At 69.1% G+C, this 46,469-nt stretch carries 48 protein-coding genes and 2 pseudogenes (1 of these 50 cut by a window edge); 25 read left to right on the top strand and 25 right to left on the bottom strand.

What is annotated here, in order from left to right; all coding sequences use genetic code 11:
* Positions 1 to 287 precede the first annotated feature (287 nt).
* The 7 genes from AC3EUV_RS05180 to AC3EUV_RS05150 form a co-directional block, all read right to left on the bottom strand.
* Positions 288 to 2,081, bottom strand: a complete 1,794-nt coding sequence (locus AC3EUV_RS05180) for a coagulation factor 5/8 type domain-containing protein (protein WP_435602269.1) — start codon at positions 2,079 to 2,081, stop codon at positions 288 to 290.
* Between the two features lie 530 nt (positions 2,082 to 2,611).
* Entirely contained in the window at positions 2,612 to 4,447 is a 1,836-nt protein-coding gene (locus tag AC3EUV_RS05175; RefSeq protein ID WP_432142247.1) for a glycoside hydrolase family 15 protein, read from the bottom strand.
* Between the two features lie 236 nt (positions 4,448 to 4,683).
* Positions 4,684 to 5,004 carry a hypothetical protein gene (locus AC3EUV_RS05170; RefSeq protein WP_432142246.1) on the bottom strand — a complete coding sequence of 107 codons (321 nt, stop codon included), beginning with the start codon at positions 5,002 to 5,004 and terminating at the stop codon, positions 4,684 to 4,686.
* Positions 5,005 to 5,203: 199 nt separating this feature from the next.
* Positions 5,204 to 5,896: a DUF4232 domain-containing protein gene (locus tag AC3EUV_RS05165; protein WP_435602268.1), complete on the bottom strand. Its 693-nt coding sequence runs from the start codon at positions 5,894 to 5,896 to the stop codon at positions 5,204 to 5,206.
* A 416-nt stretch (positions 5,897 to 6,312) separates the two neighbouring features.
* Positions 6,313 to 6,870, bottom strand: coding sequence for a telomere-protecting terminal protein Tpg (gene tpg / locus AC3EUV_RS05160; RefSeq protein WP_387239184.1), 558 nt, complete (start codon positions 6,868 to 6,870; stop codon positions 6,313 to 6,315).
* Positions 6,871 to 6,879: 9 nt separating this feature from the next.
* A complete protein-coding gene (gene tap, locus AC3EUV_RS05155) occupies positions 6,880 to 9,096 on the bottom strand; it encodes a telomere-associated protein Tap (RefSeq protein WP_435602267.1) in 2,217 nt (738 codons plus the stop codon).
* Between the two features lie 87 nt (positions 9,097 to 9,183).
* On the bottom strand, positions 9,184 to 10,197 hold the full coding sequence (locus AC3EUV_RS05150; RefSeq protein ID WP_432142243.1) for a GlxA family transcriptional regulator: 1,014 nt from the start codon (positions 10,195 to 10,197) through the stop codon (positions 9,184 to 9,186).
* A 101-nt stretch (positions 10,198 to 10,298) separates the two neighbouring features.
* Between AC3EUV_RS05150 and AC3EUV_RS05145 the strand changes: the two genes are divergently transcribed.
* A complete protein-coding gene (locus tag AC3EUV_RS05145) occupies positions 10,299 to 11,123 on the top strand; it encodes a dienelactone hydrolase family protein (RefSeq protein WP_432142242.1) in 825 nt (274 codons plus the stop codon).
* Between the two features lie 70 nt (positions 11,124 to 11,193).
* Here AC3EUV_RS05145 and AC3EUV_RS05140 read toward each other — a convergent pair whose 3' ends face one another.
* Complete coding sequence (locus tag AC3EUV_RS05140) at positions 11,194 to 12,180, bottom strand: ArsR/SmtB family transcription factor (RefSeq protein ID WP_435602266.1); 987 nt, start codon at positions 12,178 to 12,180, stop codon at positions 11,194 to 11,196.
* 297 nt (positions 12,181 to 12,477) lie between these two features.
* Here AC3EUV_RS05140 and AC3EUV_RS05135 point away from each other — a divergent pair, with 297 nt between their 5' ends.
* From AC3EUV_RS05135 to AC3EUV_RS05120, 4 genes are all read left to right on the top strand, one after another.
* Positions 12,478 to 13,698: an alpha/beta hydrolase gene (locus AC3EUV_RS05135; protein WP_432142240.1), complete on the top strand. Its 1,221-nt coding sequence runs from the start codon at positions 12,478 to 12,480 to the stop codon at positions 13,696 to 13,698.
* A gap of 138 nt (positions 13,699 to 13,836) precedes the next feature.
* Entirely contained in the window at positions 13,837 to 14,817 is a 981-nt protein-coding gene (locus tag AC3EUV_RS05130; protein ID WP_432142239.1) for a trypsin-like serine peptidase, read from the top strand.
* A 129-nt stretch (positions 14,818 to 14,946) separates the two neighbouring features.
* Entirely contained in the window at positions 14,947 to 15,444 is a 498-nt protein-coding gene (locus AC3EUV_RS05125) for a potassium channel family protein (RefSeq protein WP_387239162.1), read from the top strand.
* A gap of 95 nt (positions 15,445 to 15,539) precedes the next feature.
* Positions 15,540 to 15,884, top strand: a complete 345-nt coding sequence (locus AC3EUV_RS05120) for an MmcQ/YjbR family DNA-binding protein (protein ID WP_435602265.1) — start codon at positions 15,540 to 15,542, stop codon at positions 15,882 to 15,884.
* Between the two features lie 85 nt (positions 15,885 to 15,969).
* Here the strand turns inward: AC3EUV_RS05120 and AC3EUV_RS05115 are convergent, their stop codons facing one another.
* Positions 15,970 to 16,125 carry a hypothetical protein gene (locus AC3EUV_RS05115; protein ID WP_168476535.1) on the bottom strand — a complete coding sequence of 52 codons (156 nt, stop codon included), beginning with the start codon at positions 16,123 to 16,125 and terminating at the stop codon, positions 15,970 to 15,972.
* A gap of 655 nt (positions 16,126 to 16,780) precedes the next feature.
* On the opposite strand from AC3EUV_RS05115, the gene AC3EUV_RS05110 reads away from it, so the two are divergent.
* The gene (locus AC3EUV_RS05110) at positions 16,781 to 17,176 is read left to right on the top strand and encodes a nitroreductase/quinone reductase family protein (protein WP_432142236.1); all 396 of its coding nucleotides are present in this window, start codon (positions 16,781 to 16,783) and stop codon (positions 17,174 to 17,176) included.
* Between the two features lie 121 nt (positions 17,177 to 17,297).
* Here AC3EUV_RS05110 and hemC read toward each other — a convergent pair whose 3' ends face one another.
* Positions 17,298 to 18,233, bottom strand: a complete 936-nt coding sequence (hemC, locus tag AC3EUV_RS05105; RefSeq protein WP_435602264.1) for a hydroxymethylbilane synthase — start codon at positions 18,231 to 18,233, stop codon at positions 17,298 to 17,300.
* Between the two features lie 89 nt (positions 18,234 to 18,322).
* Here hemC and AC3EUV_RS05100 point away from each other — a divergent pair, with 89 nt between their 5' ends.
* Positions 18,323 to 18,991: a hypothetical protein gene (locus tag AC3EUV_RS05100; RefSeq protein WP_435602263.1), complete on the top strand. Its 669-nt coding sequence runs from the start codon at positions 18,323 to 18,325 to the stop codon at positions 18,989 to 18,991.
* Positions 18,992 to 19,367: 376 nt separating this feature from the next.
* Here AC3EUV_RS05100 and AC3EUV_RS05095 read toward each other — a convergent pair whose 3' ends face one another.
* A complete protein-coding gene (locus tag AC3EUV_RS05095; RefSeq protein WP_435602262.1) occupies positions 19,368 to 20,063 on the bottom strand; it encodes a class F sortase in 696 nt (231 codons plus the stop codon).
* A 124-nt stretch (positions 20,064 to 20,187) separates the two neighbouring features.
* The gene (locus tag AC3EUV_RS05090) at positions 20,188 to 20,526 is read right to left on the bottom strand and encodes a hypothetical protein (RefSeq protein WP_432142232.1); all 339 of its coding nucleotides are present in this window, start codon (positions 20,524 to 20,526) and stop codon (positions 20,188 to 20,190) included.
* A 15-nt stretch (positions 20,527 to 20,541) separates the two neighbouring features.
* Here AC3EUV_RS05090 and AC3EUV_RS05085 point away from each other — a divergent pair, with 15 nt between their 5' ends.
* Positions 20,542 to 20,961 carry a hypothetical protein gene (locus AC3EUV_RS05085; protein ID WP_488187953.1) on the top strand — a complete coding sequence of 140 codons (420 nt, stop codon included), beginning with the start codon at positions 20,542 to 20,544 and terminating at the stop codon, positions 20,959 to 20,961.
* A gap of 958 nt (positions 20,962 to 21,919) precedes the next feature.
* On the opposite strand, the gene AC3EUV_RS05080 is transcribed toward AC3EUV_RS05085, so the two are convergent.
* On the bottom strand, positions 21,920 to 22,645 hold the full coding sequence (locus tag AC3EUV_RS05080; RefSeq protein ID WP_432142230.1) for a Mut7-C RNAse domain-containing protein: 726 nt from the start codon (positions 22,643 to 22,645) through the stop codon (positions 21,920 to 21,922).
* Positions 22,646 to 22,889: 244 nt separating this feature from the next.
* Here AC3EUV_RS05080 and AC3EUV_RS05075 point away from each other — a divergent pair.
* Together AC3EUV_RS05075 and AC3EUV_RS05070 are read left to right on the top strand one after the other, a co-directional pair.
* A pseudogene (locus tag AC3EUV_RS05075) lies at positions 22,890 to 23,785 on the top strand (GNAT family N-acetyltransferase).
* Between the two features lie 257 nt (positions 23,786 to 24,042).
* Positions 24,043 to 25,236, top strand: coding sequence for a cytochrome P450 family protein (locus AC3EUV_RS05070; RefSeq protein WP_432142229.1), 1,194 nt, complete (start codon positions 24,043 to 24,045; stop codon positions 25,234 to 25,236).
* Between the two features lie 130 nt (positions 25,237 to 25,366).
* Here the strand turns inward: AC3EUV_RS05070 and AC3EUV_RS05065 are convergent, their stop codons facing one another.
* Positions 25,367 to 26,128, bottom strand: coding sequence for a chitinase (locus tag AC3EUV_RS05065; RefSeq protein WP_435602260.1), 762 nt, complete (start codon positions 26,126 to 26,128; stop codon positions 25,367 to 25,369).
* A gap of 370 nt (positions 26,129 to 26,498) precedes the next feature.
* Here AC3EUV_RS05065 and AC3EUV_RS05060 point away from each other — a divergent pair, with 370 nt between their 5' ends.
* Both AC3EUV_RS05060 and AC3EUV_RS05055 read left to right on the top strand, forming a co-directional pair.
* Complete coding sequence (locus AC3EUV_RS05060) at positions 26,499 to 27,197, top strand: aspartate/glutamate racemase family protein (RefSeq protein WP_435602259.1); 699 nt, start codon at positions 26,499 to 26,501, stop codon at positions 27,195 to 27,197.
* A gap of 128 nt (positions 27,198 to 27,325) precedes the next feature.
* Positions 27,326 to 27,604, top strand: a complete 279-nt coding sequence (locus AC3EUV_RS05055; RefSeq protein WP_435602258.1) for a hypothetical protein — start codon at positions 27,326 to 27,328, stop codon at positions 27,602 to 27,604.
* A gap of 187 nt (positions 27,605 to 27,791) precedes the next feature.
* Here AC3EUV_RS05055 and AC3EUV_RS05050 read toward each other — a convergent pair whose 3' ends face one another.
* On the bottom strand, positions 27,792 to 28,022 hold the full coding sequence (locus AC3EUV_RS05050) for a DUF6296 family protein (protein WP_042153157.1): 231 nt from the start codon (positions 28,020 to 28,022) through the stop codon (positions 27,792 to 27,794).
* A 374-nt stretch (positions 28,023 to 28,396) separates the two neighbouring features.
* Here AC3EUV_RS05050 and AC3EUV_RS05045 point away from each other — a divergent pair, with 374 nt between their 5' ends.
* From AC3EUV_RS05045 to AC3EUV_RS05010, 8 genes and pseudogenes are all read left to right on the top strand, one after another.
* Positions 28,397 to 29,707 carry a serine hydrolase domain-containing protein gene (locus AC3EUV_RS05045; protein WP_435602257.1) on the top strand — a complete coding sequence of 437 codons (1,311 nt, stop codon included), beginning with the start codon at positions 28,397 to 28,399 and terminating at the stop codon, positions 29,705 to 29,707.
* A 208-nt stretch (positions 29,708 to 29,915) separates the two neighbouring features.
* Positions 29,916 to 30,293, top strand: a complete 378-nt coding sequence (locus tag AC3EUV_RS05040; RefSeq protein ID WP_435602256.1) for a VOC family protein — start codon at positions 29,916 to 29,918, stop codon at positions 30,291 to 30,293.
* A 248-nt stretch (positions 30,294 to 30,541) separates the two neighbouring features.
* Positions 30,542 to 30,706, top strand: a complete 165-nt coding sequence (locus AC3EUV_RS05035; protein ID WP_432142223.1) for a hypothetical protein — start codon at positions 30,542 to 30,544, stop codon at positions 30,704 to 30,706.
* Between the two features lie 158 nt (positions 30,707 to 30,864).
* The gene (locus AC3EUV_RS05030) at positions 30,865 to 31,605 is read left to right on the top strand and encodes a class I SAM-dependent DNA methyltransferase (RefSeq protein ID WP_435602255.1); all 741 of its coding nucleotides are present in this window, start codon (positions 30,865 to 30,867) and stop codon (positions 31,603 to 31,605) included.
* A 204-nt stretch (positions 31,606 to 31,809) separates the two neighbouring features.
* Positions 31,810 to 32,067: pseudogene (locus AC3EUV_RS05025) on the top strand (methylated-DNA--[protein]-cysteine S-methyltransferase); the annotation flags it as partial.
* Positions 32,068 to 32,092: 25 nt separating this feature from the next.
* A complete protein-coding gene (locus AC3EUV_RS05020; protein ID WP_435602254.1) occupies positions 32,093 to 32,653 on the top strand; it encodes a hypothetical protein in 561 nt (186 codons plus the stop codon).
* A gap of 175 nt (positions 32,654 to 32,828) precedes the next feature.
* Positions 32,829 to 33,497, top strand: a complete 669-nt coding sequence (locus tag AC3EUV_RS05015; protein ID WP_488187954.1) for an alpha-ketoglutarate-dependent dioxygenase AlkB family protein — start codon at positions 32,829 to 32,831, stop codon at positions 33,495 to 33,497.
* A gap of 28 nt (positions 33,498 to 33,525) precedes the next feature.
* Complete coding sequence (locus tag AC3EUV_RS05010) at positions 33,526 to 33,759, top strand: DUF2277 domain-containing protein (RefSeq protein ID WP_432142219.1); 234 nt, start codon at positions 33,526 to 33,528, stop codon at positions 33,757 to 33,759.
* Between the two features lie 34 nt (positions 33,760 to 33,793).
* On the opposite strand, the gene AC3EUV_RS05005 is transcribed toward AC3EUV_RS05010, so the two are convergent.
* From AC3EUV_RS05005 to AC3EUV_RS04985, 5 genes are all read right to left on the bottom strand, one after another.
* Complete coding sequence (locus AC3EUV_RS05005) at positions 33,794 to 34,681, bottom strand: endonuclease/exonuclease/phosphatase family protein (protein WP_435602279.1); 888 nt, start codon at positions 34,679 to 34,681, stop codon at positions 33,794 to 33,796.
* 349 nt (positions 34,682 to 35,030) lie between these two features.
* Positions 35,031 to 35,648: a flavin reductase family protein gene (locus tag AC3EUV_RS05000; protein WP_432142288.1), complete on the bottom strand. Its 618-nt coding sequence runs from the start codon at positions 35,646 to 35,648 to the stop codon at positions 35,031 to 35,033.
* A gap of 358 nt (positions 35,649 to 36,006) precedes the next feature.
* Entirely contained in the window at positions 36,007 to 36,453 is a 447-nt protein-coding gene (locus AC3EUV_RS04995; RefSeq protein ID WP_435602252.1) for a cupin domain-containing protein, read from the bottom strand.
* A 30-nt stretch (positions 36,454 to 36,483) separates the two neighbouring features.
* Positions 36,484 to 37,215 (bottom strand): SDR family oxidoreductase, encoded by a 732-nt coding sequence (locus tag AC3EUV_RS04990; protein WP_435602251.1) that lies wholly within the window; start codon positions 37,213 to 37,215, stop codon positions 36,484 to 36,486.
* Between the two features lie 329 nt (positions 37,216 to 37,544).
* A complete protein-coding gene (locus AC3EUV_RS04985) occupies positions 37,545 to 38,024 on the bottom strand; it encodes a MarR family winged helix-turn-helix transcriptional regulator (protein WP_435602250.1) in 480 nt (159 codons plus the stop codon).
* Between the two features lie 104 nt (positions 38,025 to 38,128).
* Between AC3EUV_RS04985 and AC3EUV_RS04980 the strand changes: the two genes are divergently transcribed.
* Complete coding sequence (locus AC3EUV_RS04980; protein ID WP_435602249.1) at positions 38,129 to 39,010, top strand: NmrA/HSCARG family protein; 882 nt, start codon at positions 38,129 to 38,131, stop codon at positions 39,008 to 39,010.
* 48 nt (positions 39,011 to 39,058) lie between these two features.
* Positions 39,059 to 39,484: a MarR family winged helix-turn-helix transcriptional regulator gene (locus AC3EUV_RS04975; RefSeq protein ID WP_435602248.1), complete on the top strand. Its 426-nt coding sequence runs from the start codon at positions 39,059 to 39,061 to the stop codon at positions 39,482 to 39,484.
* A 79-nt stretch (positions 39,485 to 39,563) separates the two neighbouring features.
* On the opposite strand, the gene AC3EUV_RS04970 is transcribed toward AC3EUV_RS04975, so the two are convergent.
* Positions 39,564 to 40,061 (bottom strand): carboxymuconolactone decarboxylase family protein, encoded by a 498-nt coding sequence (locus AC3EUV_RS04970; RefSeq protein WP_432142213.1) that lies wholly within the window; start codon positions 40,059 to 40,061, stop codon positions 39,564 to 39,566.
* Positions 40,062 to 40,193: 132 nt separating this feature from the next.
* On the opposite strand from AC3EUV_RS04970, the gene AC3EUV_RS04965 reads away from it, so the two are divergent.
* The gene (locus AC3EUV_RS04965) at positions 40,194 to 40,358 is read left to right on the top strand and encodes a hypothetical protein (protein ID WP_432142212.1); all 165 of its coding nucleotides are present in this window, start codon (positions 40,194 to 40,196) and stop codon (positions 40,356 to 40,358) included.
* Between the two features lie 7 nt (positions 40,359 to 40,365).
* Here AC3EUV_RS04965 and AC3EUV_RS04960 read toward each other — a convergent pair whose 3' ends face one another.
* Positions 40,366 to 41,211, bottom strand: coding sequence for a calcium-binding protein (locus tag AC3EUV_RS04960; RefSeq protein WP_435602247.1), 846 nt, complete (start codon positions 41,209 to 41,211; stop codon positions 40,366 to 40,368).
* Between the two features lie 580 nt (positions 41,212 to 41,791).
* Between AC3EUV_RS04960 and AC3EUV_RS04955 the strand changes: the two genes are divergently transcribed.
* The gene (locus AC3EUV_RS04955) at positions 41,792 to 43,348 is read left to right on the top strand and encodes an FMN-binding glutamate synthase family protein (RefSeq protein ID WP_435602246.1); all 1,557 of its coding nucleotides are present in this window, start codon (positions 41,792 to 41,794) and stop codon (positions 43,346 to 43,348) included.
* Positions 43,349 to 43,468: 120 nt separating this feature from the next.
* Entirely contained in the window at positions 43,469 to 44,272 is an 804-nt protein-coding gene (locus AC3EUV_RS04950) for an alpha/beta hydrolase family protein (protein ID WP_432142209.1), read from the top strand.
* A gap of 30 nt (positions 44,273 to 44,302) precedes the next feature.
* Here AC3EUV_RS04950 and AC3EUV_RS04945 read toward each other — a convergent pair whose 3' ends face one another.
* From AC3EUV_RS04945 to paaD, 3 genes are all read right to left on the bottom strand, one after another.
* Positions 44,303 to 45,148, bottom strand: coding sequence for a tryptophan 2,3-dioxygenase (locus AC3EUV_RS04945; protein WP_432142208.1), 846 nt, complete (start codon positions 45,146 to 45,148; stop codon positions 44,303 to 44,305).
* Between the two features lie 64 nt (positions 45,149 to 45,212).
* Complete coding sequence (locus AC3EUV_RS04940) at positions 45,213 to 46,295, bottom strand: 2Fe-2S iron-sulfur cluster-binding protein (protein ID WP_435602245.1); 1,083 nt, start codon at positions 46,293 to 46,295, stop codon at positions 45,213 to 45,215.
* Between the two features lie 7 nt (positions 46,296 to 46,302).
* On the bottom strand, positions 46,303 to 46,469 hold the 3' end of the coding sequence (gene paaD, locus AC3EUV_RS04935; protein ID WP_432142206.1) for a 1,2-phenylacetyl-CoA epoxidase subunit PaaD. The gene runs 334 nt beyond the window's last position; 167 of the gene's 501 nt are visible here — the last part of the coding sequence; its start codon lies off the right edge, out of view; it ends in the stop codon at positions 46,303 to 46,305.

Here is a 46,469-nt window from a genome sequence, read left to right as displayed (position 1 = left end):
GGCCCAGCAACGCACCCTGCGCGCCATCGGCCACCGCGTCAACCAGGCCATCACCCCCACCGACACCCGCCGCCCGGACTGACGATGCGCCTCACACATCGGTCCAACCCGCCCCGCAGATTCTTCGATGGTCATGACTCCGCAGGCTTCAACAGACGCGCCCTACGGCAGGCCGGAGCGCCGGCCCGCCCGTCGGGGCCCCCTGGCACGGCACCGCCACCGTCGCCGCTACCGTACGGGGGCCACACGGAGGCCCTACCGGAGTCGCAGGGGGCCGCACAGGCGGGTCACGGATAAGAAACCACCGTGGACGGCACGGTCGACGTGCCCGAGGTGGGAGCGCCGAGGCTGTTGATCACGTGCTCGTACTGCCCCTTGCCGCCCAGCGAGACCACCAGCAGATGGTGGAGCTGCACGCCCGGTTTGCCGGGAGCCTGGAAGCCGTGGTCCTGACGGATGGTGGGGTCCACGTTGTAGTAGCAGTAGCTGCCCAGGCCCCACCCTTCGTGGGTGGTCACCCCATCAGCGATCTTGTATGCGGCGTAGCCCTTGATGTCGCCGTTCTGTATCGCGGCCTGATTGGGCGCGTCGTAGGCCTTCTCGTTCTGGAAGAAGACCGTCCGTCCCCGCTCGCCGCGCCACTCCACGTCGTACTTGTTGAAGTGCTCGACGAAGAGCCCGGTGACCAGGACGTCGTCCCCGTTGACGCGGACCCCGTAGTCGGCCCGGTTCATCTCCCAGCCCACACCGTCCCCGTGGTCGGCCCGCCAGACCCAGGTGTGGTCGATCAGGGTGTGGTTGCTGTTGATCACTATGCTGGTGGTTGCCTTGCCGGGCCCCGCCCCGCCGATCCGGATGAACACGTCCTGCACCGTGGTCGGATTGGCGGCATGGTCGGCGGACGCGCCCTCGGGGCCGACCTCCAGCAGCGTGACGGAGTTGACCGGACCGGCATCGATCAGGAACCCGGCGAGCCGCACACCGTCGACATCGGCGACCTTCATGGCCGTCGCGCCGTTGTCCGGAACGAGAGTCGGGTACCCCAGCCCCAGAACCACGGTGTTCGCACGCCACACCTCGACCGGCCGGTCGAGATGGTAAATCCCGGGCGTGAGCAGCAGGTTGAGGCCCTGGTCCAGCGCCGCGTTGAGAGTTGCCGCGTCAGCACCGGGCTTGGCGACGTAGAACCGGTCGAGCGGAAGGGACTCGCCCCTCGGTGTGCCACTCCCCCAGGTGGTGCCGCGGGCGTCGATGCGCTTCTCCGTGAGAAAGACCTTGTAGTCGACCCCGTCGAGATAGAGGAATGGCTTCTCGCGGGAGACCGGGGTGGTGTCGAGGGTGGTGTACGGCGGGTCGGGGAAGCTCTGTGCCGGTGCTCCCTCGACACCGGAGAACACCATGTTCCACACGGCGTTGTGCCAGCCGCCCACCGAGCTGTCCCGGGTGTACCACTGCTGCTGCGAATAGGGGCCCACGGTGCCGTCGATGCGGCAGTCGGCGATATAGCCGCCGCTGGCCCAGCCGTAGCCGTCCGGCGCCAGATTCAGTCCGCCTTTGATGTGCATCCGCCGGAACGGAGCCGCCTGTGCCACGGCCCAGCGGTTGGTGCCGCTGACCGGATGGAGCGTGAGGTTTTCCGCCGAGCGCCAGAAGTTCTGTGTCGCGTTGCCGTTGAACCAGCCGGCGTCGACGGTGACATCGCCATGGAACGTCGTGTCACCGGGCGACAGTCCGAGCCCCGCGATCGAGGTGTAGAAGCCGATCTGGGCGTTCAGTCCGCGGTACGTACCCGGTTTGAAGAGGAGCGCGAACCGCCCCTCGCCGAACTGGGCCGACTCCTGCCGCCGGAAGATCTCGTCGAGCGTGCCCTGGATGTCGGGCGTGGCGGGATCGAACACCAGCACATTCGGGCCCAGGTCGCCGCCGCCCGGCAGCGCCGCGGCGGCGGGCGCCGCGGACGCCCGGGCGGGAAGAATTGGCAGACTCGCGGCGGGCACGGCAGCCGCCATCGCGGCCAGGACGCTACGGCGTGAAGGCTTCGGTGTGCGAGGCACCGAGTCGCCGGTGGGGGGTGTGGGCATAGCGGCTCTCCTGATTCAGGAAGTGAACGATTGAAGTTCATGGGAGCGCTCTCTTGCCCGATGCATGTTCACCATGTGTGGACGATGCGTCAAGGGTCCTGTCGGAATCCGCGGCTTGCACTGATCGATCGTCAACTGATCAGCGCTACAGAGCAGTTGAAGCCGTACGGGTCGCAAGCCGCCCCCGGCCTCGAAGGTTCACCTGTTGAAGCCCGTCACCCCCGGCACTGAAGACGGGCACCAGGCCGGCGAAGGCCGACGGCGGCGACGGAGTCCCCCACTCCGCCCGCATCCACCCCCACACAAAAAAGGCGGCTGGGGCGCACCGACGTGCGAAGGGCAGTGCGCCGCAGCCTTTCCCCGCCATCGGGACGGGTTCCCCGCCGACGGTAGGGCCGCTCGCCTCACCGCGCCACGCGGGGACGCCGAACGGGGCGTGCGGGGAGAAATCCGTAGGGAGAAACCCAGAGTCAGCCCGCTCCGGAAGCGGACTCGCCAGGACGGCCTCAGACTGGTCCCGCCTACCGACCTCAGCCCAACGCCCGGTCGAGGTTGAATGCGGCGCTGATGAGGGCCAGGTGGGTGAAGGCTTGGGGGAAGTTGCCGGTCTGTTCGCCGGTGCGGCCGATTTCCTCCGCGTACAGGCCGAGGTGATTTCCGTAGGTGAGCATCTTCTCGAAGGCGAGCCGGGCCTCGTCCACCCGGCCGGCGCGGGACAGCGCCTCGACATACCAGAACGAGCAGATCGAGAAGGTGCCTTCCTCGCCGCGCAGCCCGTCCGGGCTGCTGCGCGGGTCATAGCGGTAGAGCAGGGAGTCGGACACCAGCTCCTCACCCAATGCGTCCAGGGTGGAAAGCCATTTCGGGTCCGTGGGGGAGATGAACTTGGCCAGCGGCATCATCAGAACGGAGGCATCGAGAACGTCGTCGCCCTCGTGCTGAACGAACGCCTGCCGTTTGCTGGACCAGCCACGGTCCATGATCCGCCGGTAGATGGTGTCCCTGGCTTTCCCCCAGCGGACCATATCCGCCGGCAGCCCCCGGTGAGCGGCGATCCGCATCGCCCGTTCCACCGCCACCCAGCACATCAACTGCGAGTACAGGAAGTTCTGGGTCTTGCCACGAGTTTCCCAAATACCTTCGTCCGGCTGGTCCCAGTTGTCACAGACCCAGTCCACCAGTTTGCCGATGGTGTCCCAGTGCTCGCTGGACAGCGGCTCCCCCCATTTGTCATAGAGGTAGAGGGAGTCGATAAGCGCCCCGTAGATGTCCAGTTGGAGCTGGTTGACGGCGTCATTGCCGATCCGGACGGGGCTTGAGCCCAAGTGACCCTCCAGGTGGAGGAGTTCTTCCTCGGGCAGTTCGCTGCGGCCGTCGATGCCGTACATGATCTGTAGTGGGCCCTCGGCGCATTCCGTGGAGCAGACGTTCTGGGACAGGAAGTGCACAAAGGCTTTGGCCTCGTCGGTGAAGCCCAGTCTGAGCAACGCATAGATGCAGAACGCGGCGTCTCTCACCCAGGCATAGCGATAGTCCCAATTCCGCTCGCCGCCGATCTGTTCGGGCAGGCTGGTCGTGGGGGCGGCCACGATGGCGCCGGTCGGCGCGTAGGTGAGGAGCTTGAGCGTGAGCGCGGAGCGGTGCACCATTTCCCGCCAGCGCCCTCGATAACGGGAGTGCGACAGCCAGCCGCGCCAATACCGCACCGTGGCACCGAACAAATCCTCCGCCTCCGTCAGCGGACAGGCCCGCGGCTCCACCCCGTCACCGATCCGGTCCAGGGCGAACACCGCGGCACTCCCCTCGTCCAGCGTGAATGCGCAGCAGGCGTCCGGACCGTCGATCTCGACCGGAACGCTGGACGACAGCGCCAGCGAAAGCCCCGGGGAATCAAACACGATGTGACCCTGCTGGGCGCTCACGGTGTGCACACTCCGCCCGTAATCGAACCGCGGAGCCACCCGGACGATGAACGGCAACGACCCGCGCACACAGAGCACCCGCCGGATCAGCCGGTGCCGGTCCGCCTCCCGGGAGTCACCGACGATCGGCATGAAGTCCTGAACCTCACCGACCCCGTTGTCCGCGAAGAACCGCGTGATCAGGATGTTGGTGTCGGGAAAATAGAACTGCTTCGTCCGGGCGGGCACATCCGCGGCCAGCTGAAAGGCTCCGCCGCGATCGGCATCCAGCAGCGCCCCGAACACACTGGGTGCGTCGAACCGCGCACAGCAATACCAGTCGATGGTGCCATTGGTACCGACAAGCGCAGCGGTACGCATATCGCCGATCATGCCGTGCTCGGCGATGGGCGTATAACGGAGTTCATCCGCCTTGCTAGGACGAAGACTCACACCGGCTGTCATATGCCCTCCCCGGCATTGGGGAGCAGGTGCAGTGCCTTCAGATTACCTCCCGGGGCCACTACGGCCCCGTCGTGGCGGGCGGGGCGCGACCGGCACCCTTCCCCCTCTCCACACGGGTAACACATTGGTCACTCATCGTGACCGGCGACACCGCGCCGGTCCTGCGCAAGCTCTACGCCCTGCCCATCGGGCACCGGTGGCCGTGCGCCGGGCCAGACGGAAGTCGCTTCCACCGGTCACAGACCGGCGAGGTCCCTGGCCCCCTTCAGCACGGAGTCGAGCGTGTCCATCACCGCGTTGCGCCGCTTCGCGCCCGCCGCCCGGTCCGCCGGCACCAGCCGCTCGGCGGCCTGCACGGCGAAAGCGTCCGGGTCACCGAAGGCAGTCCGTGGGTGCTCGCCCGTCGCCGCGCAGTGCGCCGTGACATCCTTGACCGCCTGGAGCACGACTGCGCGATCCACGCCCGGCTGCGTAACCAGCCGTACCTGGAAACGCGCCATCCACTTTTCGCGGTCCTTCTCGCTCGCCGCCTCCGCCGTCCGGTCCTTCTTCGCCACGCGCTTCTCCCTGATGATCAACAGCCGTCCGTCATGGAGTTGGACGCCGCGGCATCGAAGTGGGTTGCGAAAGCGGGAGTCTGACGACTGTGGCACGATCGCCGGCACACCGACGCCGTGCACACGGAGTTCGGGACGCGCGGTTCGGGACGCGCGGTTCGGCGCGTCCCGAACTAACTCATCGCCGGCCGGCGGGCCGTCAGAAGTTGTACGGCTTCTTGGTGCTCCAGTTCAGCACGTCGGCCTCGTTCCAGCTGAACTGCGGCTTCTCGCCCTTGAGGCTGACGGAATAGGAGGGGCCGCTGTGACCGTCCGCGCCGCGCAGCGCGAGGGCGAACGACTGCGCCGTGTGGTTCTTCGAGCCGTAGTCGAAGAGGTTCACCGCGCTGTATGCCGTGCCGCCGGGCTGGAGCGTGATGTGCTTGTCGCCGCCGGCGTTGTCCTTCTTCGAGTGCGGCAGTGCGGCACCGCTGTCGCCGAGCTTCACGGCCGGGTACGAGGTGACCCAGCAGGGCTTGGTGCCCTTGTTCGACGCGGTGACCAGCAGGTGGTCGCCCTGCTGCCCGGCGAACCGGTGCACCGCGGTGAGCAGCATCTCGTCGCCGCGGCACTGCTGGGCGCCCGCCGTGGTGCCCTTGTTCGCGGCCTCGCCCGTCCCGCCCGTGGCGGTCGTCGAGCGCGCACCGTCCTTGGTGTCACCGCCGCCGTTGGCCTGCTCCGCGCCGTCCTTGCCGTCCCCGTTGGATGCGGACTGACTCTGCGCGGTACCGGCGCCGTTGTCGCCGCCCGCCGCCTTCGTGCCGCCGTCGGACCCGCCGCAGGCGGTCAGGCCCAGCGCCAGCGCGGCGGTGACGGCGGCGAGGGTGGCGGTACGAATCCGGGAAGTACGCATGATCAGGTTCCCCCTGTGTTCCGTGCGGGATTTTTCTTTGGCCGTTCCCGCGGTGTGAACACCACTTTTCCTGGGCCCACTGACGTTCCGGAAACGCCTCACTTACGTCCCGCAAACAGACCGCGCGAACGGGTGATGCCGGGCAGAACTCCGCCGGACAGTCCGCGTACGAGCTGTCCACGTCGACATCAGCTGCCTGCCATCTGCTCCAGCCCCCCAGCAACTGCCGCCCCTCCGCGCTCAGATCGAGGCTGTTGGGGTACTCGGTGATCTGCTCCGGTGCGAGCAGGCACGGCTCCGGCACGTAGCCGTCGTAGTCCGCCTCGTACGGTTCCGGCGGTGTGGCCAGGATGTCGCGGCAACTATCGCGCTTCTGCTCACCCAGCCAACCGTGCCGCACAACCGCAGCAAGCGTCCTAGAAGTCCATCTCGACATAGTCGATATCCGTGAACTCCACCTGGAGCCCATCCGCCCGTCGGCCGCGGTCCTTGAAATAGATCTCCTGAAGGCCCTCCGCGGCGATGTTCTGGAGCTGTTGTTCCGATGCTCCGGCGGCCTGGGCGTCGAAGAGGCGGGCCGCGTACGCCGGGGGCAGATGCTGGGTGATGAGACGGATGCGGCCGTCGTCGGTGGTGCCCGGTGCGGCGGTGAAACCGAAGCGGGCCCGGGTCTCGATGACGATGCCGCCTGTACTGGCCGCCTGCTTCTTGGCCCGGTCGCGGATCCGCGGCTGCCAGTCCTTGGTGACCTCGGCGACAAGCCGCGCAGCCAGTTCCTTACGAGGCCGCTTGATCTGGTCCTTCAGGTAACGCTCCACCGTGCGCTGGGAGATGCCCAGTCGTTGCGCCACCGCTTTGGTGGAACCCTTCTCGCGCTTCACCAGGAACCGCATCTGCGCCCCGGCGGATTTCGGAATCGGGCGCGTGGCGGTATTCGCCGCGGCCTTGTCGAGGCTGTCGCCGAGGATGCCCATCGCGTCTGCCTACTCTCCGCCTGCGGCGGCGTCGCTGCCTTTGATGTGCCGGGCTGGGTTGATCTGCTCGTCCTCGATCATCGAGGCCACCCACAGGAAGTCCTGGGTGCCTTCGTGCTTGACCATGCCCGGGGAGACGCCGAGCCGGAACCCGCCCGGCAGCGGCTTGCCCTCTTCCGTACGGGGAAGGAAGTCGAGCGGGCCGGCGCCGTGGGAGAGGTAGACGGCGCAATCCGACAGTACGGCGACCGGGAAGACACCGGCCGACGCGAGCTTCCGCATTTTGCGGTGCATGTTGGTACGGGCCTTGCCGATGAGCTCCGCCCGGACGTGCGGGCTCCAGGTCGGCCGTTCCAGAGCAGGCCACCGCTCACCGTATTTGTAGCCGATGCCCTGCGGCCGCTCACGGAGCTTGCCGATGCCGCCCTTGACGGACGACTTGATGGCCGACAACACCGCGGCCTGTCCCGGATCGAGGTCCTTGTGGCGGGCCATGGCGGCGAGGAAGTCGTCATCCGGCATACCGGCGGTGACGCCGAGATCCGCCATGGTGGCCATGTACGCGTCGCGCAGCCGGGTGTACCAGGCGTCCAGGTAGGCGCCGTGCTCATACCGGACGTATGCCTCGATCGGCCGCACCGGCGCACCGAGTTCGACCGCGTAGGCGACGGTCGAGGTCGCGTACCAGGCCGGGCCGGTGGGACGGGTGCCCTTGGGGGTGAAGGGCGACGGGAGCCGTGGGTCGAGGTCGAGGTGGGAGAGGTCCACCAGCCAGGAGCCGGGCAGCTTGGCGTCGAATGCCGGGGAGTTGAGGTGGGTTGCCGGACCGGTCCCGACGTTGAGGCGGTTCGCAGCGGCGGCGAAGGCCATATTGACGTCGATGCCGACCCCGTAGAAGTAGCCCTGGGCGCACTCCTCGTCGGTGAGCGGCCGGAACCAGTCGTACGCCTCCTCGTCCAGGACCTGGTCCGGGGTGCGTTCGTGGTGGCGGGGGTAGTGGGAGGCGACGACCGGATGCTCGCCGGGCGCCTCGGGGGGCGCGGGGTCGACCGGCTCGGTCAGGGCGCCGGGGTTCGGGCCGGACACCCATGAGCCGGTGGCCTCGTCCCTGACAGCGCGGGTCGGTGGGCGCAGAGCCGTCATCAACTCCAGGCCGCAGACAGCGGTCGAGCCGCGCGGGGTGATGACCCGGGTCGCGTAGGAGCCGAGTACGCGCGCGAGTTCTGCCGGTGGCAGCTGGTCCGAGTCCCCCCAGGAGCGGGCATCCAGCGCGCCCCAAGGCAGGATCGCGAACTGCACACACTGCCGCTCCCCGCCCTGCGCCGGGCGGTAGACGCGCGGCCAGGGCCCGAAACCACGGCGGGTGAGGCGCCACTTCGCGCGCAGGAGGTGCCTGACGACCGGGTGGTCCTCGGGCAGCCGCAGACCCCGCCGGTCCTCCAACTCGCGGGGCAGGCCCAGGCGTTCGGCAGCCTCGGCGGTGATGACGACGAGCGGATCGGCGTCCTTGCCGTGCCGGTGGAGGCGCGTCGCCCCCAGCTTCGCCTCGCTCAGCGTCCACTCGACCAGGGCCGGGAAGGTCGTTGCAGGGCAGTCGAGGACCAGACCGTCGACGCAGTACGCCGAGCCGTCGCCGTCCAGTACGGCGAGCGGGCCGTGGACAAATCGGGGATCGGCAGCGGGTGGGGGCGGGGGCGTGGCCGAAGTGGTGGCGCGCTTGTTCGCGGCGGCCTTCTTGGCGGGCGCGCGACGGGTGGTGGTCGAGTATGACGAGGAGGGTCGGGGGCGCGCTGTCCGGGTGGGGGCAGGGACGGAACCGGGGGCAGGAACGGGAGCGGAGGCAGGGCCGGGTGCCGACGGCGGGGCCACTGCCGGGGCCGGGGCCGGCTCCGGCGATGGTGTGGCGGCAGGGCCACGGCCCACTTCAGGCGCCGCAGAGGACGGCGTGCCGCTCTGGCCCCCCTGGGTGGGGAAGCGTTCGGCCAGGCCCTCCAGCAGCCGGATGTAGGCGGCGCGCTTCGGCGGCCGCGGATCGGTCCGGCCCAACTCCCAACTGGTGATGGTCTCGCGCCGTACCGAAAGGGCCTTGGCGACCTGATCCTGGCTCAGGCCGCCGGCCTCCCGCAGCCGCTTGCGCTCGGCCGGCTCGGGCAATGCGTCCTGCGTGGCAGCCTGCTCGAGCAGCGCATCGACCGATGCGAACAGCTCATCCTGATCGTTGGGCACAGCGAACACCTCCGCCCCCACCCTATCTGAAACGCACCTCGAAACGCTGACCAAACGCACGACGGATCGCACGCGCGCGAGCCTTCCTCACGTCTCCCTCAGGACATCGTCTGCCCCGCCGCGATCGCAGCGACGATGGAATAGCGCGCGGTACTCCCTCGGCCGCCGGCCCGTATGCCGGGCGAAGATGCCGCTGAACGCCCCGGCGTCGCGGTACCCGACGTCGGCGGCGATGCGCGCCACGGTCCTGTCGGTCGTCTCCAGCAGGTGTCGGGCTCGACGCACCCGGGCCGTCTGGAGGTAGGCGAGTGGCGTCTCGCCGGCTTCGTCGCCGAAGCGACGGAGCATGGTTCTCGTGCTGACGTGGAACTCCTGGGCGAGGGTGGGCAGGTCATAGCGCGCGCTGAGGTTCTGGTCGAGCCACCGCTTGACGCCGAGCGAGAACTCCCTGCCCACCGTGGGGAGGAGCTCCGGGTCGACATAGGGAGCCTGCGTGGAGCGGGCGTCATCGACCAGCGCGATACGCGCGGTGCTGCGGGCGACGCGGGAGCCGTCGTGCGCGCGGATGAATTGCAGCGCGAAGTCGTACATGGCGCTGAAGGCCGCGGTGGTCGTCACCCCCCGGTCGGTCACGACCAGGCTCTCCGGGCGGAAGCGCACCTCGGCGTACCGGCGGGCGAAGCGATCCGCGAACAACCAGGACGTGGTCGCTTCGCGCCCGTCGAGCAGCCCGGCCTCGGCGATCAGGAAGGCGCCCACGCAGATCGATACGACAGCTGTCCCCGAGGCCGCCTGGGACCGGATCGACGCCACTTCCGGTCCCAGGCCGGCGAGTGTCGTGTCGAGATCGAGCGTGGGCGAGAGCTCGAAGCCCGGCACGATCAGGACGTCGACCGGACGCATCGCCGAGACGTCGAGGACCGAGCCGCCGGACGCGATCACCCGCCGCCGGGGCGAGATGACCGACGCCTCGTAGGCCGGCTCCACCGCCCCGTGCGCCGCGGCGACGTGCGTGGCCATCGCCAGGAGATCAGGGACTCCGAACACCTCCGACGCGAAGCAGCCGGGGTAGGCCAGCACACCAACTCGCAGCGGACTCATGCGGGCCCCTCCGGCGTCTTGGAACGGGTGGCGATATTACCGGGATACGTGGCGATGCCGCCGCTTCTCAGGAGGGGCGGCCACTCCTCATGATCTCGGTCATGACGAACCTGCGAGGACAGCACGACCCCCTGGACGATTTCGTGCGGAGAGCCGTCGGCGTCGATGACGTCGAGAAGACCGTGTATGTGTCCGGGTCCGGACCGGCGGTCATTCTCATGCCCGAGATGCCGGGTATCAGCCCCGACGTCGCACGGTTCGCGCGGTGGGTGCGCGCGGCCGGCTTCTCCGTCTACCTGCCCTCTCTTTTCGGCGTCGACGGTGCGTATCCGCTCGCCGGGGCTCGCGAGACCGTCGTGCGACGCGCGTGCGTCAGCGCCGAGTTCCGGGCGTTCGCCGGTGGCGGCACCAGCCCCGTCGTCACCTGGCTGCGCGGCCTCGCGCGCGTGGCACACGCCGAGTGTGGCGGGCCCGGCGTCGGCACCGTCGGCCTGTGCTTCACCGGCAACTTCGCCTTGACCATGGCGCTCGAACCCGCCGTCATCGCACCCGTCGTCAACCATCCCTCGCTTCCGCTCGACGACCCCGGCGGTCTGGAGATCAGCGACGAGGACGCGGCTGCCGTGGCGGACCGCGTGGCGCGCGACGGATTGCAGGTGCTCGCCTACCGCTTCGACAACGACACCTGGTGCACCGGCCGACGGTTCGCGGCCTACCGCGCGCTGCTCGGGGACGCCTTCGACGGCCGCGTGCTCAAGGCCGAGACGGCGAACACGGACCCGCCGCCCTTCTTCCGTGACGTCGTCGGCTGCGCCCACAGTGTCGTCACGGCGCACCTCGTCGACCAGGAGGGTCACCCCACCATGCAGGCCCGGGACGAGATCATCGCCTTCCTGGCAGAGCGGCTGCGGACACGGCCGGAATGAGCCCTAAGCGCTGTCCCCCGGTTGCTTGGCGCCGGCGCCTCCACGAGCCGCCCCTCCCCGGGCCGCCGCCTCAGCCGCTCGTGATCCCCGCTCGGACGCGGTGCTGCACCAGCAGGCTCCCCATCGCAGTGCGCCGGTGCAGGACCGCCCGTCCCGCGCGGACCGTGGTGATCAGGCCCGCGCCGCGCAGTGCGGCGGTGTGGGCGGAAGCGGTGGCATTGCTGACGTTCAGCCGCCGGGCGAGTTCGCTGGTGGTGTGTTCGTCCGCGAGAAGAAGCAGGATGTCGAAGCGGGTTCGTCCCAGCACGCCGGCGAGCGCCTCGTCCGTGCCGACCGCCCCGGCCGGCGACAGCGGCAGCCCCGGGCCGGCCGGATAAGTCACGGCCACGGGGCGGTCGGGCAGGTCGGAGAGGAGGGGGTGGCCGGTCCAGTGGAAGGTGGGCAGCAGGAGTACGCCGCGCCCGCGCAGTTCGACGTCGTGCTCGTGGGGCGCCGCGCAGTGCCAGACGTTCTCGTGCAGCCGGGCGCCCGGGACGAGTTCGGTGAGCGCGGCGCCGATGCCGTGCTCGGCCACCGCCAGCGCATGGCGGGCGAACTCCGCCTGGTGGAGGTCCTGCACCACGGGCCACACGGGGCGCAGCGCTGTATCGAACGCCGCCTGCTGCGCGCGGCGGAGGAGGTGCCAGGCGGAGCCGTCACCCCGGTACAGATCGCGGAGCCACAGCGGAGCCGGGGACGGCTGCCGGGCGTAGACCCGCTCGATTTCGGCGCGGACCAGCTCCGGCGGTGACGCTCGGACGGTGTCCAGCCCGTCCCTCAAGGTGTCGCTGAAAACGTCGAGGAAGACGGGGGCCACCTCCCCGGGGACCAGGTCACCGAACGGCTGGACGGCGGGCGGCAGGGACCGGAGCAACCACCGTCGCCAGCGGCCGAACAGCAACTCATCGCCCGGCGTACCCATCTTCATGAGCGCCACGTTCAGCTCTTGCAGCGGGGCCGGCCGGGGTGCGAACCGGACCTGGGCGAAGTCGGCCGCCGTGAAATGGATCCGGATCACTACTCTCCCTGGCGGCGGATCGCCATCGTTTAGGGCAGGGCCTGAACGATGGTCTGCCCTCCCCGCTCACTGCCAACATCCAGGCCACGCCCCTTCATTCACTCAGGGGGCCGCCGGAAGGCACAAGGACCGAGATCACAGAGGCACAAGGGGAGAGCCATGTTCCGCAAGAACGTCGACGGTGGAGAGCGAGCGGGCGGCAGGTCTGCACTGGGCGGCCGGTCCGCAGCGGGCGGCAGGTCTGCACTGGAGCGCGGCCGTGAGGGTGCTGTGCCCGACGGTGAGGAGGGGGCCGGAGTGAACCGTCGGACCCTCACCACCTCAGCCGCGCTGGCCGCCACGATGCTGCTCGCCGGCGGCGGGATCGCGCGGGCGGAGTCCCGGCAGGCCCGCGGCGCGAAAGACCTCACTCTCCGCTTGCCGGCGCCGACCGGACCGCACCCGATCGGGGTCACCACGCTGTATTTGGTCGATCGCACCCGGCGCGACCCATGGGAGCCCCTCCCCGTCCGGGAAGTGATGGCGACGGTGTTCTATCCGGCCCGTACCGTCCGCGGCTATCCGGTCGCACCGCAGATGTCCAGGGGCGCCGCGGAGCGTCTGTCGTTCATCGACCCGCTCTTCCATGAGGGGCTGCCGGCGAAGGGCGTGAACTGGGCGGGCACCAGGACCCATGCGCATACGGGCGCGCCCGCGCAGGACGTACGACGGGCGGTACTGCTGTACAGCCCGGGAGGCGGCGACCCGCGCACCCTCGGCACCGGCATCGCCGAGGAACTGGCCGGCCGCGGCTACGTGGTGGTGACCGTCGACCACCCCGGCGACGGCAGTGAGGTCGAGTTCCCCCACGCGAGGGCGGGGCGGAAGAAGGTCCGCGAAACGGTTTTCCGGCGAGACCCGCGGACGGACCCGAAGATGTTCCGTACGGCGATCGGAACCCGGATCGCCGACACCCGGTTCGTGCTGAACCAGCTGGAGGCACTGGCCGCCGGACGGAATCCGGACGCGGCGGGCCGCCCGCTGCCCGAGCACCTCGATCGTGCGCTCGACCTGCGGCGGGTCGGCATCTACGGCCACTCGGCCGGTGGCACCACCGCGGCCGAGTCGATGTACGAGGACCGACGCATCCAGGCCGCGATCAACCTGGAAGGCTTTCTGGACCACCCTCCGGCGTCCCCCGGCCAGGAAGGAAAGCTCTTCCCGATCGCCCAATACGGCACGGACCGGCCGCTGCTCCTCCTGGGGACCGATGGCTTCCCCTACCGGAAGGAACTGGAGCGTTCCTGGTCGGCGATGCTCGCCCATCCCCACGGCCGCGTCACCCGCCGGCAGTTCGACCACACGGCGCACGCTGTATTCAACGACTACGCCGCCATAGCTCCCCAGTTGCAGGCCGCCGGGCTGATGTCCGCCGCCCACCGCATCAAGCTGGTCGGCGCGATCGACCCGGCCGTGTCGGTCCCCCTGGTCCGCCACCACGTGCACTCGTTCTTCGCCCGACATCTGCCGACCTGCTGAGTGACCCAACCCTCTTGACGGTATGCCAGACTTTCCGGCCCGGACTCTCGCCATACGCTCCCCGGCCGTAGGACCATGGCACGCTCGCCTCGCGCATGTCTCTCGTTCCGTACGCCGGCCCTCGGGAGGACCCGGATCATGAGCAGACCGATTGCTGTACGCGGCCGCCTCGCCCTGCTGCTCACCCCGCTGCTGCTCGGGCTGTCGTTCACCCTCGCCCCGGCCCCGCCCGCGCTCGCCGCCCCTGCCCCGGACAACCACGGGCACCGGTTGCGCCTCACCGCCGAGTCGGCCGACACGTACTGGACTCCACAGCGGATGCAGGCAGCGCGACCGGCCGCCGCGCGAAAGGCCACCGGGGCGCCGCGCCCGGCGGCGGCCGACACCCCGCCGAGCCACCCCTTCGACGGCCTCCCCCAGGTGGGGACGTTCTTCTGGACGGACGGCAGCAACACCGGCCGGTTCTGCGGCGGCACGGTCGTCCGCAGTCCGCACCGCGACCTGGTGGTCAGCGCCGCCCACTGTCTGCGCTCCCCCGACCCGAAGCGGCATCTGTCCTTCGTTCCGCAGTACCACGACGGGCTGAAGCCGCACGGGATCTACCCCATCGAGCGCATCTACCTCGACCAGCGCTACTACGACCTCGGCACGAGCGCGGGCGCCCGCTGGGACTACGCGGTCGTGCGGCTCGGCGCGCGGGAGGACGGCGCCGAGGTGGAGGAGGTGACCGGCGGCTTCGACCTCCTGCCGTACCCGGGCTATGACCACCGGAACGTACGGCTCATCGGCTACCCCGGCAACAAGGACACCACCCACCCCAAACCGCTCGACTGCACCTCGTCCACACACCGCTACACCAGCACCGATCCGGCCGCCCCCGGCCATTTCCTGGAAATTGCCTGTGCGGGCTATATCGGCGGCACCTCCGGCGGCCCGTTCCTGGTACGGGATTTCACCGGTTACGCCCTGATCGGCGTCATCGGCGGCTATCACACGGGCGGCGACTTCCCGGACGTCTCGTACAGCTCGTACTTCACGGTCGACACCCTGGCCCTCTATCTGCACGCCGTCCATGGCGATCCGCCGGCCACACCCCGCCAGGACAGGTCATCGCGCTGAACGCCCTGAATGCGCTGATCGCGCTGATCGCGACCGCCGGCATATCCGGGGCATGGCATTCGCTCCTGTTAATGTCAGCGATGGCGAAAGGCCGGTTTCCCACCAGGCCGCAGTGGAAGGTGACGCCCCTTGGTGCCGTCGTTTCTCGTGTCCGTACTGAATCGCCTCTTCCGTAATGAGGCCTGGCGCCGACTGCACGCACAAGCGGCGATCTGGGTCACGGTGGTCATGACCGCAGTACTCCTCGCGGGTGCCGCGCTGGTCGTGGTCGCCGAATCCGGTGCGCCACACGCCAATATCACGTCGTATCCGAAGGCGTTGTGGTGGTCGATCGAGACGGCGACCACCGTGGGGTACGGGGATTTCTATCCCGTCACGCTATGGGGCCGCGTCATCGCTTCCCTCTTGATGCTCAGCGCCATTACGGCATTCGGGGTCATCACCGCGGCTCTCGCCACCTGGTTCGTCGGCCACGCGGAGCAGGACATGGTCCGCCTGGGCAAAGCGGTGGGGAATCATGCGCGGGAGGACGCGGAGGCGCTGCGTTCGGAGCTGCACACGCTGCACGAGCGCTTCGACCACGTCGAGAACCTGATCCGGGACAAGGGGACACACTCCGCCCCGTGAGCAAGGGCGGGCGCGGACCTCGCGGAAGCGTCGCGAAGGTGAGGAGCCCGGCACATCCCTGTCCGTGCACTTCGCCGCACGTCTAAAGTACTCATGTGATCGATTCCGCTGACGTCCGCCGTATCGCCCTCTCCCTGCCCGAGACAGTGGAGAAGGAAGCCTGGGAGATGCCCACCTTCCGGGTCGCCGGGAAGATGTTCATCACGATCCCCGACGATGAGACGTCATTCGCCGTGCGATGCCCCATTCATGAGCGCAAGGAGCTGATCGCAGCGGAACCGGAAAAGTTCTGGGTGCCGCCGCACGAGGCGAGCTCCCATTGGGTGAGAGTGCGGCTGGTCGCGCTCGAGGACCTGACCGAGCTGCGGGACATCCTTGTGGATTCCTGGAAACAAGCGGCACCACCGCGGCTGGTGGACGCATTCCCCGGCAGCGGCTGAACCGCCCGGCAACTGATCCGCCGATTGCTGCCGTCAGCTGCCGATTCCTACCGCCTGCTGCCGTTGATAGCCGAGCCGACCTCGGTCAGCGACGGCGCAGATCACTCCAGTCCAGCGCTTGGGACGCCGTCCGCTGGGAACGCTCGGCGGCCTCACGGGCTTCGGCGAGGATATCTCCGTGCTCCTCGACGAGCTCTTCGTAAATCGGCGTGGGGCTGGAGGTGTGTGTGGAAGTCGTCATGTCTCGTCCCGTTCCCTAGTGATTCCTTGTACTGCGGCTTGGTAGGTTCTCGCCGCCCTGGGAAGAAGGGAGCACCGCGGTGGAAAACGCGGTGCGCAAAGGGAGGTTGTCCCCACACGTGTGCCGCTCCCCCGTGCGGCGCTGGACATCGTGTCATGTGCGCGGCGAGCACGCAAAAGATCATCCCAGACCCTGAGACCACAACCTGAGCTCCCCGATGCGACCACGCGGGGCGCATGGTGCCCGAGCAGGTGGGCGATATCCAGCCACGTATCGCCGCCCCCACAACCGGCGCCACGGTCCGCCGGTGGGTGCCAAGGCGGTGGGTGGCCGACGTACGGCGGTCGGGAACGGTGACGGTCATGGCCGAAGGCGTTGTCGTGATCCGTCGCGATGTCTTCGAACGGAGCGGCGGCTGGCCCGGACCCCGGAAGGGTGGCGTACGAGGACGAGGTGCAGGTTGTCGTCGTGCTGCGGGAAAACGAAACCGCCAGGCACAGGTCGATTCCACCCGGCGATGATGAGCCGCTTGCGCCGGTGCGCGGCCCTATGGTGAGGCGGTCGGTCCCGGGCCGCGACGCCTCCGTGCGCCCCTGACCGTCCGGCATGGCGAGTACCAGCAGCAGCAACGAAGCACCCAACGGGAAGGCCGTGTATGTCGCGCTCTCGCGAGATCAAGTTCCGGGCGGTTACGTCGTTCCAGAGGAGAATCGGCAATCCGATTCTCTCCCGGCTTCCGCAGCAGACTCTTCTGGAGACGACCGGGCGGAAGTCCGGATTGCCCCGGAGGACACCCATCGGTGGACGCCGTATCGGGCGGGCCTTCTGGTTCGTTTCCGAGTACGGCGAGAAGTCGCAGTACGTGCGGAATATTCAGGCGCATCCGCAGGTCCGGGTCCGGATCAAGGGACGCTGGCATGCCGGTACCGCCCATCCGCTCCCGGAGGACGACGCCCGTGCACGGCTCAAAACCTTGCCCCGGCTGAACAGCACGGCGGTCCGGGCGGTCGGGACGAATCTGCTGACGTTCCGGGTCGATCTCGACGATTGACCGGGCTGGTCGCCGGGGACTGGGCGTCGAGCCAAGGCCCGGAGCAACGCCGGGGCCGCCCGTCCCGGAGAGCAGGGTGATCGCCGCCGGCTGTAGTGGTCGGCCTCCGGGGGCGCGGGCCTCAGTGCGCGATGCTGTCGATCAGTTCGCGTGCTCCCTGGCGCAGCAGGGCGACGGCCACGGACGTGCCGAGGGTCTCCGGGGTGAGCGGGCCGGCCCATTCGTGGGCGTTGAGGACCGTCTTACCGTCCGGGGTGAAGACACAGGCCCGCAGGGACAGTTCGCCGCGACGGTCCGTCTTGGCGTAGCCGGCGATCGGGCTGTTGCAGTGGCCCTGTAGGACGTGCAGCAGCATGCGTTCGGCGGTCGTCTCCTGGAACGTCTGGGGGTGCCCGAGGCCGCTGACGGCGTCGATGGTCTCGGTGTCGTCCTCGCGGCACTGAAGGGCCAGCACGCCCGCCCCGACAGGTGGGCACATCTCGTCCACGGACAGGATCTGGGTGATCACGTCCGTGCGGCCGATGCGCTCGAGGCCGGAGACGGCCAGCAGCAGTGCGTCCGCCTCACCGGTTGCGAGCTTCTCCATCCGGCGGTTGGCGTTGCCGCGCATCGGCACGCACTGGAGCTGCGGGTGGGATCCGGCGAGCTGGGCGATCCGGCGGACCGACGAGGTGCCGATCCGGGTGCCTGCGGGGAGTTCGTCGAGGGTGAGCCCGCCGGGGTGGATCAGTGCGTCACGGACGTCGTCGCGCTCCAGGAAGGCGGCGAAGGTCGTGCCGGCCGGCAGCGGACGGTCACCGGGGATGTCCTTGACGCAGTGCACCGCGAGATCCGCGTCGCCCGCCAGGAGGGCGGCGTCGACCTCCTTGGTGAACGCCCCCTTCCCCTCGACCTGGGACAGGGCGCCCATCCAGCGGTCGCCTGTGGTCTTGACCGGGATGACCTCCGTGGCGATGCCGGGATGCAGCGCGGCGAGTTCGGCGCGGACGCGCTCCACCTGGGCCAGCGCCATGGGCGAGTCGCGGGAGACGATACGGATCAGTTCTGGGGCGGACATGGGCCCACGATAGACCGTCAGATCCCGTTGCCCGTCACGCGCAGGTCCCGGCTCCGCCCCCTCTCGCTCGTACGCGGTACGGTCCCACCATGTCCCGGTCAACCTCCCGAACCACCGAAGCCGCGCTCCCGCATTCCGCCGTCACCGCGGACGATCTGGACCGTGCCGTACAGCTCGCCGTGTCCGTCCTGCGCCAGGCGCCGCCGACGGACTGGGACGCCAGGGCCGGTTCGCTGGAGTGGGACTGCTGGGAGACCGTCGAGCACCTCAGCGACGACCTCTTCGCCTACGCCGTCCAACTGGGCCCCAGGAAGCCGCCGTTGGAGCGCAATGTGCCCTTCGTGTGGGAGAGCCGGCGGGACGGCGGCCCCGCGAACGCCGTACATGCCGACCGCACGGCGGGGCCTGCGGGGCTGCTTCAGGTGCTGGAGGCGAGCGGCGCGCTGCTGGTGGCCATGGTGCGTACGACGCCCCCGAAGGTGCGGGCGCACCACGTGTTCGGCGTGTCGGATCCGGCGGGCTTCGCCGCGATGGGCGCCGTGGAAACCCTGGTGCACACACATGACCTGACGGAGGGCCTCGGACTCGACTGGAACCCGCCCGCCGATCTGTGTGCCCGGGTGCTCGCCCGGCTGTTTCCGGACGTCCCGGACGCCGACGATCCCTGGCGCGCCCTCCTGTGGGCCACCGGGCGCGCCGAGCTGGCGGGTCAGCCTCGGCGCACCACGTGGCGCTGGGACGCGAGTGTGCGGGGATAGGTCCCGCGTGATTGCGCTGCCCGGGTGAGCTGGGGCGGGCGCAGTCGTCCCGCCCGGGCGAGCCGGGGTGGGCGCAGTCGTCCCGGCCCAGGCGAGGCGGGACGGGCGCGGGCGCGCGGGCATCCCGTGCAGCGCCCGTCGGCCACCGTCAGTGCCGCGCCCACGGGTGCCGCAGCCGGATCCAGATGTCCCGAGCCCGCCGCCCCGCTTCGGTACGGCTCTTGGCCACCAGCTCCTGGGCCTCCTAAGGTCGAGACCACCTGGGCCCCGACTCCCGCCCTCCGCCCATGACAAAGCCCAGGCCGGTCGGTGGACAGACGGCCTGGGCTTGTCCTGTGATGCCGGTGCGGGTCTCTGCGATGCGCAGGGAACCCACTCAGGCGTTTCTGAACGACGCGAGGTGGGCGAACACCACCACATTGTCGACGTAGTCCTTGACCTTCCGGTCGTATGCGCCACCGCAGGTGATCACGCGGAGCTGCGCGGTGGGGGTGTCGGCGTATACCCGCTCGTTGGGGAATCGCGCCTTGTTGAAGGTCTCGACGGAGTCGACCTTGAAGCTGGCGATGATGCCGTCTTCACGGGTGATGTTGATCAAGGCGCCGGGCTTGAGCGATTCGAGTTGCAGGAACACCGCCGGGCCGGTCTTGGTGTCCACGTGACCGGCGATGATCGCCGATCCGCGCTCGCCCGGCGCGGCACCGTCCTTGTACCAGCCGACGAGATTCTTGTCGTTCCCGGGCGGCGCGTTGAGCTGCCCGGTCGGGCCGATGGTCAGCTGCGTGAAGGGCGCGTCGACGGCGATCTGCGGAATCGACACCCGCTTCGGTGCGGAACGGGGCAGGGCCAGGTCGGGGACCGCCGGGGAGGCGGAGCTGCGCGGGTTGGCGGACGCCGCGGCGGAGTGGGACTGCGGCTTGGGGTCCGCAGAGGTGTCCACGGAGTTGTAGACGAGGAGTGAGCCCAGCAGAAACGCTCCCGCAGACCACAGCAGACCGCGGCCGATGGGGCGCGACGCGGAGGCGGTCCGGGAGGGATTCGAATTCGGCTGAGGCGACTGCGGGGCGGTCATGTCAGGGTGCCTTTCTTGAACGAGGCGGTGGGGCGTGAGGGGGGCATCGGTACGCAATCGCCGCGGCCACCGTCCACGTGGAACGGTGGCCGCGACAGCGCATCGGTCTCCGTACGGCGCCTTATCAGGCAGCCGCGGTACCCGAGGCATTGCGACGACGCAGCATGTACGCACCGGCGCCGAGACCGCCGAGCATCAGCACGGAACCCGCGGCCATCCCGCCGCCGGTCGCCAGGCCGCCACCACCGGTGTGGATGCCGCCGTGCGGCCTGCGGTGGTCGCCGTAGCCGCCGTGGTCACGGTCGCCGTAGCCACCGTGGTCACGGCCGTGGTCGCGGTCGCCGCCGCGGCCGTGGTCGCGGTCACCGCCGCGGCCGTGGTCGCGGTCGCCGCGGCCGCCGCGCCTGTCGTGGTCGTCGCCGTAGCCGCTGCTCTGGTCCCAGTCAGCGAGCACCTTGGCCATGGCACCGCCACCGGTGTGCACGCCACCGCTCGGCCTGCGGTTGTCACGGCAGTGGTCACGTCCGCGGCCGTCACGACCGTCCCGGCCGTCGCGACCGAAGTCACGCCCGCCGCGGCCATCGCGGCCGTCACGTCCGTCACGGCCGTCACGGCCATCGCGGCCATCGCGGCCGTTGCCCCGGCCGTCGCGACCGTCGCGGCCATCGCGACCGTTACCCCGGCCGTCGCGGCCATCCCGGCCATCGCGGCCGTCGCGGCAGTGGTCACGCCGGCGGTCACGGTCACGGTCCCGACCGCGGTCACGGTCACGGTCGCGGTCGCCGTTCGTGGCCTGGTTGTGGTTGCTGGAGGAAGCGCTGTCCGACGCAATGTCCTCCGTGATCATGGCGTTCGCAGCCGGAGCAGAGATTGCAAGCACCGCCGTGATGGCGGCTGAAGCGAACAGGGTGCGAGCAGTGCGCATGGGGACATGTTCCTTTCGGCGCAACTGCGAAGGCTGACTCTTTGTCGGCTCATCGGATCGCAGTGGCGACGTGATCACCGTCAGCCGGATTGCGGCCGCGCACCACCGGAGAACGTCGCATTCGAGGTACGTCATGGGCTCTTCGGGTGGCGGAAGGCAGCGGATTCACCCATTGGACGGCGCGCGTCGTCGGCGTGTCGCGTAACGAGTGGGCTAGAGGGCCCCGACGGGCCCTCCGAGGCGCGCCATTCCTCGCGCAACGAGCACCGCGAACGGGGCCCATCCGCGACGCGCCGACGGTTCCTGACGGTCCGAACAGCTCCACTGGGTGAGGCCGCGAGCAGCGGGCAGTCCAGGCCCCCTGGAGGTCGGGCGGGGAGGGCAACCCACAGCCGGCTCGAAGGGGGGCGAGACCTTGGGCGTGCAAGGCTCTGGCGGGCGTCGGAGACGGCTGCGGCTGCGCCTGACGACGAGGGGGCGCCAGGGGGCAGCGAATTCGTCAACTCACCTTTTGTGGCCGCCAATTCGAGGACACGACAAGCAGGCCGCCAGCGAAGGCACCTCGACGGACTCTGGTGGTGTAGCGCCGCCACGGATCCGGCTCGGTTCCGACCGCCCCGATGCCGCATCGCCTTGCTTCCAGGGTGAGTTGGGAACCAGCCCTTCGACACCTGATCGCCGGTCTACTCGGCCCCGCAGGATGCGGCCGGACCGTCACGGGAGCAGGGCCCGCCCTCTCCGCGAGCCCGTTGATGGGCAACGGCTCCCGCCGCCGTATCCGCCGCCTCCCGTCCCGAAGCAATGACCAGCCCCGCACACCCCTGAGCGAGAGACCCTCACCCGGATTGTGGAATTCGTACGGCCGACAGGGTCAGCCGGCAGGCCATCCGATGTTTCATGTGAAACATCGCAAAGCGACCTGCCCCGCCCTTCAGGTGGCGCTTTCCCGGAGCGCCTGTTCGACGATCGCCTCCAGCCGGGAGTGGTGTGCCCCTCGCCAGTAGACGCGACCGCATGCCGTGCACTGCGCGAAGACGTCATACGTACGCTGCGTGCCGTGCTCAAGGTGCTCACGGACGGAGTCCTTGTCGGCGTCCATGAGCGGGCCGTTGCATGCGGTGCAGCGGGTCCACGGCGCGAGGGTGGGGGCGAAGCGCCCCAGCACGTCCCGGAGTTGCTCATCGGGCCGGTCGCTGTAGATGAATGCGCCCGCCCAGATCTCCCGCCGTCGCAGCAGCCCGCGGTCCCGGGAGAGGAGCACCCGTTGTTCCTTCGCCGAGAGCGCGGCCAGCGCCGCGTCGCCGGGGTCCTCATTGGTGTACGCCGCGTCCACGCCGAGCAGCCGCAACCTGCGCGCCAGGGTGCCGAGGTGCACGTCGAGCAGGAACCTCAGCGGCGCGCCGGGCAGCCGCTGCGGGCGCTCAACGGCGTGCACCTCGATGCTCTCGCCCTCCTGCGGGACATGGGAGACGGGGACCTCGGCGCCGTCCACGACCAGCCGGCCGACCTCGGTGAGCGGGACGCCGAGCGACTCGACGACATGGCCAAGCGTCGATGACCCGTCGGTTGCCACGGGCGTACCGGCGGTGCTGTGCGCTGACGCGACGAAAAGGTGCAGCGCAGGGTCGAAGCTGAAGTGGATCTCGGGTCCGTTCACGCCGGACAGCATGCCATCGGGCGAGCTACACCAGCGAGCGGATTCCTGCCGGTCAGAGGCATGGGGCGAGCCGCCCGGCAGGTGGCTGCGCCGAGGCTCGCCCCCGGCGGTGGCGCCTCTGGCTACATACGGACCGTAGCGGTCGGCATCCCGGATTGTGCACGATGGAGCAGGCCCCGCTCCCCCGCCGCCCCTAGCCTCACTGCCACCACATCACCACCATCAGCAATGAGGGGCGGTACCGGTGAACTGGCACATCCACGGCTACCGCGAGAACGATCTCGCCGAAGTGGTCCACCTGATCGACTCCACGGCGGAACTGGGGCAGGAGTCCGTCTTCTCGCTCGCCGAGTGCATCAGCGCGCTGACTTCTCGGCAGCCCGCCGTGGTGGCCGTCCACCAGGGCGCTCCCATCGGGGCGGCGCTCGCCTGTGTGGCGGGTGAGCGGGGCTGGGTGATGCGGATCGCGATCTCTTCGGCCTGGCGTGGCCGGGGGCTGGCGAGTGCGCTGCTGATGGAACTGGAGCGGCGCCTGGTCGCGGCCCGGGTGAGCCGGATCGCCTATGTGCTTCCCGAGGAGGACCTGCTCGGGGAGGGCCTGCTCAACGCGGGCTATACCCGGCAGCCCGCGGTGGCCTACTTCGAGAAGGTCGAACCGCATCACGGCCCCGCGGCCAGCCTCCGGGGTCCGGCTGCCGCGGGCTCAAGCTGATACCGGGGTTCCGTGAGCGGGACGAGCGGCTGCTGGTGTGCGCGACCAATTCCATCCGCTCGCTCGACCCGGCGTTCCTGCGGCCGGGGCGGTTCGACTACCTGATCCCGATCGGTACGCCGGACGCGGCGGCCCGGTCGGCGATCTGGTCCCGGTACACGGACGGCCGCCCGGAGGTGGAGGTGGCGGCGCTGGTGGCGGCCAGCGAGCTGTTCACCCCGGCCGATATCGAGCACGCCGCGCGGATGGCCGCCCAGACGTCGTTCGAGCGGGACCTGGAGGCGATCGGCGGCGGCGCGGGCGCCCACGGGCGGCTCGGGGCGAGCACCGACGACTATCTCGCCGCCATCGACCGGTGCCGGCCGACCGTCACCCCTGCCATGGTCGACGAATTCAGCGCGGACATCACCGCCCACGCCCGCTGCTGACGGCGCGAGCGCGGCCCACACACCGGCAGGCGGGACCGGCCGCCCCCGCAGCCGCGCACCCACCGCGGGCCGGCCCGGGCTCGTCCACGGAGCCGCGGTCGGACGACAGAACTACAACCTGCGCACTGCATCGGGAGGACATGGACCGCTGTGACTCCTCCGTGGGGCCGATGTTGACTCCGGGTTCGCGTACGTACGGTCTGATCGGTGCCGGAACTCGCGCACCATCGGGGATCATCGAGAGGGGCGGATCACGCATGGCGGAGATTGTCGATCTGGCGGCGTACGGCAAGGACTTCACCAGGGATCCGTACCCGTACTACGCCAAGCTGCGTGCCCAGGGGCCCATACACCGGGTGCGCCTCCCCTACGGCAACGACGCGTGGATGGTCGTCGGGCACCAAGCGGTCAGAGCGGCGCTCAGCGACTCCCGCCTCAACAAGGACTGGCGCGTCGCCATGCCGCAGAACGACGACGGCGAGGTGTCGCCCCTGTTCACGAACATGCTGGACGCGGACCCGCCTCAGCACACCCGGCTGCGGAAACTGGTGGCCAAGGAGTTCACGTCCCGCCGCGTCGAGGCACTACGGCCACGGGTCCAGCAGATCACCGACGAGCTGCTGGACGCGATGCTCGCCGTCCCGGAGGGCCGTGCCGACCTGGTGGAGGCCCTCGCCTTCCCGCTGCCCATGACCGTCATCTGCGAGCTGCTCGGCGTCCCCGCCATGGACCGGGATGCCTTCCGTGCCTGGTCGAACGAGATCGTCGCGCCGAGCAGTGACGAGGCGGCACAGGAGGCGGTGGTGGCGATGTCCGGCTACCTCTCCGACCTCATCGAAACCAAGCGCAAGGCTCCCGGCGACGGCCTGCTCAGCGCCCTGATCCGCACCAGCGACGAGGACGGCGACCAGCTCTCCCGTGACGAGCTGATCGGCACCGCCTTCCTGCTGCTGGTTGCGGGCCATGAGACGACCGTCAGCCTCCTGGCCAATGGCGTACGCGCCCTGCTCCAGCACCCGGACCAACTGGCCGCTCTGCGAGCCGACTTCACCCTCCTCGACAACGCCGTGGAGGAGATGCTGCGCTACGACGGCCCGGTGGAGACGGCCACATGGCGCTTCACCGCCGAGCCGGTCGAGATCGGCGGCACCCTGATCCCCGCCGGCGAGACCATAGTGATCGCCCTGGCCTCCGCCTCCCGCGACCCGGAAGTCTTCGCCATCGCCGAAGACTTCGACATCACCCGCGACGCGCGCGGACACACCGCCTTCGGCCACGGCATCCACTTCTGCCTCGGCGCCCCACTGGCCCGGCTGGAGGCCCGTGTTGCCCTCCGCTCCCTCTTGGAACGCTGCCCCGACCTCGCCATGGACGCCGACTTCGACGACCTCACCTGGCGCATCGGGATGCTCCGCGGACCGGCGCAACTGCCGGTCCGCTGGAAGAGCTGAGCATCTCAAGGGCGGGCCGTCGGGGCGACTGACGGTCTCTGGCCATCTTTTTGGGGTCCTCGACTCCGCGGCGGGGCTCGCAGTTGTCTTGCATGCTGACAGTGATCAACAGACTCCGCCGCGGACCGGGTCAGCAGCTCAAATTGTCGCCGGGTGTGGTTCCCAGGATCTGCACAAAGCTCTTGTAGTTGTTGATCCGGCTCTGCACCTGGCCGGGGTTGCCGCCGTTGCACTCGAGGGAGCCGTTGATGCTGCGGATGGTCTCGCCGAAGCCGGCGCCGCTGACCATCGCCTGGTGCGGGGTCATGGTGCCCGGCCCGTTCTGTGTGTTCCAGTACCAGAGGGCGGTCTTCCAGGCGACGGCGGCATCCTGCTCCACCAAGTAGGGGTTGTTCAGCAGATCGATGCCGAGCGCATCGCCCGCCGCCTTGTAGTTGAAGTTCCAGCTCAGCTGTATCGGCCCGCGTCCGTAGTAGGCAGCCTGTCCGGCGGGGCACCCGTACGGCTGGGTGGCGTCGCAGTAGTGGGGGTAGTTCTCGGTGTTCTGCTCGACCACATGGACCAGGCCACCGGTCTCGTGGCCGACGTTCGCGAGGAAGGCCGCGGCCTCCTGACGCTTCACGATGTCACTTCCGGTGTTGGCGAACTCCGGGTAGGCGCTGAGGGCCGCGGTCAGCCCGCTGTAGGTGTAGAAGGCATTCCGGTTCGGGAACATCTGGTTGAACTGCGCCTCGCTGACGACGAACCCCTCGGCTCGCGTGCCGGCGCCGGCCGGGGCCGCGGCACAGTGGGAACAGCCCGTCGTGGCAGCTGCCGGCATCGTCGGCACGACGAGCGCTACGCCCACGGCTACGGTCGCGGCACCCAGCAGCGCGGCAATACGTGACCTCATTGCGTGACTCCTTCTCGCGGCCGGCCTCCGGGCATGGAGGGGCCGCCATGTGGGGGGATCGCCCTATCGGGAACGCCGTTGGAGCAGTCGCCTGGATGGATCAACTGGCGTACTGGGCACGCATGTTGGAGCACGGGTGGATCAGACGGCGCAGGCCGGCCACCAACACACGCGGCACGACGACGGCAACAACGGCTGCGGCGACGGCTATGACCACGACCGCGGGAAGCACTGCGGTCTAGACCAACTTCAGGTTATGGGCGCCACGTTGAACATGTCCATACCAATGCAGTGATTTATCGACGGGCCTCTCAGCACCCGGGTCGGGGGTGGTGACACAACGGCCCGCCCGCTGTGCAAAAGTGGCCCGATGAAGACAATCGGGCTGCTCGGAGGCATGAGCTGGGAGTCCACCGCGGAGTACTACCGGCTGCTGAACGAGTTGACGCGCGAGCGTCTGGGCGGCCTGCACTCCACGCGGTGCGTGCTCTACTCCGTGGATTTCGCAGAGATCGAACGCCTACAGGTCGAAGGGCGCTGGGACGAGGCCGGGGAAGTCCTCGCCGACGCCGCCAGGGCGCTGGAGTCAGCCGGCGCGGACATGGTGCTGATCTGCACCAACACCATGCACAAGGTCGCCGGCCAAGTAGCCGCCGCCGTCACCATCCCACTGCTGCACCTCGCCGACACCACGGCCGACGCCGTCCGTGCGCGCGGCCTGCGCCGTATCGGACTGCTGGGCACCGCGTTCACCATGGAGCAGGACTTCTACCGGGGCCGACTGGAAAGCCACGGGCTGGATGTGCTTGTTCCGGATGCCACCGGGCGCAGTGCCGTCCACCGCGTGATCTACGAGGAGCTGTGCCTGGGCATCGTCCAGGAGGAATCCCGGCAGGCATTCATGGCCGTCATCAGGGACCTCGTCGCCGCCGGAGCCGAGGGCATTGTGCTGGGCTGCACCGAGATCGAGCTGCTCATCGGGCCGGAGCACAGCCCGGTACCGGCCTTCCCCACCACCCGACTACATGCCGAAGCAGCCGTCTCCCGCGCCCTCTCCGACACCCCGTAGCAGCACAGCCGGGAAATCCAGTAGCCCTCCGAAACCGGGGTTGGAGAAATGACCATCGCCAACTTCCCGGTCGCCACGCATTCTTGTGTCATGCCGAGGTTTGAACTGACGGCAGGTACTCTGACGTGGTGTCGCGTACCGAGTTAGAACGACTGGCCAGGATCCGGATGCAGGTCACCGGTGAGACGCTGGAACGCGCCATGGCGGTGCTCGCAGGCCATACCACCGCCCCCACCTCGCAATCCGAACCCGACGCCAAGCCTGACGTCGCCGGAAACGACGATCTCGACGACGGTACGGCCGACGAACCCGGCGCGGTCGGCGAAAGCAACGAGGACAGCGAGAAAACATCAAAGCCTGAGGCCCGGCGAACGCCGCAGAAGCGCGGCCATCTGCGCGGCCTCTGATTTCCGCTCCTCGGCGAGGAAAATCGCCCAGGAGCCGACGCGCGGGCCGGATCGCGACGATCAGCACACGCCGCGACGGATGAAGCGCAGAAGGTCACCAAGGGCAAGAATCAACACAGCGTGAGAGCGCCGTTACAGAGTGTGTGCAGAGATGCGCAGGCCCAGCTGCCAGATGGGCTCCTGAAGCTCACGGGGTCAGGGGGCGCGCGAGCAGCGGCGTGCGGAGCATCTGATGCCCGCCGCTGGCCAGCATCCGGACCTCGCCCCGGTCGCTGATCTCTGCGCGTACGATCCCCGATTCGTCCTCGTAGACCGGATACCCGCCCGCTCCCGCACGCTCGGTGCGGTGGACGATCACTACGTCGTCCTCCACCGCGGGAGCTTGAAATACCAGCTCATAGCATTCCGGGTAATCCATCAGGGCCTCCCGACAAAACTGGGCAGGTGCTTCCGCGGCGCTCCCCGCCGCCGCATTCAGCGCGTCGCTGCACCTCGGCCATTCCATCGTCACCCACTCCCGCCCACGGCGCCTGAGGAGGGCACCGGGACGCGACTCCCGGACCGGAGGAGCCCTTGCCGCCGAGGCATCGCTGAGGCGTGCCAAGGGGCAGCCGTCGCGCCGCCCACCCCTCGACACGAAGCGCAAAACCCACCCTCCGTAAACCTGACATTTGTCATGCAGGCTTGTGATCAAGGTCGTTCCACGGGTTGACGTCTGGCCGCTGTCCCACCGCGAGAATCGGGACCGCGAAGGTCGAAAGCTGACTCAGATGTTGAACTCCCGGAGAATCCATGCCTGTTACGACCCCTCGCCGGCGCCTGCGGCTGGCCGGCACTGCTGCTGCCGCCTTACTCACGCTGACGATTCCCACCACCGCCTCAGCCGCCACGGCGCCGACCACGGACTCAAGCAACGCCACCGCCGCCGGGACCGCTCACCGGTCCGGCATCGACCGGGCAGCCCTGAAAGCGACGCTCACGGCCTTCCATGACGCAGGGATGTACGGCGCTTACTCTGCGGTGCGGGACGGCGCCGCGGAATGGCAGGGCGCTTCGGGAGTCGCCGACGTCGACACCGGGCGCCCCACGACTCCACAGATGCGACACCGGATCGGCAGCATCACCAAGACCTTCACCGCGGTCGCCGTCCTCCAGGAAGTCAGCAAGGGACACATCGAGCTGGACGCTCCGATAGGCCGCTATCTGCCCGGCCTCGTTCCCGGGGAGCGCGGGCAGGCCATCACTGTCCGGATGCTGCTGAACCACACCAGCGGCATCGGCGACTATGCCGGGGCGATCTTCCCCACGGCGGACAGCATCGAAGCCAACCGCTTCCGCCAGTTCGATCCCCGGGAATTGGCCCGGCTGGGGCTGAAGGCCGAGCCGTTGGGTAAACCGGGCGAGGCTCATCACTACTCCAACACCAATTTCGTGCTCGCGGGTCTCCTGCTACAGAAGAGCACCGGAAAGTCTCCGGAGGCGTACATCACCGAGCACGTCATCCGGAAGGCAGGACTGCGGCACACATACTTTCCGCGATCGGCCTACCTCACCGGGCCGCACGCCAAGATGTACGAGGCCGCGTACGGCGGGTACAACCCACCGCGGGACTTCAGCGTCTACAACGCGTCCTGGGCCGGAACGGCGGGATCACTCGTCTCGACCATGCCCGATCTGAACCGCTTCTACCGTGCACTGCTGGGTGGTGAACTGCTCGCCCCGGCCCAGCTGCGGCAGATGAAGACCACGGTGCCCATCGAGGGCAGCCCGTTCCGCTACGGCCTGGGCCTGTTCACCCGGCACCTGCCCTGCGGAGAGTTCTGGGGACACAACGGCCTGGTGCTGGGAGCCATGACCTGGTCCATGTCCAGTGCGGACGGCCAACGGCAAATGTCGCTCGGTTTCAATTTGACGCGATATCAGAAGCTCGATGGGAACGGCATTCCCCAGACCGGCCCGATAGACACCGCCATGAACGCGCACGTCGCGCAGGCGTTGTGCGGTACCAGTGCCGGCCCGCCCCCGGGGGCGACCAACACGAACCCCTTCAACTCACTCCTGGTCGCTCCGCAGGAGCCTCCCCTCCCGGTACGCCACCCATGACCTTGCCCGGCCATTCGGATGGTGACGACGGGGTGCGCCCGTCCGCCCCGCTGCCGGCGGGGGGGCTCGGCACGTCACCCGATCGGGATCTCATCCTGGACAACGGCAGCCAGATCTTCGCCCGCCCTTCGCCCGATCTTTGCCCGTTCCGCGGGCCCGGTGGCGGAAATGGTGGACGGCGGGAGTGATGGGAGGCGTGGAACCGATGATGACTGAGCGACCTCGGATTTCGCTTGCGACCGTGGTCCTGGACTGCCCGGATGCGCATGCGCTTGCGGACTTCTACCGGCAACTTCTCGGCTGGGAAGTGAAATGCAGCGAACCGGACTGGGTCCTGCTCCGCTGCCCGGACGGCGGTACCGGGCTCTCGTTCCAGTCCGAGCCCGGGTATCAGGCCCCCGTGTGGCCCGAACGGCCCGAGCAGCAGCAGAAGATGCTCCATCTCGATCTCCGGGTCGACGATCTTGACGAGGCCGAGGCGTTTGCGGTCGCGGCGGGGGCACAGCGCGCCACGTTCCAGCCGCAGGACGATGTCCGGGTGTTCCTTGATCCGGCGGGGCACCCGTTCTGCCTCTTCCTGCACTGAGGGGCAGCGGTGTCGCGGCTTCGGTTCGTGCCGCCGGGCGACCGCGGAGCGTGTGGGAATGGACACATGGAGGCAGCGGAAATGGATCAGAGGGGCGACGGTCCGTGCTGGTCAGGAAGTTGAGGGACCGTCGGCGCGGCAGCGTGGGCAGCAGCTGCCGACCGCAGGCCGTTGCGCGCGGGGCCGCGTTGTCAGTGTCTGCCCCTAGCATTGCTCATATGTCCCCAACTCCTTCTGCCCCTACAGGTGTGCCCGTTCCTGCTTCCGAAGCCAACGAATCGATCCGGCGCTTTGTGCGCGCCCGGCGCGGGATGGCGTGGTCGGCTCAGGACATGGCGGAGTATGCGGTGCTGCTGGAGATATGGACGTTGGCGGTGCGCTCCGAGGTAGCGGAGGTTGTCGAGGCGGCCTAAGGGCTCCTAACGGCGTGACCTTCCAGGTGGTTGGATCACTCCAGGATTGATGCTCTCCCTGAAGCGTCTGTACCGGATCGCTCCGAACCGTGTGATCGGAACCGGTGGACGGTAAATCCGTCGACAGCGCCCCGCGGCATCCGACAGAGTGGCCGCCCGTGACGAGCAGTGAGCTGTGGACCAGCGCGACCGCCGACCGCTACGACGCCGAGGAGACCGAGATGTCCTCGACCGCTGTCCTCGGACCGACCCTTGCCTTCCTCGCCGAGCTTGCCGGAGCCGGCCGGGCACTGGAGTTCGCCATCGGGACCGGACGGGTGGGCGTCCCGCTCCGGGAACGCGGCGTGCCGGTAGTGGGCATTGAACTGTCCGAGCACATGGCAGCGGTGCTGCGGCACAAGATCGACGAGGACATGCTCCCGGTAGCCATGGGGGACATGGCTACCACCGTTGTTGCCGGCGAGTTCACCCTGGTCTATCTCGTCTACAACACGATCACGAACCTGCTCACGCAGGACGAGCAGGTCGAGTGCTTCCGCAACGCCGCACGTCATCTGGCGCCCGGCGGCCGATTCGTCATCGAGTTGGGCGTGCCGCCCCTGCGGTTCCTGCCGCCCGGCCAGGTTGCGGTGCCGTTCGACGTCTCTGAGCAGCATCTCGGCTTCGACACCTTCGACCTCGTCGAGCAGATTCTGGTCTCGCACCACTTCACCCGCGACGGCGACGACGGCCGCTACCGCCGCAGCGAGTCCCGACACCGGTATGCCTGGCCGGCAGAGCTCGATCTGATGGCACGGATCACTGGGCTCGAGCTGGAACGTCGTGTCGCGGACTGGGACGGGGCACCGTTCACCCAGGACTCCGCGAAGCACATCTCCGTGTGGCGCAAGCCAACTTGAGGTCGGCGGCGGCAGCACAGGCGGTTCCGGCTCGGGTTCCGGGTCGGCACCCAGGCGCAAGGAGTTGAGCGCCACCGTGAACAGCGTCCTCAAGTACCTGGCGCCCGGCAAGCTGACGGCGGCTCCGGACGCCGGTTCCGAGCAGGCAAACAACCGTGACGTCCGATTTCCGCCAGCCGAGGCGCCCCCGGCCCCGCAGACTCGAAGCGGGTCTGGCGAGCCCTGGAGGCGATTCCGTACGGCACCACAACCTCGTACGGGCGACTTGCCGACGTGCTCGGAGTGCCGCGGGGTGAGGTACGTGCCCTGGGTGCCGCGATCGGCGCGAACCCTCTGCTGATCGTGCGCCCGTGCCACCGCGTGATCGGGGCGGACGGCACGATGCGCGGCTACGCGGCGGGCGTCGAGGCCAAAATTGCGCTCCTCACGCACGAGGGCGCTCTCCAGCCCACCCTCATCTGAGACCGGCGCGCAGGTATCCCTCCCGATGACCTCACCGCTCATTCCCCCCGCCGAGGTGGCCGCCTATGGTGGCCTCCCCTCCCCCGCCCCGCACGCCGAGGCGGAACTCGCCGCGCTCCTCGCCCTGTTGACCGCGCCCCGTATGCGCATCGCGACGGTGGTCGTCGGGCACAGCAGGGACGTGGCGTCGCGCTCGTCCGCGGCGGCGTTCGCCGAAGCATGGCGCGCGGCCGGCCGGCAGCCGGTCCTCGCCATGGTCGACTGGCCGGAATCCGCCGCATCCTGGCTACGTGCGGCCCACCGCTTCACCGCCGGGGAACCGGACGCCTGGGTGGTGGCCGCCGCGCCCGTCGGCTGGGCCCAGATGAGCCGGCGGCTGCGGCACAGCACCGACTGGGACCCCGCCCGCACCTTCGGCTTTGCGGCTCTCGGTGACTCCCGTGTCCCCGCCCTGGCGGGCCCGGCAACGCTGCACGGCATGCGCGGCGCCACGGCGGACGGTGGCACCTGGGCCATCGACCGTGGTTGGGTCACCCAGCAGCTTCCGGCCCGTAGGACGCCGGTTCCTCCCCATGGCACGCTGTAGGCAGGTAGCGATGAGGCAGGAGCAGATGAGCACGCCACTTCCTGGCTTCGAGGGCTTCGCGGAGCCTGCGGGCGCCAGAGGACCTGGTCGGCCGGGTGTCTCCGGAGGTCGTGGAGGTTCGGACGGCACTGGTGGAGCGGGAGGTTCCGGCGAGTCCGGAGGACACCACTCCGTCCTGGCCGACCAGAGCCCCGCCCGTAACGGCAGCCGGCGAGAAGTCGCCCCCGGCGCCGTCCACGTCCCCGGCTGGCTGACCATGGCCCAGCAGCGCGAGCTGGTCACCGCGTGCCGTGGCTGGGCGCGCGGCCCGGCCCCGATCCGGCACACCAAGCTTCCGCGCGGCGGCGTGATGTCGGTCCAGACGGTGTGCATCGGCTGGCACTGGCAGCCGTACGCGTACACCCGCACCGCCGACGATGTGAACGGCGCCCGGGTGGCCGAATTCCCGCCTTGGATGGTCGAGTTGGGCCGCCGCGCGCTGGTCGAGGCGTATCAGGACCCCACTGCGGGTGATGGCTACACACCGGACACCGCGCTGATCAACTTCTACGACGACCAGGCGAAACTCGGTATGCATCAGGACAAGGAAGAACGCTCCGGCGCGCCGGTCGTCTCCCTCAGCATCGGGGACACCTGTGTCTTCCGGTTCGGCAACACCGAGACACGGACCAAGCCGTATACCGATGTCGAGCTGGCCTCCGGTGACCTCTTCGTCTTCGGCGGACCGTCCCGCTTCGCGTACCACGGCGTTCCCAAGGTCCGGCCGGGCACCGGCGACCCGGCGTCCGGTCTGGCCGACGGCCGCCTCAACATCACCATGCGGGTGACCGGACTCGGCGGCTGACACCGGCATCGCGAGGCACACTGGACTCATGTGCCGCAGCATCAAGACGCTCCGTCCGCCCACCACCCCCGAGGTCACCGACGAGGACATCCGGGCCGCGGCCTTGCAGTACGTCCGCAAGGTCTCCGGATTCCGCGCCCCGGCCGCCCACAACAGCGAGGTGTTCGACCAGGCCGTGGACGCCGTGGCCGCCGCGACCCAGGAACTTCTCGACGGTCTCCAGATCCGCGGCTCCGCAGCCCGACGGCCGACACACTCCTGAGCAGCGGCCACGGCTCCACGCCCCCTGCCCGCGATCACCAATCGAGCAGCGCCTGCACCGGTAGGTGATCGCTCGGAAACTGCCCGTGCGCGGAGTACGTATTGATCGTGGCGCGGCGCGTACGCACCCCCGGAGACGTGAGGATCCAATCGACGCGGTCCCCGTCCGGCACCAGGGGCCGGTAGCCGTGAAAGGTGGCGTACTGCCGGCTGCGCTCGGCGGCCGTGTCCCAGCTGTCGACGAGCGAACCGCCGTCGAGCAGCATCTCGTAAACGGAATTCTTGTGCGCGGCGACATTGAAGTCACCTGTGACGATTCGGGGCAGCGAAGGGTCCAGCCCACCCAGTCGTTCGTTGATCAGACCCGCGGAACGCTCACGCGAGTACTGATTCGCATGATCGAGATGCGTATTGAGGACATAGAACTCGCCGCCGACCCGCAGTTCCCGGAAGCGGACCCAGGTCACCATCCGGATGACGGTGTTTCCCCAGGTCGCCGAGCCGATCAGATACGGCGTATCGGACAGCCAGAAATGGTCGTACTCGACCGGCGCGAGCCGCCGGGCATCATAGAAAACGGCCGCGAACTCATCCTTGCTCCCGCCGCCCCGCCCGGTCCCCACCCAGGCGTAATGCGCTCCGAGATCCCCGCCGATATCGCGCAGCTGCCCGTACAGCCCTTCCTGCGTCCCGAGCAGATGCGGGGCCTCCTGCCGCAGCAAGGCCCGCACCACGGGCCGGCGCTCGGCCCAGGAGTGCGGCCGCACATCCGAGGCGTACCGCAGGTTGAAGGTCATCACCCGCAGCCCCTGCCGACCGTCGGCGGCGTACGCGGTCCCCGGCCCGCACACCGCCGCCACCGGCCCGGCGACAGCCGCCGCAGCCACCACTCGAAAGGAAAACCGCCGACTGACCGATGCCATCGCTCCACCGGAACCAGATCTCGGGAGACCAGTCGCCAGGGAACCAGAGAAATCACTGGAAACGGATGAAGCTTTCCACCCGGGAACGAGAGCAGTCACAGCAACTCCAGTCATCCGTCGCACAGGCAGACACCGGCCCTGAGACCGACACGGGTGCCCGCACCGGAGCCGGAACCGGAACTGGCACCACCGTCGCAACAACAACCATCATGCGAAAGTCTCGAACCCCGTCATAGGCGATAAGTTGCCTACGGATAAACCGACGTGGAACGCCCACGAAACCGGGGCGATTCCTTCCCCCGGGCCCCCTCCCTCCCCGTCTCCCTCCCCCTCCCCGTCTTCCCCTCCCCTACCGATCGCCCGCCGGCCCCTGCCAGTCCGCGTGACGGATGCGGGAGATCTCCCGGACGTCGCCGACCGTCCCCCACTCGTCCTTCCCGAGCCGCGACAGGGGCTTCATCCTGGAGATTTCCGGGTGCCCGTCGACCAGCACCTCCTGCGACACGACCGCGTGCACCACGCGCCCGAACACCACGGTCGCGTCGCCGATTCCCAGCGTGGTGTGCACCTCGCACTCCAACGCCACCGGCGAGCCCGCCACCCGCGGCGGCTTGACCCGCAGACTCGGCTCGGAAGCGATCCCGGCCGCCTCGAATTCACTCACCCCGTGCGGGAATTCCGTACCCGTGTCATTGATCTGCTCAAAGAGCCCCTCCGGCGCGAGGTTCACCACGAATTGTCCGGTCGCCTCCACGTTCCGCAGGGTGTCCTTGCGTCCAACGGAACTGAACTGCACCACGGGCGGCGCGACGCTGGCGATCGTAAAGAAGGAGTGCGGTGCCAGGTTGTGTGTTCCGTCCGCCGATGTGGTGGACACCCAGGCGATGGGCCGCGGCACCACGGTGGCGGTCAGCAGCCGGTAGAACTCGTTGCGGGACATGGCAGCGGGATCAAAGTCGGTACGCATGGTGATCAGTATCCAGGTGTGCGGCCGCAGACCGTACAGCGGATCCACGGCATCACCAAACCCCTGACTTCGGCGGAAAGTGCCCGGTATCGGAGCCACCGAGCGCCAGGAGCCGACACCGTGCCCACAGCAGCCCCCACCGTCTGGGAGGACTTCGAGGTCCCCCCATGCCCGCGGCGGCCAAGTCACCCTCTCCGTGGCGTTCGAGGTCGAGTTGGCCTTTGAAGGTGTCGTTCACCGACTCGATGAGCTGCCGGAGCGGACCCAGACGCCCCGACCGGCTGTGCGGGCATGCCGAAACGCCCAGAACCGATCATGGTCCCGGGCGTTTCGGCATGCGGATCCGGCCTCAGCGGGTTCAGGTGCCTGGACGGGGAGCTCGCAGGTGTGCACGACGGGCCAGCTCTTCATCGTCGACCAGGGTGAGCCTGGGCTGACCCGGTGCGCACATCATGGTGACGAGGAAGCGGCTCCGGGAGTCCCAGCGGTTGTTGCCGTCCTGGTAGTGGATGACATCGCCGCCCGGCTCCCAGAAGGTCTCCCCGGCCTTGATCACCCGCTCCGGTTCGCCTTCCAGCTCGAAGAGCGTCTCGCCCTCCAGCATGTAGCCGAAAGCGGGTCCCGAGTGCCGGTGCGGCGGGGTGCCGGGATCGCCGGGAGGAAACTCGACGACAACCGTCATCGCCTCCACCTCCTCCGGAACGGACGGCGGCTTCACCGACTGCAGCACAGTGAGCGCCGTCTTCCAGGCTTCCGAGCGCGGTGGGCTCTCAGCGCTGTCTGCTGCCGGCTCGTCGTTCGACATGGTGCGGCCTCCAGTGGCGGGCCGGCTGGTTCAGGAGAGCCAGTCGCTGTAGTGGGTGGGGGCGATACGGGCGTCGCCCTTGGCGATCAGAGCGTCGCCCTGAACGACGGCGAACATGCCGGCGGAGTCGTCGGTGACGACCGTGCGGCCGTCGGGACGGGCATCGAGGGTGATCCGGCCGAGTTCGTCGAGGGGGAGGACGTCGGGCCCGGCGACGTCGAGGGCGCCGTTCAAAGGGGTCCCGGCAGCGACTTCGGCGACCGCGTCGGAGATGTCCTGGGCGGCGATCGGCTGGAGCAGGGTGGTGGGCAGGCGGACGGTGTCGCCCTCGGTGGTCCAGGACAGGATCGCGTCCATGAACTCCATGAACTGGGTGGCGTGGACGATCGAGTAGGGGATCGGCCCGGCCTTGAGGATGTCTTCCTGGAGGACCTTGGCCCGGTAGTAGTCGAGGTCGGGTACCTGATCCGCGCCGACGATCGAGAGGATGACGACATGGCCCACCCCGCCCTTCTGGGCGGCGGCCAGCAGGTTGTCCATCGAGGTCTGGAAGAAGGCCGGTGAGGCGTCGTCGAAGGTCGGGGAGTTCGTCAGATTCACGACGACGTCGGCGCCGGCCACCGCCTCCGCCAGACCCTGCCCTGTGATCACGTCGACACCTGTGGACTGCGAGTGTGGCACGGCCTCGTGCCCGGCCGTGTTCAGCTTCTTCACGACCCGGGACCCGATCAGGCCGGTACCGCCGATGACTGCGAACTTCATGGGCCACCTTTCGTCGCGCACCGACACGTCATGCGTCCAGATTGCGACGATGCGGTACGCGGCGCACGCGGACCATCCGCTCCTGCGCGATCCCGGTGGCGCCGCGGGCAGCGGGCCGATGTCGGCCGGGCAGTCCGCGAGGGGCTCGGGCGTTGCGTGCCCCGAGGTCTACCGCACCAGATCTTCCGGTACACCGCGCGGTAGCCGGGCGGGTCCCAGGTCGTCGCGCCGCGGCTGTCGGCGGCGGTGGCGATGTGCTGGCGGGACACCATACTCCGGGGCCCGCCCGGGCAGCGGAACCATGACTCGGTGGGGTGCCGCCGAGGGGCTCAGTCCGGCTTCGGCAGGGACCGCAGGCGTTGCATCTGGGCGTGGCTGAGGTCGTACGCCCGGCGCATGTGACGGGCGATCACCTCTAGCTCGTCCTCGGTGTGGTCGTTGAGCAGCGACTGCCAGGCGGGGCCGAGGTCGTCCCACACCGCGGTGACGCGGGCGATGCGATCGGGCATCGGCGTGACCAGCACCCGGCGCCGATCCTGCTGGTCGGGCGCGCGGACCACATAGCCGCCGCGTTCCAGCCGGTCCACCAGCCGTGTGGCCGACCCCGTGGTCAGACCCGTCATCTCGGCGATCTGTTTCACCGTGCGCGGCCCGGGGTGGGCGGTCAGCAGGCTCAGGCACTGCACGTCAGTCGGATGCAGCCCGAGATGATCGGCGACGGCCTGATTGAACAGCACATATGCCGCCAGGTAGCGGCGCGACTCCCTCGACAGCTCCTCGGACAGCCGAGCCCGGCGTGAGCCTGTCACCTGGATCACACTCCAAATCGCTGCGCGACACAGCAGTTTCTCGTAGTCTTCGCTGCGTGACGCAGTAAATGCGCCGCGCATCGATACTACCTGCTGGGGGAACCATGCTCACCGTCGCCGTCACCGGAGCCACCGGAGCCCAGGGCGGAGCCACCGCCCGAGCCTTGCTCTCCGCTGGGCACCACGTGCGCGCGCTCACCCGCTACCCCGACTCACTCGCCGCCGAGGTCCTCCGCGGCCTCGGAGCCGAGGTGCTCCGAGCCGACTTCGACGACCACACCTCCCTCCGCGCCGCCCTGGCCGGGACGGACTCCCTCTTCGCGGTCACCACGCCGTTCGGCACCGACACCACCGCCGAAACCCGGCAGGGCAAGGCCCTCGTCGACGCCGCAGCAGCCGCCCGCCTCGGGCACATCGTCCTCACCTCCGCCGCGCACGCCGACCGCGGCACCGCGGTCCCGCACTACGAGAGCAAGTACCTGGTCGAGCAATACCTCTGTGCAGCCGACGTTCCCTGGACCGTGATCGCCCCGGCGGCATTCATGGACAACTACACCAGCGACTGGACCCTCGACGGGCTGCGCGACAACACCTTCGCCTGGCCCATGCCTGCCGACCGGCCCCTCACGCTCATCCCCGCCACCGACATCGGCGCATTCGCGGCGCTGGCCCTCCAGCGCCGCGACGAGTTCACCGGCCGCCGCATCGACATCGCCTCCGACGAATGCACCCCCAGGTGGATTGCCGAGACCCTCGCGATGGTCACCGACCGGCCGATCGCCCACCAAGAGGTCCCGCTGGCCCAAGTCCGTACCCGATCCGCCGACTTGGCCGCCATGTTCGAGTACTTCACCACCGTCGGTCTCGATGTCGACGTCGCCGGACTGCGACGCGACTACCCCGAAGTCGGCTGGCACAGCTTCGCCGACTGGGCCGCCGGCCAGGAGTGGCCCGCTCTCCTGACCCCTGCCCCGGCGAATCAGTGAGATCCCCATACAAGGCACACTTCAGCCCTCGCCCCTAGGAGCATCATCGTGAAGCCCATCGGCTACTGGCTCAACCGCACGGACCAAGCCCTCACCCGCCAGATGAACGACATGCTGGACGGGGTCGGGCTCACCCGGATCGCCTGGCAGGTCCTCAACGTCATCCAGGACACGCCTCGGGTCGCCGACACGGAAGTACGGGCCACTCTCTCCGCCAACGCCGACATCCCCACACTGACCGCCGCCATTGACGCCGTGCTCGTCGAGGGCTGGGCGACCCGTCCCGCACCGAACCGGCTCTCCCTCACCCCTGAAGGCAGTCAGCGCCTGGCCCACGTCGCCGAGCGCGTCGACATGTTCCGCAAACGCGCCACGGCCGGCATCTCCCAGGACGAGTACGGCACGGCCGTCCGCGTCCTCGGACGCATGACCCGCAACCTCGAAGCGCCGACGGACGCCGTCCGCGGGCAATGAGCCATCGCGGATGGCCAACTCGCCGCTGCGAGCGGCAACTTGACAATATCTCGGGCGGCCCCTGTAACTGACCGAAAGGTCAGTCCCACTGCTCGTCCGCGAGGGAGCTGACCGGCTGCGGCTTGCCGATGACTGCCAGGGCTATGAAGAAGTTGATCTGGCCGATCGCGATGGTCAGGGTGGCCAGGGCCTTCTCGTCGTAGTGCTTCGCCACCTCGGCGTACAGCTCGTCGGAGACGCGTTCCCTGCCGTGCGGGGCGGGCTGGAGGGTGGCCTCCACCAAGGCGAGGGCGGCGCGCTCGGCGTCGGTGAAGTACGGGGCGTCCTGCCAGGAGGAGACTGCGGTGATGCGCTCCTCGGACTCCCCGGCCTTGCGCAGGAAGCCGGTGTTCAGGATCGTCAGGTAGGTGTTGCCGACGATCTGCCCGGCACGCAGGTGGACGAGGTTCATCGTGGTGCGCGGCACCGAGTGGTTGCCCGTGGCCCGGAAGAGGGCGGCGCTGATGTCGTTCAACTCGGGCACGAACTCGGCCGGGTTGGGCATCCGGGAGATGGAGGTCTGCGTGGTGTTCGTCATGGCTGCTCTCCTTCGCTTCGGCCTGTTTGGCGTCTTCACAGCACTGACGGATCGGCGCACGCAGATGTGACGGGAATCCGGAAAAGTTCTCTGCACTCTCTGGCCCTGGTGAGAACCTTGTTCTCCCGGGCCGTGCCTACTGAGCTGGAAGGCGCGATGTCGAACGGGCTGACCGGTGCCGTGGCGTGCGGGGCGGTCGTCGCCGTGCTGCTTCTGGGGTTCGCGTTGCGGGAAACGGCGGTGGTGCGGCGGCTGCGGCTCAAGACGATCACCGAGCGCAGCCGCCCCAGGACGTAGGAAACACTCATTCCTGGTGCAGCTCGTTGCGGCCGGGCCCGCCGGAGAGTCTGTCGGTGCCCGGGCCGCCCCACAGGACATCGTCGCCGCTGTTGCCCCACAGCGTGTCGTTACCCGCCTCGCCGTACAGCTTGTCATTGCCCTTGCCGCCGTAGAGAACGTCGGCGCCGCCCTGGCCGTGCAGGACATCGTTGCCGTCGTCGCCGTGCAGGTTGTTCTCCTCGCCGGTACCGGTCAGGGAGTCGTTTCCGGCTTCGCCGAAGCAGTCCTGTCCGCAGTGGGTGAGGGTGTCGTTGCCAGAGCCACCGTAGGAGCCGAAGCCGAACGGGCCGCCGCCGCCGTCGAGGCGGTCGTCGCCGTCGTCGCCGTGGAGCATGGCGGACACGGACCCCTTGAGGACATCGTTGCCCTTGCCGCCGTAGACCCCGGCCCATGCGTCGCTGTCCGGTTCGAGTGTCGCGGTGTCGTCCTTGTCGCCGAGGTCGACGTCGTAGCTGTCCGAGTCATCCGAGTTCTGCGGGATCTCGACCGCGCAGCGCACCACGGTGCGATCGCCCCGCGTGGGGTACGTGCACTCATCCGCGCTCGCCGCACTCGCGTCGATGGCGACGTCGTACCGGTCGTGGAAGGTCAGGACATAATACGACTCAAACTCCCCGCGGTGTTCGATCTCTTCGCCGACGGTCAGCTTGTTCTGTTGACCGGGGGCGGCCTTGTACCAGAGCTCGCCGTCCTCGTGGACGACGGTGGCCGCGGCCCTCGGGACTGCCTGGGCGGCCGACGCCGCGAGGGCGGTTGCGCCGAGGGAGAGGGCAAAGGCAGCGGTAGCAGCGATGGCGTTGTAGGTGCGCATGCGGAAGTGGCCCTTCGGGATGTCAGTGCGCCGGGGTGCAGGTGGTCACTGGGTTAGACCGGGTGTCCGAGAACGGAGTTGTGCCATCGCTCATGAACAACAGCGGATCGGGCAGTGGCCGGGACGTGGACAGCTCCGCGGGGACGATAGGTCGTGAGGGCGTACGCGGCCCGATAGGCGGTGAGGGTTGCTGGCGCGTACCCGAGCTCGTGGGCGAAGAGCCTGGTGAGTTCCGCAGTGTGCTCCTCGGCGTGCGGCCCGTACATGTCCCAGACGCATCGGGTCTCCCGGCAGCTCGCGCTCGTACGTCACCAGGACGCCTTTGTGGTCCAAGTCGGTACGCATGGTGATCAGTATCCAGGAGGCGGTCGCGGACCCCATAGCCTGATCCGACGCGCCTGGACCACCCGCCGCTGGGAAGACCACCCCGCCCGCGACCCTCTTTCCGGGTGAGCCCCTAGGATCGCTTGGCGTTCTCCGACGAACGCTGACGACCGCTGGGTCGTGCCTGCCGTCCGACGTCCGGCACGACGGCTCCATCGCATGGCAATGGAGTCGAGCATCGAGGAGAGGAACGTTCATGCGCGCCCGGAGCATCGCCACGGCCACCGCAACAGCATTGGCACTGGTGGCCGCTCGTGACCTTGTCCAGAAGAAGCACGCATTGCTCCGGAACTTCCCTGTGCTCGGGCACGCCCGGTACCTGTTGGAGACGATCGGGCCGGAGCTGCGGCAGTACATAGTGACCTCCAACGACGAGGAGCGCCCGTTCAGCCGTGACCAGCGCACCTGGATCTACGCGTCGGCGAAGGGGGAGAACAACTACTTCGGGTTCGGAACCGACAATGACGTCGAGCACATGCAGGGGCACGCGTACCTGAAGCAGCGCACGTTCGCCGGCGCGTTGCCCGACCTGCACGACCCGCAGGCCCTGCTGCCGTCGGCCAAGGTGCTGGGCGGGCCGCGCGGGCGCGCCAAGGCGTTCCGGCCGGCGAGCGTGGTGAACATCTCGGCGATGAGCTTCGGGTCGCTCTCCGGCGCGGCGATCACGGCGCTCAACAAGGGGGCGGCGCTGGCGGGCACCCTGCACAACACGGGTGAGGGAGGTCTCTCGCCGCACCACCGCAACGGCGGCGACCTCGTCCTTCAGATCGGTACGTCCTATTTCGGCTGCCGCAACGAGGACGGCAGCTTCAACATCGACAAGCTCAAGGATGTGGTCGCCGGCGCCCCGGTCAAGGCGATAGAGATCAAGCTCTCCCAGGGTGCCAAGCCGGGACTGGGCGGAATGCTGCCGGGCGCGAAGGTGACACCGGAAATCGCCGAGATCCGCGGCATCCCGCTCGGCGAGGACTGTGCTTCCCCGTCGCGGCACACCGCGTTCGGCGACGTCGACTCGATGCTCGACTTCGTCGAACTGCTCGCCACCGAGACCGGCCTGCCGGTCGGGATCAAGAGCGCGGTGGGCGAGATGGAGTTCTGGCAGGAGCTGGCCACGCTGATGGCGCGTGGTGACCGTGGTGTCGACTTCGTGACCATCGACGGCGGCGAGGGCGGCACCGGGGCGGCGCCGCTCACCTTCTCCGACTCGGTTTCGCTGCCCTTCCGGATGGGCTTCTCCCGGGTCTACGGCGCCTTCGCCGAGCGGGGGCTGACCGACGACCTGACGTTCATCGCCTCCGGCAAGCTCGGCCTGCCCGAGAACGCCGCGGTCGCCTTCGCTCTGGGGGCCGACATGATCAACGTGGCCCGTGAGGCGATGCTGTCGATCGGCTGCATCCAGGCGCAGAAGTGCCACACCGACAAGTGCCCCACCGGCATCGCCACCCAGAGCCCGTGGCTGGCCCGCGGCCTCGACCCGGCCTCGAAGGCCACCCGGGCCGCCGTCTACCTGCGGACCCTCCGCAAGGAGCTGATGAAGATCTCGGCGGCCGTCGGTGTCGCCCACCCGGCGCTCATCACGGCCACGGACATCGAGATCATGAACGGCGACTACGAGGCCCGCACCCTGGCCGGCGTCTACGGCTACAAGAACGGCTGGGGCGAGCTCGGCCCGCACCTCGCCAAGGAGATCACCGCACTGCTCACCACCGAGCAGTCCTCCGAGCAGTCCTCTGACCAGAAGCCGACCGCCTGACGCCGATCACGGCAGGCACCGCGCTCGCCGCTCCCCTGCCCGGAGCGCGCGCGGGGCGCCGGTCAGTGGCACTCTTGTCTTCCCTGCTCCACGAACAGCCCCTGCCTAGGTGATCAGAACATGAGCGAAAAAGTGAGATTCCCGAGCGTCGTCGGCCCCGAACTGGCCGGCGCGATCGACCTGCCGGACGGCGAGATCCGCGGCTGGGGGATCTTCGTGCACGGATTCACCCTCGGCAAGGGCTCGCCGGCCGCCTCGCGCGTCAGCAAGCAGCTGGCCCGCGAGGGGATCGGCATGCTGCGCTTCGACAACCTCGGGATCGGGGACTCCGACGGCGACTGGGGGGATGGTTCCTTCACCGTCAAGGTCCAGGACACGATCCGTGCCGCAGCCATGATGGCGGAGCGGGGGACTCCGGCAGACCTGCTGGTGGGGCACTCGTGGGGAGGCGCCGCCGTCCTCGCCGCGGCGGCCGAGGCAACCGGCGTCCGCGCGGTCGCCACGATCGGGGCGCCGGTCGATCCCAGCCACGTCGAGCGACAGTACGACGCGGTCGTGGATCGCGTGCTCAGCGATGGGTCGCACGAGTGGTTCGTCGGCGGGCGGACCCTGGTCCTCAAGCGCGCCTTCGTCGAAGACGTCCGCCGTGCTCACCTGCGGGACCGGATCGGCGAGCTGGACCTGCCCCTACTCGTCCTGCATTCGCCGACCGACAACACCGTCGACATCGACAACGCCGGAGAGATCTTCCGCGAGGCACGACACCCGCGAAGCTTCGTCTCACTCGAAGGGGCGGACCATTTCCTGACCGCCCGAGGACAAGCACAGCGAGCCGCCCGCATCATCAGTGCCTGGGCCGACCAGTACGTCCACGGACCGCGGCCCGCCGGAGACACATCTCAGGTGAAGGGCTCGCTCGGATAGGCAGGGATTCCCCGGCGCGCTTTCGCGCCCCTAGACAAGGCTGCGGGCGCTCCAGAGTTCGGGGAAGACGGGGCGGGCGGCGCGCTGTTCCAGCCAGTGCAGGCCCGAGGAGCCGCCGCTGCCCGTCTTGGCGCCCATCGCGCGGCGCACCACCAGCACATGGTCGGTGCGCCAGCGCTGGACCAGTTCGGCGAGGTCGGTGAGGGCTTCGCCCAGGGCCGGCAACGGGTCGTGCCGGGGGCCGGCGTAGATCCGTCGCCAGGTCTCCTCGACGCCGGGGTCGGGTTCGTACGGCGTGGCCGGGGGGCGTTCCAGGACGTGTGCGGGGACGGGGAGGCCCTGGCGGTGCAGGTAGGCCAACACCGCGTCGTAGAGGGATGGTTGGGTGAGTGAATCGCACAGCTCCGCGTGGACCGCCGAGTGGCCGCGGTGCGGGCGGGTCATCGCCTCGGACTTGTCGCCGAGCAGGAACTCCAGGTGCCGGTACATCACCGACTGGAATCCGGATGCCCGGCCGAACGCGGCCCGGAAGCCGTTGAATTGACGTGGAGTCAGCTCTGCTATCGGTGCCCATGAGGCATTGAGTGCGCGGTGGGCACGGAGACTGCGGCGCAGGGCGTCCATCGCCGCGTCGTAGTCGTCCTTCCGCAGCGCATCGCGGGCGGTGCGCCCCTCGTGGACGAGCAGAGTGAACCAGAGTTCCATCACCTGGGTGGTGACCAGGAACGGCATCTCCTCCGGTGCGTCGGTCAGGGGCTGTTGCAGGGAGGACAGCACGGAGGCGTGGATGTAGTTCTCGTAGGGGGACGGTCCCTCGAACGGCAGGAGGGCATCGTCTTCCGGCAGGGTGGTGGGTTCGGGAGTGGGGTGGGGCATGGGGTTTCACCCTTGTTCGGGGACATGGCGGGAGCCCGGGGGCCGGGCAGGGGGCGGACGCGGTTCAGGCGTCGAAGTCGAGGGCGACCTCGTCCGAGGCGGGCTGCGCACGGCAGGCCAGGGTGTAGCCGGCGGCGAGTTCCGCCGCACCGAGGGCGTATTGGCGGCCCAGGGTGACCCGGCCCGTGGTCACCCGGGCGCGGCAGGAACCGCACAGACCGTCGCGGCAGGAGTACGGGGTCTCGGGCCGGGCCCGCAGTACCGCGTCGAGCAGCACCCGGTCCTCGGCCGCCATGGCGGTCACGGTCGTCCGGCCGCCGAGCCGCGCGGTGATCCGGCCGGGCCGGGGCCGGTCCGGCGGCGCGGCCCGGTCATGGGCCTGCTCGCCCGTGGTGAACAGCTCAAGGCGCACCCGGTCCGGGTGGGTGCCCCACTCGGTGAGCGTGCGGCGGGCCGAGTCGACCAGCGCCCAGGGCCCGCACAGGTAGAAGTACGCCTCCCCGCCTGGCTCGGCGCCCAGGAGCGTCAGCAGCTTGGGCAGCCGGTGGGCGTCGAGGTGCCCCGAGAGCAGTGCGGACTCCCGCGTTTCCCGGGAGAGCACATGCAGCGCGAAGAACCGTGCGGGGTACGCGTCCTTGAGGTCGGCCAGTTCGTCCGCGAGCAGCACCGAGCCGGAGTCCCGGTTGGCGCAGATCAGGGAGACCCGGCAGGCGGCGTCCTCCCGCAGGGCTGCCGCCGCCATGGTGAGCAGCGGGGTGATTCCGCTGCCACCCGCGATCAGCACATGGTGTGCTCCCGGGCGCGCCGCGAGCTGGAACTCGCCTGTGGGAGGCCCGAGTTCGAGGGTGTCCCCCACGGTCAGCGCGGTCGTGGCGTACTCCGCGAAGCCGCCGGACCCCAGGCGCTTGACCACCAGGCGCAGGCCGGAACGCGACCGGGGCGGCAGGCATACCGAGTAACTGCGCCGCAGTTCCCGCCCGTTCAGTACATGGCGGACGGTCACATGCTGTCCCGCCCGGAGGGCGAAGGTGTCGGCGAGCGGGGGTGGGACGTGCAGAGTGAGGGCGACCGCGTCGTCGGTCAGGTGGGTCACGTCGGTCACCGGCAGGCGGTACCAGCCCGCCGCCCGTCGCTTCACATCCGTCATGCCGGCCTCACACCGCCTTCAGATGGGCGAAGCTCTCCCGGCATGCCGTGCACACCAGCACGGACTGGCACCGGGTGGCTCCGAAGGGGCTCTGCGGCCGGGTCGCGTGGGAACCGCAGGACGGGCACGGCACCCCCAGCCCCAGCCGGACGGGAAGCGGCGCACCGGACGCGC

This window comes from Streptomyces sp. bgisy130 (genome assembly GCF_057708345.1).
This window is presented reverse-complemented; position numbering and strand designations above follow the sequence as displayed.

Bases quoted from the DNA above. Each gene is read 5' to 3' on its own strand.
- AC3EUV_RS05180 (WP_435602269.1), bottom strand. From the start codon at position 2,081: ATGCCCACACCCCCCACCGGCGACTCGGTGCCTCGCACACCGAAGCCT.
- AC3EUV_RS05175 (WP_432142247.1), bottom strand. From the start codon at position 4,447: ATGACAGCCGGTGTGAGTCTTCGTCCTAGCAAGGCGGATGAACTCCGT.
- AC3EUV_RS05165 (WP_435602268.1), bottom strand. From the start codon at position 5,896: ATGCGTACTTCCCGGATTCGTACCGCCACCCTCGCCGCCGTCACCGCC.
- tpg (WP_387239184.1), bottom strand. From the start codon at position 6,870: ATGGGCATCCTCGGCGACAGCCTCGACAAGGCCGCGGCGAATACCGCC.
- AC3EUV_RS05150 (WP_432142243.1), bottom strand. From the start codon at position 10,197: ATGAGTCCGCTGCGAGTTGGTGTGCTGGCCTACCCCGGCTGCTTCGCG.
- AC3EUV_RS05145 (WP_432142242.1), top strand. From the start codon at position 10,299: ATGACGAACCTGCGAGGACAGCACGACCCCCTGGACGATTTCGTGCGG.
- AC3EUV_RS05130 (WP_432142239.1), top strand. From the start codon at position 13,837: ATGAGCAGACCGATTGCTGTACGCGGCCGCCTCGCCCTGCTGCTCACC.
- AC3EUV_RS05115 (WP_168476535.1), bottom strand. From the start codon at position 16,125: ATGACGACTTCCACACACACCTCCAGCCCCACGCCGATTTACGAAGAG.
- AC3EUV_RS05110 (WP_432142236.1), top strand. From the start codon at position 16,781: ATGTCGCGCTCTCGCGAGATCAAGTTCCGGGCGGTTACGTCGTTCCAG.
- hemC (WP_435602264.1), bottom strand. From the start codon at position 18,233: ATGTCCGCCCCAGAACTGATCCGTATCGTCTCCCGCGACTCGCCCATG.
- AC3EUV_RS05100 (WP_435602263.1), top strand. From the start codon at position 18,323: ATGTCCCGGTCAACCTCCCGAACCACCGAAGCCGCGCTCCCGCATTCC.
- AC3EUV_RS05095 (WP_435602262.1), bottom strand. From the start codon at position 20,063: ATGACCGCCCCGCAGTCGCCTCAGCCGAATTCGAATCCCTCCCGGACC.
- AC3EUV_RS05090 (WP_432142232.1), bottom strand. From the start codon at position 20,526: ATGGCCAAGGTGCTCGCTGACTGGGACCAGAGCAGCGGCTACGGCGAC.
- AC3EUV_RS05070 (WP_432142229.1), top strand. From the start codon at position 24,043: ATGGCGGAGATTGTCGATCTGGCGGCGTACGGCAAGGACTTCACCAGG.
- AC3EUV_RS05065 (WP_435602260.1), bottom strand. From the start codon at position 26,128: ATGAGGTCACGTATTGCCGCGCTGCTGGGTGCCGCGACCGTAGCCGTG.
- AC3EUV_RS05060 (WP_435602259.1), top strand. From the start codon at position 26,499: ATGAAGACAATCGGGCTGCTCGGAGGCATGAGCTGGGAGTCCACCGCG.
- AC3EUV_RS05050 (WP_042153157.1), bottom strand. From the start codon at position 28,022: ATGGATTACCCGGAATGCTATGAGCTGGTATTTCAAGCTCCCGCGGTG.
- AC3EUV_RS05045 (WP_435602257.1), top strand. From the start codon at position 28,397: ATGCCTGTTACGACCCCTCGCCGGCGCCTGCGGCTGGCCGGCACTGCT.
- AC3EUV_RS05040 (WP_435602256.1), top strand. From the start codon at position 29,916: ATGACTGAGCGACCTCGGATTTCGCTTGCGACCGTGGTCCTGGACTGC.
- AC3EUV_RS05020 (WP_435602254.1), top strand. From the start codon at position 32,093: ATGACCTCACCGCTCATTCCCCCCGCCGAGGTGGCCGCCTATGGTGGC.
- AC3EUV_RS05010 (WP_432142219.1), top strand. From the start codon at position 33,526: ATGTGCCGCAGCATCAAGACGCTCCGTCCGCCCACCACCCCCGAGGTC.
- AC3EUV_RS05005 (WP_435602279.1), bottom strand. From the start codon at position 34,681: ATGGCATCGGTCAGTCGGCGGTTTTCCTTTCGAGTGGTGGCTGCGGCG.
- AC3EUV_RS05000 (WP_432142288.1), bottom strand. From the start codon at position 35,648: ATGCGTACCGACTTTGATCCCGCTGCCATGTCCCGCAACGAGTTCTAC.
- AC3EUV_RS04995 (WP_435602252.1), bottom strand. From the start codon at position 36,453: ATGTCGAACGACGAGCCGGCAGCAGACAGCGCTGAGAGCCCACCGCGC.
- AC3EUV_RS04990 (WP_435602251.1), bottom strand. From the start codon at position 37,215: ATGAAGTTCGCAGTCATCGGCGGTACCGGCCTGATCGGGTCCCGGGTC.
- AC3EUV_RS04980 (WP_435602249.1), top strand. From the start codon at position 38,129: ATGCTCACCGTCGCCGTCACCGGAGCCACCGGAGCCCAGGGCGGAGCC.
- AC3EUV_RS04970 (WP_432142213.1), bottom strand. From the start codon at position 40,061: ATGACGAACACCACGCAGACCTCCATCTCCCGGATGCCCAACCCGGCC.
- AC3EUV_RS04960 (WP_435602247.1), bottom strand. From the start codon at position 41,211: ATGCGCACCTACAACGCCATCGCTGCTACCGCTGCCTTTGCCCTCTCC.
- AC3EUV_RS04955 (WP_435602246.1), top strand. From the start codon at position 41,792: ATGCGCGCCCGGAGCATCGCCACGGCCACCGCAACAGCATTGGCACTG.
- AC3EUV_RS04950 (WP_432142209.1), top strand. From the start codon at position 43,469: ATGAGCGAAAAAGTGAGATTCCCGAGCGTCGTCGGCCCCGAACTGGCC.
- AC3EUV_RS04945 (WP_432142208.1), bottom strand. From the start codon at position 45,148: ATGCCCCACCCCACTCCCGAACCCACCACCCTGCCGGAAGACGATGCC.
- AC3EUV_RS04940 (WP_435602245.1), bottom strand. From the start codon at position 46,295: ATGACGGATGTGAAGCGACGGGCGGCGGGCTGGTACCGCCTGCCGGTG.